Raw genomic sequence first — 56,467 nt, 5'->3', positions numbered from 1 at the left:
GGTGGCTGCCGTAGTACTTGTCCACCCCGCGGATGTCGATGATGGGTGCGGAGGCGTTCATTTGTCGTAATGCCCCGCGCGGATCGAGGCGCCGATCAGGTTCAGGATCAGACGGCCGGCGGTGATGCAGGAAATCTGGTTCAGGTCTTTTTCCGGCTGGATCTCGACGATGTCCATGCCCACCACGCGGCCCTTGCGCACCAGGCCATGGATCAGCTTGCGGGCCTGGACGAAGGTGACGCCGCCGGGGGCAGGGCCGGCCACGGCGGGCATGGTGGCCGGGTCCATGCCGTCGGCATCGATGGTCAGGTAGTAGTTGCCGCCGTCGGGGATGCGTTCCAGCACGGCGTCCATGCCCACGTCGTGCAGCTCGTAGGCGGTGACGAGCTCGGCGCCATAGGCGCGTGCGGCCACCAGTTCTTCCGGGCGGCCGCTGCCCTGGGCGCGCAGGCCGATCTGGATGATGCGGTCCACGTGCGCCATTTCGGAGGCGCGGCGGATGGGGCTGGACAGCCCGTCGCGCACGCCGTTGACGTCGTCGCGCCAGTCCAGGTGGGCATCGATGTGCACCAGCGTGATCGGGCCTTTCTGGTCCAGGCCGCGCAGGATGGGAGTGGTGATGCCGTGGTCGCCGCCCAGCACGATGGGCACGGCGCCGGCGGCGGCGATGCGGCGCACGGCGGCTTCGGCCCGCTCGTAGTGTTCGCCGCGAGGCTTGGACAGGTCGGGGATGATGTCGCCGCAATCCACGAAGCGGATGTCCTCGCGGCCTTGCAGCAGCGGGCCGTCGATGTCGAAGTCGTAGTGGCCGGGGCGGCGTACGACGCGGTCGGTGGCCTGGCGGATGGCGGTGGGCGCATTCGTCTGGTCGTTGCTGAAGTCGGCGGCCGAATAGGGCGAGCCGTAGGGCATGCCCAGGACCGCGATGTCGGCCTGGAGGTTGTCCAGGTCCAGCGCCAGCGTCGAATACAGCAGGGTCGGGTGGCCGGTGCGGGGAGGGACGGTATAGGTGCTCATGTCTTGGGGTTCCTGTTGGAGGGACAAAGGGGATCAGGCCTGGTGCGTGCTGCGGCGCGCCACGGATTCCAGGCGGCGGCCGATGCTGGCCATCAGCACGCTGCACAGCCAATAGATCAGGGCGGTCGTGCCCAGCACCTCCAGGTACGCGAAGGTGTTGGCCGTCAGCAAATTGCTCTGGTAGGTCATTTCGGGCAGGCTCATCACCGAAAAAATCGCCGAGTCCTTGAACATCATGATGACGAGGCTGGTGGTGGGCGGAATCAGGTAGCCGAACAGCTGCGGCACGACGATGTGGCGCTGCGTCTGCCAGTACGTCATGCCCAGCGACAGCGACGCGCTGGTCTGCCCGCGCGGCACGCTTTGCAGGGCGGCGCGCAGGATTTCGCAGAAATAGCCGCCTGTGTAGAACGCCGTGCAGCCGATGGCGACCGACATGGCGGAAGCCGGCACGCCCAGCTTGGGCAACCCGAAGAACGACAGGTAGACGAGGATCAGGTACGGAATGTTGCGTACCAGTTCCACGTAACCCAGCGCCAGCGGGCGCAAGGGCGTGCGCGACTGCGCCGCGTAGGCGGCCAGCGTGCCGATCAGCATGCCCAGCGGGATGCCGGCTAGGCTGACCAGCGCCGTGATCCGCAAGCCTTTGAGCAGCACGGGGATGGCTTCCCCGACGATGGAGAGGTCAATGGGCATGGGGCAGCATCCTCGACACGCGCCGCTCGCACAGCCTTGAGACGGCCGACAGGCAGAACAGAATGATGAAATACACGACCGCCGTCACCGTGAACACCTGCAGCGGCAGGTCGCTTTGCAGCGTGGCGTTGCGCGCGACCGTGGCCAGTTCTGGCACCGCGATGATGGACATCAGCGAGGACGCTTTCAGCAGGATGGTCAGTTCGCTGGTCAGCGGCGGGATGGCGCGGTAGAACACCTGGGGCAGCAGCACATAGCGCCAGATCTGCCGGCGCCGCATTCCCAGGGCACGGGCCGCGGCCACCTGGCCGCCCGACAGCGTGCCCAGCGCGCCGCGCAAGATCTCGACGATGTAGGCGCTGGTATTACAGGCCAGCGCGCCGATGCCGGCGGCGATGGGCGATACGGAGATCCCCAGCAGCGGCGGAACGACGTAGTAGGCGATCAGCATGTGGATCAGCGCGGGCGTGCCGCGGATGGCGCTGACCCACAGCATGACCAGGCCGCGCAACGGCGCGAACGGCGACATCCGCGCCAGCAGCAGCGCCACGCCCAGCCCGATGCCGATGGCGAAGGCCGCCGCCGATGCCGCGATGGTGATGGCCGTGCCCGAGACGACGCCGTGCAGGAACGGCGCCAGCGCGCCGTTTTGATTCAACCAGTCCAGCATGGCGGCGCGCTCAGATGGCGCCGGCAGGCAGGTAGTTGGCGCGCGGAATGTCCATGGGCGCCCCGAACCACTTCTTCTGCAGTTCCAGCAACTGGTTGGATGCGCGCAATTCGTCGAAGGTGTCGTTGACGAACTGGCGGATCTCCAGGTCCTGCGGGTTCGCGACCCAGGCCAGCAGCTTGGCCTGCCCGATTTCGCCGGCGATGCGGAATGCGCCGGGTTGCTTGCGCATCTGGACCGCCGCGATGTTGGACGGCATCAGCGCCACGTCCACGGTCTTGTTCGCCAGCGCGTTGGACACGTCCGGATAGGCCTGGAACAGCTTGGTGTCCGCATAGCCTTTGGCGCCCGACTCCTTCAGGCGCTTTTCGAACTCCTCGGCCACCGGCTGCGACGACGATCCCATCTGGGTGCCGATGACCTTGCCGGCGATGTCCTTATCCTGCTTGATCGACGCGTCGTCCACCCGCACCATCAACACCGACCGGACCACGCCCACCGGCTGGGTGAAGGCGAAGCGCTTGGCGCGTTCCGGGGTGATGCCCACGCTGGTGGCGACCAGGTCGAATTTGCGCGACATCAGCCCCGGCAACAAGCCCTGGAAGGGCAGGTTCATCTGTTCCAGCTGCACGCCCAGCTTGGCGGCCATCAACTGCAGCACGTCGTGCCCGTAGCCCACGACCTTGCCGTTTTCGACGAATTCGAACGGTTCGTAGGCGGCTTCCGTGCCCACGGTGAGCTTGCCGCGCTTCTTGATGTCGGCCAGCGATCCGCCCTCGGCAAACGAGAGCGCGGGCAGGGCCAACGCCGCCCCGGCGGCGAGGGTGGTCGTGACAAAGCGCCTTCTGGACAGGTTCTGCATGATTTTTCCCTTGAAATGTCGTGATGTTTGGCCGCTGGGCCGGCAGGCCCGGTATGGGCCCGCCGCGGGAATCTGCGCTCCCTGGCGCCAGCGGTTCGGGAAACTGTATTCCCCTGAATCGGTCATGAAAAATGATTTTTTTAGTGGTATGGTTTCGAAATTCAATACCTTTCAAAACGGAACGACCGTGGCCCGTCCGGAGTTCACCGAGCGCGACCTGCGCTCCCTGCGCATCTTCTGCGCCGTGGCGCAGGCCAACGGCTTTGCCGCGGCGGAAAAGCAGCTGAACATGTCCAAGGCCTCCATCAGCCGCCACGTGCGCGAGGTGGAGGAAACGCTGGGCGTGCGCCTGTGCGACCGCGGACCGTCCGGCTTCGAGCTGACCCAGGCGGGCAAGGTGGCGCTCGAACTGGCCCGCGACGCCCTGAAGTCGCTGGAGCGCATCCGGCCCGAAATCGACGCGGTGCGGGGCGTGCTGTCGGGGACGCTGTCCATCGGCATGGTGGAACACGTCATCACCGACGCCGACTGCCAGATCCCCCGGGCATTGGCCGCGATGCGCGAGGCGGCGCCCGACGTCAAGGTGGAACTGACGGTGATGACTTTCAACGATCTGGACCAGGCGCTGCGCGAGCGCCGCGTGCAGATCGCGGTGCGGGGCATGTACCGTCGTGAAAGCGGGTTCCATTACCAGCGGCTGTTCGTCGAGCGGCACCGGCTGTTCGTGGCGCGCGGCAGCCTGGACCGCGCCCGTGACCTGCCGCTGGTGTATCGCTCGCACCCCTTCGTGCACGATGCGCTGGGCGCGTACGGGTTCGCGCGCGGCCCGGACGCCACGGGGCTGGAGGCGATTGCCATGCTGGTGTCGTCAGGCCATTACCTCGGGATGCTGCCCCAGCATTACGCGGATTCGGTGTCCCGGCGGCACGCCCTGACGCAGCTGCCCGACGGCCCCGTCTACGAAAACACCATCAGCGCCATCACCGAGGTGTCCCGGCCCGGCACCCGCTCGGTGGAACTGTTCCTGCGCCTCCTGGAACGCTTTCATCCGGCCGCGTAGCGGGCGCCGCGGCGCGGCCTGACGGGCGGCCCGCGGCGGACGGACGGGCCTGAGACGGGCGGGTCGCGCAGTGACGCTAAAATGTCGGCTCGCGGCTGATTGTCCAGCCACTCCGGCTTCTTCATTCCTGCGCCTGGCGCACCCATAACTATGAAAAAACTGACTGCTGTTCTCCTCGTGTCCGCAACCACGATGCTGACCGCTTGCGGCCCCAGCGACAACGCGCCCGCCGCCAGCACGCAAGCGCCGGCTGCCGCCAAGAAGGTCGTGGTGGGCCTGGACGACAATTTCCCGCCCATGGGTTTTCGTGACGCGAGCAACCAGATCGTCGGTTTCGACATCGACATGGCCAAGGAAGCCAGCAAGCGCCTCGGCATCGAAGTCGAATTCAAGCCGATCGACTGGAGCGCCAAGGAAGCCGAACTCAACGGTCGCCGCGTCGACGTGCTGTGGAACGGCCTGACCATCACCGAAGAGCGCAAGAAGAACATCAGCTTCACCGCGCCGTACATGGCCAACCACCAGATCATCATCGTCGGCACCGCCTCGCCCGTGAAGGCGAAGGCCGACCTGGCCGGCAAGACCGTGGGCGCGCAGGACGGCAGCAGCGCCACCGACGCCATCGCCAAGGACCCGGTCGCCGCCCAGATCAAGGAAGTCAAGAAGTTCGGCGACAACGTCACGGCCCTGATGGACCTGGCCGCCGGCCGCCTGGACGCCATCGTCGTGGACGAAGTGGTGGGCCGCTACCTGATCAGCAAGCGCGCAGGCGAATACCGCGTGCTGGAAGAGAACTTCGGCACCGAAGACTACGGCGTCGGCGTTCGCAAGGATGACGCCGAACTGCTGGGCAAGCTGGACAAGACGCTGGACTCGATGAAGCAGGACGGCACCGCCGGCCGCATCGCGACCCAGTGGTTCGGCGCCAACATCATCAAGTAAACGGCGTGCGGCGCCCGCGGCCTGCCGGCCCGGGCGCCTGACCCAAGCCGTCCCGCAGCCCGCTGCCGCGCCCAGGCGCCAGGCGGGCTTGCTCATGAATCTTCTTGCCGCAAGCGGCGCGATCCCACTGAATGGACTACGTACTCTCCCTGTTGGGGCCTATGGCGGAAGGCGCGAAAGTGACCTTGACGCTGTTTTTCATCACCCTGGCCCTGGCCGTGCCCTTGGGGCTGGTCCTGGCGCTTGCGCGGATCTCGAAATGGCCGCTGCTGAGCAGCCTGGTCAACGGATACATCTGGCTGATGCGCGGCACGCCGCTGATGCTCCAGATGCTGTTCATCTATTTCGCGCTGCCGTTCGTGCCGGTGGTGGGCGTGCGGTTGCCCGATTTTCCGGCGGCCGTGGTGGCATTTGCGCTGAACTACGCGGCGTACTTCGCCGAGATCTTCCGCGCGGGCATCCAGTCGGTGGACCGGGGCCAATACGAAGGCAGCAAGGTGCTGGGCATGACCTATCTGCAGACGCTGCGCCGCATCGTCTTGCCGCAGATGGTGCAGCGCGTGCTGCCGCCGATGAGCAACGAGACCATCACGCTGGTGAAGGACACGTCGCTGATCTACGTGCTGGCCTTGAACGACATCCTGCGGACCGCGCGCGGCATCGTGCAGCGCGACTTCACGACCACGCCTTTCCTGGTCGCCGCCGCCTTCTACCTCCTCATGACGCTGGTGTTGACGTGGTTCTTCCAGCACATGGAAAAGCGCTATGCCAAATATGACCAGTAATCCGTCGCCGGGCGCCCACGCGCACGGTCGCCCCGTCATGATCCAGGCGCGCGGCATCATCAAATCGTTCGGTTCCAACCGCGTGCTGGACCAGGTGTCGTTGACGCTGGGCCAGGGCGAGGTCGTCGCGGTGATCGGCCCGTCCGGCTCGGGCAAGAGCACGTTCCTGCGCTGCCTGAACCATCTGGAAACCATCGACGAAGGCAGCATCGAGGTCGAAGGCGAGACCATGGCCCGCGCCGTGGACGGCGGCCGCAGCCAGTACGCCAGCGACGCCGACGTGCGCCGCATCTGCCGCAAGATGGGCATGGTGTTCCAGTCGTTCAACCTGTTCCCGCACATGACGGTGCTGCAGAACATCATCGAAGCGCCGCTGACGGTCAAGGGCATGTCGAAGGCGCAGATCATCCCGAAGGCGGAAGAGCTGCTGCGCAAGGTTGGCCTGCTGAACAAGCGCGACAACTACCCGACGCGCCTGTCCGGCGGCCAGAAGCAGCGCGTGGCGATCGCCCGCGCGCTGGCGATGGAGCCCGACATCATGCTGTTCGACGAGCCCACGTCCGCGCTGGACCCCGAACTGACGGGGGAAGTGCTGCGCACGATGAAGCAGTTGGCTGATGAGCGCATGACCATGCTGGTCGTGACGCACGAAATGGGCTTCGCCCGTGAAGTGGCACACCGCGTCATCTTCATGGACGAAGGCCGCATCGTGGAAGAGGCGCCGTCCGCAGAGTTTTTCCGGGCGCCGCAGCACGCGCGCAGCCGGGAGTTCCTGGCGCATATGCTTTGATCTTGCCGCCCGGCCAGCTTGGCATTGCCCGTGACAGCCCGCCCGAGAGCGGGCTGTTTTGTTTTAGTCCATCTATTCCTTATTTGACCTGAGTGACGGATCCTGGCCGGAATGGCTTCGGGCAGCCTGTGATATTCTGGCCAGAATGAGAAGATAGATTTTCTAAAGGAGCGCGCGTGGGTGCCGTCCTGCCTTTGCTCGCACTGCGAGCCTTCACCGAGACGGCGCGCCTGGGCAGCCTGAAAGCGGCGGCCGAAGCGTTGGGCGTGACGCCCGGGGCCGTCAGCCAGCAGATACGCTTGCTGGAAGACCGCCTGGCGTTGGCGCTGTTCGTGCGCGAACGCCACGGCGTGCGGCTCACGCCGGCCGGCGCCAGCGCCTATCCGGGCTTGCTGCGCGCGTTCGACCAGATCGAAAAATCGTTGTCGCTGCTGGAATCCTATTCGGCGCAGCGCACGCTGACCGTCAGCACGGTGCCTTCCTTCGCGTCGTCGTGGCTGGTGCCGCGCATCGGCCGGTTCTCGGCCCTGCACCCCGATATCGAGGTTCGGGTGGAAGCGTCGTCCAAGCTGGTCGACTTCAGGCGCGACCGCATTGACGTCGCCTTACGCCATGGCCTGGGCCATTACCCGGGCTTGTCGACCTTCAGGCTGATGACTCCCGTGCTGCTGCCCGTGGCCAGTCCGGCCTTGCTGGCGCAGGGGCCGGCCATCCGGTCGGCCGAAGACTGCCTGAACTATCCCTTGCTGCAGGATTCGGACCGCGCCGATTGGGCATTGTGGTTGCAGGCGCATGGCGTGGACGCCGGCGTCGATGCGCAACGGGGCCCCAGCTTCGAAGACGACCTGCTGTTGCTGCGCGCCGCCGGCACGGGGCAGGGCATCGCCCTGGTGCAGGACACGCACGCCAGGGAAGACCTTGATTCGGGCCGGCTTGCCCTGGCGCTGGACCGGCCTTGGCCCGCACGCTTTGCGTACTACATCGTCAGCCGCCCGGACGCCGTGGCGCGGCCGGAAGTCCAGGCGTTCATCGACTGGGTGAAGGCCGAAGCGGCAGAGCCGGCGCGCGCGCCGGCGCACGAGGGCAGCGCGCATGGCTGACGCGGCACCCGTACTCCGGCTGCGCGGTGTCTACAGCCAGCGCCTGTCCCCGGTCAGCCTGGATCTTGCGGCAGGCGAATGCGCGGCCATCGCCGGGCCCTCCGGCTCGGGCAAGTCGCTCTTGCTGCGCCAGGTGGCAGACCTGGACCCCGGCCACGGCGAAGTCGAACTGGATGGCGTCCGCCGTTCCGCCATGCGCGGGTTTGAATGGCGGCGCAAGGTGGTGTACTGCCAGGCCGAAGCGGGTTGGTGGGACGACCATGTCGCGCCGCACTTCACAGACCGCGCGCAAGCCCAGGCCTTGATGCAGGCGCTTGGCCTGCCTGCGGAAAAATTGGATGGCTTGGTGCACGAGCTTTCCACGGGCGAACGCCAGCGCTTGGGTCTGGTGCGCGCACTGGCGCAGGCGCCGCGCGTGCTGCTGCTGGACGAGCCCACTGCAGCGCTGGACCAGGCGGCGACCGGGCTTGTCGAGGCGGCGCTGCAGCGCTATCTGGACGGCGGCGCGGCGATCCTGATGGTGACGCATAGCCCCGAACAGGCGCAGCGCCTGGCGCGGCGCCGCTGGCGGATGGAAGCGGGCAGACTGGAGCCCTTATGGACGTAATCAAGTTGCAGGCGCTGGATCTGGTGATCGCGTCTTGCCTGGTGCTGCTGTGCGCGGCGATTTCCTTTGCATTGCGGCTGAACCTGCAGCGGCAGGTCTTGTGGGCGGCGGTGCGCACCGTGGTGCAGCTGCTGCTGGTGGGCCATATCCTGCGGGTGGTGTTCGCGCATGCCGCGCCGTGGCTCACCGCCCTGGTCGTGGCGGTGATGATGGCGCTGGCCGCGCGCGAGGTGGCTGCCAGGCCCAAGGCAAGGTTGGCCGGGCACGGCAATGGGTGGGTCGGCACATTGGCCGTGGCGGCCACCACCTTGATCACGGCGATGTTCATCCTGAACACCGCATTGCGCCCCGACCCCTGGTACGACCCGCGCTATGCCATCGCCCTGGTCGGCATCGTGCTGGGCAGCGTATTGAACGCCGCCAGCCTGGCGCTGGACGGGGTGCTGTCGGGCGTGCGCCGGGAAAAGCTGGCGATCGAGGCCCGCCTGTCGCTGGGCGCCACGCCGCATCAGGCGTTTTCTTCCTTGTTGCGCGAATCGGTGCGGCGCGGCATCGTGCCCAGCGTCAACCAGATGTCGGCGGCGGGCATCATCACGCTGCCGGGCATCATGACCGGCCAGATCATCGCAGGCATGGACCCGATCGATGCCGCCAAGTATCAGATCCTGCTGATGTTCTTGCTGTGCGGCGCCAGCGGCATGGCGGCGATGGGCGCCGCGTACGGCGCCATGCGGCGGCTGACGGACGAGCGTGGGCGCTTGCGCCTGGACCGGCTGGCGGCGTCGAAATAAGGGCGCTTTCAGCCTACGGACGGCTGAAAAAGCGGATTTTGGCCCGAAATTTCATGAGAAATCGACGGGCGGCTTTCGATAATGGCGCCAGCTTCCCGTTCTTGTGCACGCCTATTTCCCGAAATCCGATGCCATTCGAGTCTTGCCTGACCCTTCTGTCCCGTCATATCGGCCGCGCTGCCGCACGCGCCCAAGCGGAGCGCCGGGCGTGAGCGCGGTCATGACACCCGCCGCCGCCGTCCGCCCGGTCAGCCTGCAAAAGGCCTTTCCCGGTTGGCTGGTGCTGCTATGCCTGGCCTTGTGGCTGGCCGCCCTGGCCTGGGCGCGCTGGCTGACCTTGCCCGACGAAGGGCGCTACGCTGGCGTGGCCTGGGAGATGCTGCGCAGCCGCTCTCCCATGGTGCCGCTGCTGGACGGGATGCCGTATTTCCACAAGCCGCCGCTGTACTACTGGCTGGCGCAGATCAGCTATGCACTGTTCGGCGTGCACGAGTTCAGCGCGCGCGTGCCGTCGCTGATCGGCGCGTGGAGCGCGGGCGCAGGGCTCTACGCCTTCGTGTCGCGCTACCGGAATGTGGCGCAGGCGCGATGGGCGGTGGCGATCCTGGCCCTGATGCCGTTGTTCTTCGGCGCCGCGCAATTCGCCAATATGGACATGCTGGTCGCCAGCATGATCACGCTGTGCGTGCTGGCCGCCGCCGATACGGCATTGCGGCGAGGGGCCGGGCGGCCGTTCCGAGCCATGTCGATTGCCACCGGCGTCCTGGCGGCGCTGGCGGTGCTGGCCAAGGGGCTGATCGGCCTGGCGCTGCCAGGCGCCATCGTGTTGGCCTGGCTGCTGTTGCGGCGGGACTGGCGGGGCATGCGCGCCTTGCTCTGGGTACCTGCCTTGCTGGCGTTCGCGGTGGTGGCGGTGCCGTGGTTCTGGTTGATGCAGGTGAAGTTTCCCGGCTTCTATCACTACTTCTTCGTCTATCAGCACTTCGAGCGCTTCGCGCAAAGCGGCTTCAACAACGCGCAGCCGTTCTGGTTCTATGTCCCCATCGTGGTCGGGCTGTCGATGCCGTGGTCGATCTGGGCCGTGCCGCTCTTGAAGCCCGCATTCTGGCGTGAGGCCGACCCGCAGGGCTTGCGGCGGTTGATGGCGATCTGGATCGCGGTGGTGATGGTGTTTTTCTCCATTCCGCAATCCAAGCTGATCGGTTACGTGCTGCCGGTGTTTCCCCCGCTGGCGCTGTTGATCAGCGAGCGCCTTGCGCCGTCCTGGGCGACGGGCAGGCGCCGGGGAGCGATTGTCGCGGCGAGTGTGGCGGTCGTCATTTGCCTGGGGGCGATCATCGTCGCCTCGTCCAATCCGCGAGGCAGTGCAGGCCCGACCATGCAGGTGTTGCAGGGCGACATGCGGCCGCAGGACGGGCAGGTCGCCCTGCATGCGCTGCCGTTCGACCTCGGCTTCTATACGCAGGCCGAGCAACCCGCCTGGATCGTCGACAACTGGCAGGATCCCGAAATCCCCACGCGGGACAATTGGCGCAAGGAACTGTACGACGCGGCGCAGTTTGATCCGGTCGTGGGCAAGCGCGTGCTGGTGGAGAACGGCGACCTCTCGACCCGCCTGTGCGCCGCTGCCGACGGCGCGCGCTTCTGGATCTGGGGCCGGGACGACGACGCCTCGCGCTACCCGGCCATTGCCGGCGTGCCCGCACGTATCGCTGGCGACAAGCGCGCGGTGTGGCGCATCGACATCGATGCGGCGTTCCGTCAACGCATGTGCGGGGGCTTGCCCGCGGCGCGTTAGCCGTCGTGCAGACAGCGCGGGCCAAAGAAAAAACCGGCAGCCTGTGAGGGCTGCCGGTTTTTTTGTCGTCCTGGCGGCGGCGGGGCCGCCGGGCGAGGGCGCTTAGCCGATGGAGGCCAGCACCTGGTTCAGCGTGGCGCTGGGGCGCATGGCCTGGCTGGCCTTCGACTCGTTCGGCTGGTAGTAGCCGCCGATGTCGACCGGCTTGCCTTGGGCCGCCTTCAGTTCTTCAACGATCTTGGTTTCGCTTTCGGCGAACGCGCCCGCGGCGCCCGCGAACTGGGCTGCCAGCTTGCGGTCGTCGGTTTGCGCGGCCACGGCCTGGGCCCAGTACATGGCCAGGTAGAAGTGGCTGCCGCGGTTGTCCAGGCCACCGACCTTGCGGTCCGGCGACTTGTTTTCGTCCAGGAACTTGGCGGTGGCTTGATCCAGCGTTTTGGCCAGGATCTGGGCGGTCGGGTTCTTGTACGCGCGGCCCAGGTGGTCCAGGGATTCGGCCAGCGCCATGAATTCGCCCAGCGAATCCCAGCGCAGGAAGCCTTCTTCCAGGAACTGTTGCACGTGCTTCGGGGCCGAGCCGCCCGCGCCCGTTTCGAACAGGCCGCCACCGGCAACCAGCGGAACGATCGACAGCATCTTGGCGCTGGTGCCCAGCTCCATGATGGGGAACAGGTCGGTCAGGTAGTCGCGCAGCACGTTGCCGGTGACCGAGATCGTGTCCAGGCCTTCGCGGATGCGCTTGACCGAGAACTTGGTGGCTTCAACCGGGTCCAGAATGCGCAGGTCCAGGCCGCTGGTGTCGTGGTCGTTCAGGTACTGCTTGACCTTGGCGATGATCTGGGCGTCGTGGGCGCGCTTTTCGTCCAGCCAGAAGACGGCAGGCGTCTTGCTGGCGCGGGCGCGGTTGACGGCCAGCTTGACCCAGTCCTGGATCGCGGCGTCCTTGGTCTGGCACATGCGCCAGAGGTCGCCGGCTTCCACGGCTTGTTCCAGCAGGACCTTGCCCGAGGCGTCGGTAACGCGCACGGTGCCCGATGCCGGGACGACGAAGGTCTTGTTGTGCGAACCGTATTCTTCGGCGGCTTGGGCCATCAGGCCGACGTTGGGCACGCTGCCCATCGTGACCGGATTGAAGGCGCCATTCTTCTTGCAGTCGTCGATGACGGCCTGGTACACGCCAGCGTAGCTGCGGTCGGGGATGACGGCCTTGGTGTCTTGCAGTTGGCCGTCGGCGTTCCACATTTTGCCGGAGTCGCGGATCATGGCGGGCATGGACGCGTCGACGATGACGTCGCTGGGCACGTGCAGGTTGGTGATGCCCTTGTCGGAATTCACCATGGCCAGTTGCGGCAGCGTCTTGTAGGCGGCGTCGATGTCGGCGGTGATGGCGGCCTGCTGGTCGGCCGGCAGCGATTGGATCTTGGCGTACAGGTCGCCGATGCCGTTGTTGGCGTCGAAACCGGCCTGCTTGAGCGCGGCGGCGTGCTTGGCCAGCACGTCCTTGTAGAACACGGACACGACGTGGCCGAAGATGACGGGGTCGGAGACCTTCATCATCGTGGCCTTCAGGTGCACCGAGAACAGCACGCCGGTGGCGCGCGCGTCGTCGATCTGCGCTTGCAGGAAGGACTTCAGCTTGGCGGTCGACAGCACGGCGGCGTCGATGATCTCGCCGGCCTTGACCGGGGTCTTTTCCTTCAGCACGGTCTTCGTGCCGTCGGCGGCCGTCAGTTCGATCTTGACGTCGCCAGCCTCGGCGATCAGGGCCGACTTTTCGGTGCCGTAGAAATCGCCTTCGGACATGTGGGCCACGTGCGACTTCGAATCGGCCGACCAGGCGCCCATCTTGTGCGGGTGCTTGCGGGCGTAGTTCTTGACCGACAGCGGCGCGCGGCGGTCGGAGTTGCCTTCGCGCAGGACCGGGTTCACGGCGCTGCCCTTGACCTTGTCGTAGCGGGCCTTGACGTCGCGCTCGGTGTCGTTGGCGGGGGCGTCCGGGTAATCCGGCAGCTTGTAGCCCTGTTCCTGCAGTTCCTTGATGGCCGCCTTCAGCTGGGGCATCGAGGCGCTGATGTTGGGCAGCTTGATGATGTTGGCTTCCGGCTTGACAGCCAGCGCGCCCAGTTCGGCCAGGGCGTCCGCGAGCTTCTGGCTGTCTTCGAGGTAGTCAGGGAAGAGGGCGATGATGCGGCCGGCCAGGGAGATGTCGCGCGTCTCGACCGTGATGCCTGCGGGTTTGGCGAAAGCCTGGACGATGGGAAGCAGCGAACGGGTTGCAAGCGCCGGAGCTTCATCGGTGAGGGTATAGATAATCTTCGGAGTAAGAGACATGATCCTTGAATCTGTTCGGCTTCAGGCGCTTTTGGCGCAAACCCGAACATGCTAAGCGGCGTACGCCGGTAGATGTTATCGAGAGTGGGTTCGTATGGGCAGACGCGGATCAACGACCTGGATCTGTCCAAATTGGCCGGCGCCCGCCCTTTATTTGATGGCCGGATTACCCGGCCATTCTGGGATGGTGCGACTGCCACGAATTGAACATTGTAATACCGCGATACGCCCGGCGCGTGGGGAAATGACCGCAAAAGGCCGTCTTATGGGCTCGATATCGCATCAATACGGCCTCGATATGGCCCAATAGCCGAATTTTGGCAACGAATGCGCCATGCTCGGAAGCGCCTGAGGCCTCAACGGCCGGCAATGTGTGGGTAATAGGGCCTAACGTGGCGGCTTCCCACGCGAATGGTGCATCGAGTCAGGATGAAGCCGGCCTGCTATGGGCGATTTGACAAACTTTCGCGGCGGGCGCAAGCTGCGGTTCATGACTTCCCGCGCCGTCCGCATTTCGCTGATTATTACCATCATTCCTGGAATGGTGGGTTAGCGCGCGACCGCAGTCAGTCACAGCCACCCGCCCCACGAGGCGGGTTTTTTGTGGCCGCCTCTGCAAGGCAAGTATCCCAACGCAGAGAACCCCATGCCCGCTTGCACCCCCGCCGACTCCCTTGCTGACACTACGGACTTCCAGCAAGGCAATGCTTCGCCCATCGAATACCTGCGCCAGATCCTGACCGCCCGCGTGTACGACATTGCCCGCGAAACCGAACTGGACCCCGCGCGTGGCCTGTCGGCGCGGCTGAACAACACGGTCCACCTCAAGCGCGAAGACAACCAGCCCGTCTTCTCGTTCAAGGTGCGCGGGGCCTACAACAAGATGCGCAACACGCCGCAAGCGGCGCTGGACCGCGGCGTGATCACTGCGTCGGCCGGCAACCATGCGCAGGGCGTGGCCATTTCGGCTGCCAAGCTGGGCGTGCGCGCCATCATCGTGGTGCCGCAAACGGCCCCGCAGGTGAAGGTGGACGCCGTGCGCGCCCACGGCGGCCCGACCGTCACCGTGGTGCAGGCGGGCGATTCCTACAGCGATGCCTACGCCCACGCGCAAACGCTGGCCCAGCAACAGGACCTGACCTTCATCCCGGCCTTCGATGACCCCTACGTGATCGCGGGCCAAGGCACTATCGGCATGGAAATCCTGCGCCAGCATCCCGGCGCGCTCCATGCGATTTTTGTGCCGATCGGCGGGGGCAGCCTGGCGGCGGGCGTATCGGCCTATGTGAAGACGGTGAACCCGGCAGTGAAGGTCATCGGCGTGCAGACCGAGGATTCCTGCGCGATGGCGCAATCGCTGCAGGCGGGAGAGCGCGTCAATCTGCCGGAAGTGGGGCTGTTTTCGGACGGCACGGCGGTCAAGCTGGTGGGCGAAGAGACCTTCCGCCTGTGCCGCGAGTATCTGGACGAAGTGATCTTGGTGGACACCGATGCCGTGTGCGCGGCAATTAAGGACATGTTCCTGGATACGCGCAGCGTGCTGGAGCCCGCGGGCGCCCTGGCGGTGGCGGGCTTGAAGAAGTATGTGGAACGCGAGGGCGCGCAGGGGCTGTCGCTGGTAGCCATCACCTCCGGCGCCAACATGAATTTTGACCGCATGCGCTTCGTGGCCGACCGGGCCGAGGTCGGCGAAGCGCGTGAAGCCGTGTTTGCCGTGACGGTGCCCGAGGAGCGCGGCAGCTTTCGCCGCTTCTGCCGCGTCCTCGGGCAGCGCAGCGTGACCGAATTCAATTACCGCATTGCGGACGTGCGCACCGCGCACATCTTCGTCAGCATGCAGATCGCGCGCCGGGGGGACTCGGCCGACATCGCCGCGGCGCTGGAAGAACAGGGGTTTTCGGTCAACGACCTGACGAACAACGAAGTGTCCAAGCAGCACATCCGCTACATGGTGGGCGGGCGTTCGCCCCTGGCGGCCGGTGAACGGCTGTTCCGCTTCGAGTTCCCCGAACGTCCGGGCGCGCTGATGAAGTTCCTGTCGGAAATGGCGCCCAACTGGAATATCAGTTTGTTCCACTACCGCAACCAGGGCGCGGACTTCAGTTCGGCACTGGTAGGTATCCAGGCACCGCTGGCCGACAGCGCGGCGCTGGACGCCTTCCTTTTGCAGTTGGGCTACGCCCATTTCGAGGAAACCGGCAACGAGGCCTACCGCCAGTTCCTGATCTGAACGCGCGGCCGGACGGTGGGGCCCGCCGTCAGCCCGGTTTGCAATTGGCTTTGGCGGGCAGGGACACGCCGGGCTGCAAGCGCAGCGTGGCACGGCCCTGCGCCTGCGTCAGCAGCAGGGTGCGGGCGCGCCAGGCCGGCAGGTCGTCGAAGGCGACGTCGGGACGGGTGGAAGACGAGGCCAGCGTGTCGGGCTGGTTGAATTCCAGCGCTGGCAGGCGCAGGCACGTGTCCTTGAAATCCAGCCGTGCCAGTTCGCGGCCGTCGCTCATGCGCACGGCGCGGAACGCGATCGGCGCATCCACGAATTTGGTGATTTCGGGCACGTACTGCTGGTAGCCGTAGGCGTCCTTCACGTGCGTGGCGGGCTGCACCACGACCACGTCGCGCCCGGGCGGGATGGCCAGATAAGCCACGTCGCCGTCCACGTCCAGCAGCTTGCCGGCGCCCAGGTTCAGCGCCTTGAGCGGCGCATGGCGGATCATCACCGTTTCGTTCCAGGCGGTTTCGACCCGCGTCCAACCCGGCAGCCGGGCCGCTTCAAAGCGGGTGCCGTTGGGGCGGTCCCGGTCGCGCTTGTCCGCCAGCGCCAGGCGCTTCACGCGCAGCGCGCCGTCGACGACCTGCAAATGGGTCAGCACGGGGTCGATGCTGGAACTGTTGAAGTAGGCCAGCACGGCGTCGGTCTCCAACGCCTTGGCGGGGCCCGCGCAGAAGAAGGCGTTGGCGGCGGGGTCTTTGCCGTCCGGATATAGCAGCCGCCCGACGTCTCGGCCGCAAAGCTTGTTGCCCTGGAACGAGATGGTTGTGCTGCGGGTGTTTTGCCGCTGGCCGGTATTCCAGTCGCTGCGCCCGCTGGCCGTAACTTCCACCACCAGGCCATGGTTGTCGTAAATCACGGACGCGCCCGCAGGGGCGGCAAGCATGCTGAGACAAAACGCCATGGCGCGGCCTCTCGACATCGGTCGACTCCCAGGGAAGGCTAAGCGGTGACTATATACCGCCTTCGGATATCGCTCTTACGCTCCGGCAAGTCCATCCACGTGGACTTGAGCCTGCCCCTGCGGGCAATGCTCCACGCGAGCCTGCACGCGATAGACGCGGCGCAGCGTCGCCGGCGTGACGACCTCGGCGGGCAGGCCCTCGGCTTCGATTGCGCCGCTGTGCAGCATCAGCGCATGGTCGGTATGGCGCAACGCGATGTTCAGGTCGTGCAGCACCACCAGCGTGATCAGCCGGTGCTGGCGCGTCTGCCGGCGCAGCACGTCCATGACGTGGAACTGGTAGTTCAGGTCGAGCGCGGACAAGGGCTCGTCCAGCAGCAGCAGGCGCGGGCGGCGCACCAGTGCCTGGGCCAGCGAGGCCAGTTGCTTCTGGCCGCCCGACAGTTCATCCAGGTAACGGCTGGCCAGCGCCGCGATGCCCAGGTCCGCGATGACGGCCATGGCGTCGCGCATCAGGTCGTGGCCGGCCGCGCCGTGGCGGCCTGACCGGGCAGCCACCAGCACGGATTCGAAGACTGTCATGTGCACGCCTTTGGGTAGCGCCTGGGGCATGTACATGGCGCGTTCGGCGCGGCGCGAAGGCGTCGCTTGCGCCAGGTCTTCGCCGTCCAGCAACAATTCGCCGCGCATGACGGGATTCAAGCCCGCCAGCGTTTTCAGCAGCGTGGACTTGCCGCTGCCGTTGGGGCCGAGCAGGGCGGTGACGGCGCCTTCCGCCAGCGGGCCGGCGGAAAGCCCCTGCAGCACCGGCCTGCCGCCATAGCCGGCGGCCAACCCGCGGATGTGCAGCGGGGTCATCGTCAGGGTTGCAGCACCAGCGTGCCGCGCATGTGCTGGGCGTGCGCCGGGAACGAGCAATAGTAGGTGTAGGACTGGCCGGCGCGCAGACGGTTGACGGGGAACGTGACCGTTGCGGTTTCGCCGCCACCCAGCATCGGTGTCTTGGCCAGGATGCGGGCGTCGCCGGGCGCCAGGAATTCGTGTTCCGCCCCGGCCTTGATGCCGTCGACCATCACGGCATCGATGTCTTCGGTCTTGGTCAGCACCCAGTTGTGGCCAGCCTTTTCCTTGCTGTTCTTGCCCGTGTGGATCAGGCGCACGGTGAAGTCCTGGCAGGTGGCCGGCACCACGATATGGTCGGGGCCGAATTGCTTGCCGGGGCGGCCTTCGACGTCGATGGTGCACGCATCGGGGGCGGCATGGGCGGCGCCGGCCATCAGCAGGGCAGCCAGGGTGAAGCACACGCGGGATTGCATCGGGGAGGTCTCCTTAGGGGATGCGGGGCGTCAGGCGCGCTTGAGCGCGCGCACGACGATGGTGAGAAAGAACGGGATGCCGACCAGCGACGTCACGATGCCGACCGGAATCAGCGCGCCGGGCAGGACGGTCTTGGACGCGACCGAGGCCAGCGACAGGATCAGGGCGCCAGCCAGCGCGCTGCCCGGCAGGTAATAGCGATGGTCTTCGCCCAGCAGCAGCCGGGCGATGTGGGGGGCGACCAGTCCCACGAAACCGATGGTGCCCACGAACGACACCGCCAGCGCCGCCAGCGCGCTGACGCGCAGCAGGCTGACCAGGCGCAGGCGGCGGACGTCGATGCCGAAACTGGCGGCGCGCTCTTCGCCCAGGCGCACGGCAGTCAGTTTCCAGGCGTCGCGCATCGAAAACGGCACGGTCACGGCGATCGCGGCGGCCATGACGGCCACGGTGGTCCAGTTGGCGCGCGCCAGGCTGCCCATGGTCCAGAAGACGATGCCCTGCAGGGCTTCTTCACTGGCCACGAATTGCAGCAGCATCACCAGCGCCTGGAAGGAATACACGAGCGCGATGCCGAACAGCACCACGCCCAGCGTCGACCCGCCGCGCCAGCGCGCCACGCGTTCCAGTATCAGCACCGACACCAGCGTGCAGGCAAAGGCCGAGATCGACACCACCATGCCGGGCGGCAAGGCGGGCACGTGCCAGTCGAGCGTGATGGCCAGTGACGCGCCGAAGGCGGCAGCGGCCGAGACGCCCAGCGTGTAGGGGCTGGCCAGAGGATTGTCCAGCATGGTCTGCATCTCGGCGCCGCCCAGCCCCAGCGCCACGCCGACCAGCAGCGCCATCAGGGCATAGGGCAGCCGGAACTGCCACACGATGACGCGCGTGCCGGCGCCGGCCGCATCGGGATGCAACAGCGTTTGCAGCAAGTCGGCGGGCGAAAGGGCGGCGGGGCCGCTGGCGACGTCGGCCAGCAGGCTGGCGGCAATGGCCAGCACCAGCACGGCCGTCAGCAGCAGGCGCTTGCGGACGGTGCGCCGGTAGGCGGCGATGGGGTCTTCCGGGGGCGAGGCAATGGCGGGCATGGCCGCCGTGGTGGTGCTGGGCATGATGCGCTTATCGGGCAGAGGCGGCGCTCGGCGCCGTCCAATAGGTGCCCGCGTTGTCCACGTCCAGGAACTGGCGGTACAGCGCGTCCAGCGTGGCTTGCGGGTCCAGCGCGGCGGCGCGCGCCGGGTACAGCCACGTCGTCATGGCTTCGATGGCGACCACGTTGTAGGGCGAGTTGTAGAACGCGTGCCAGATGCCGTAGGCGCGGTGCTGCTTCACGGCGTCCAGGTCGCGGATGCCGTCGCGGTCGAGCAGGGTGGACAGGCTGGCCGCCGATACCGCGGCGGCGGCGCCGGGGCCGACCAGCAGCCCGGGGCGGCCCGGTTCGGAACGGCTGCCGGTGGCGATATAGACATCGGGCTTGGCGTCCAGCAGGAATTCCAGGCTGACGTCGCCAATGGCGCCCGGGAGCACGGGGGCGGCCACGTTCACGCCGCCGGCGGTTTCCAGCAGGTCACCGAAACTGCCGTTGCCGGTGGTGTGGCAGCAGGCCGGCCACACGCCTGCCAGCATTTCCACGAACACGCGCGGACGCTGCGCCTGCGGCACCGGGCCGACGATCTTGCGCACGCGGGCCAGATGGTCTTCATAGAAGGCGATGTAGGCGTCGGCCTCTGCCTGGCGGTCCAGCGCCTGGCCCAGGATGCGCATGCTGGGCACGGTGTTCTCGACCGGGTGCTGGCGGAAGTCGATGAAGACGATGGGAATGCCTGCCGCCTGCAGCGCCGCGATCATCGGGTTGTTGCGGCCGGGGCCGTGGCCGCTCAGGCTGAACACCGCCACATCGGGTTGCAGCGACACGATCTTCTCGGGGCTGACGCTGGCTTCCGACGTTTTGCCGATCAGCGGCACGTCGGCCGCCTTGGGATAGCGCTTGACCAACTGAGTCCACGAATAGGGGTCTTGCTGTTTCAGCTCGCCTTGCCATCCGACCACGCGGGCGACGGGATCCTGGCGGTCCAGCAGGGCCATTGCGAAGACGAAGCGGCCTTCGCCCAACAGCACGCGCTTGGGGTGGTCAGGCACCGTGACGACGCGGCCGGCCAGATCGGTGACCTGGCGGGCGTGGGCGCCGGGCAAGGCGCAAAACAGGGCGGTGGCGGCCATGGCCGCGCGGAAGAGCTTGATCGCACGCATCGAAAACATCCCGGGTTGCGCCGTTGCCCGCAGGCTTGCAGGTAACGCGAACCATTCTTATCGACACGCAGTGTCCGCCATGCCATGTCAAGAAAGCGTTAAGACGTGCGCGGTGTGGCGTGCGCGCCGCAAGCGGGGACGGAACGCGGCGGCCCACGCCTGGCGGGCACATACAATATGAGACTGATTTCCATTCCCTGCGGGCCTGCATGCGCGTTCTAGTCATCGAAGACGATCCTGACATCCTGGCGAACATCACGCATCACCTGACGCGGCGCGGCTACATTGTCGATTGCGCCGAGGATGGGCAGCGCGGCTATGCGATGGCGGCCTCGGGCGGCTTCGACCTGATCGTGCTGGACCTGATGCTGCCGCGGCTGGACGGCTACGAGCTCTGCCGCCGCCTGCGGACGGAGGCGGCGTGCGACACCCCGGTGATCATGGTGACTGCGCGCGACACGCTGGACAACCGGCTGACGGGTTTTGACGCGGGCGCCGATGACTACCTGGTGAAGCCCTTTGCGCTGGCGGAGCTGGCCGCGCGGGTCAAGGCGCTGCTGCATCGCGCCAGCGGCGCGGGCGCTGCGCGCGTGTTGCGCGTGGGTGACCTGACGCTGGACACGGGGACGCTGGAACTGGCGCGCGCGGGGCAGCCCCTGCGCCTGCCGCCGTCTCCACTGCAACTGCTGACCCTGCTGATGCGCGCCAGCCCGTCGGTTGTCCACCGAGCGCGGCTGGAAGAGGCCTTGTGGCGCGATTCGCCGCCCGACAGCGACAGCCTGCGCACCCATATCCACCAGATCCGCCACGTGGTCGACAAGCCGTATGGCACGCCGCTCTTGCACACCGTGCACGGCATCGGCTATCAGCTACGGGCGCCCGACGATGCCTAGGCGGACGGGGCCGGCGGCCCGGCGCGGGCTGGCGCGCCATCTGGTGCTGACTTACGTGGTGCTGGCCCTGCTGGTCGCGGGGCTGCTGTCCTGGCTGTCGGTCTGGAGCGTGGGCAAGCTGGAAGCCCACTTGCAGCGCATCGACATGGGAATGGCGGTGGAGCGGGTACGGGGCGATTTTCTGGCGGGCATCGACCCGGGCCGGCCCAACCGCTTCTTCCATGGAGACCCGGGCAGCGAGGCCTTTCCCTCCTGGCTGCGGCGGCTGAACCCCGGCTTCCACAAGATCGAACGCGAGGGCCGCGTCTGGCACGTGATGGTGGACGACCAGGACGGCCAGCGCTACATGCTGCTGCGCGACTACACCGACTACGAACAGAGCCAGGTGGCGTCGCACTGGACCGCCGTCAGCGGGCTGGCGGGCAGCCTGGCGCTGGCGTTCATCCTGGGTATCCTGGCTACGCGACGGCTCTTGCGGCCCTTGTCGCGGCTGGCGGCTCAGGTCAACGCGCGTGGCGCTCAGCCGCCGCAGACGCGGCTGGCCGAAGACTATCCGCCGGACGAGATCGGCCAACTGGCCGCCGCCTTCGACGCGACCTACAACCAGCTGGAGCAGGCGCTGCGACGCGAACAGCTGTTCACCGCGGACGTCGGCCACGAATTGAGGACGCCGCTGATGGTGATCTCCAGTTCTTGCGAGCTGCTGCGCGAGGAACAGGCGTTGGATGCCAGCGGCCAGGCGCGCCTGGCCCGCATCGAAGCGGCGGCGGCCGACATGGGCGAAAGACTGGACACTTACCTGATGCTGGCGCGAGGCGGCGATGCGGCGGAACGTTACGCGCGCGAAAGCGCCCGCACCGCGGCGCAGGGACAACTGGCGGCCTGGGGCGCCGTGGCGCAACGCCGCGACATGCGGTTGACCTTGACGCTTGCGCAGCCCGAGGCCCCGGCGTTGGAATTCCCGGCGCCCCTATTGCGCGCGGTGCTGTCCAACCTGATCCGCAATTCGCTGCAATACGCGGGTCCGCAAGCCAGCGTCGTGATCACCGCCGGACCCGACTTCATGCAGGTGGCGGACGACGGGCCGGGCATCGCCGCCGAGCGCCACGAGGCTGTCTTCAGCCCCTTCGTGCGCGGCGAACAACCGGATGCCGGCAACCTGGGGCTGGGCCTGTCGCTGGTGCAGCGCATCTGCGCGCACCAGGGTTGGCGCGTGTCGCTGCAATCGGCGCCGGGGCGCGGCACCGTGTTCCGCGTGGATCTTGCCGCGCAGCCCGATGCTTAGAAGGACAGGTCCGCCGTGAAGGTGACGGTGCGGCCCGCGCCCGGCACTCCATACAACTGGAAGCCGTCCAGGGACGCGCCCACGCGGCTGTAGTAGAACTTGTTGAACAGGTTGTCCACGTTCATGCCCAGCGTCACGTTCTTGTTCAGGCGGTAGCGCGCCGCCGCGGCGTGCAGCCAGTACGACGGCGCCTTCTCGTTGTCGCGCACCCAGACCGGATGCGTGCCGGACGGGCCCGACACCGTCGAACTGTTGTTGTTCTTGCCGCCCACGTACTTGTTGTCGGTGTAGCGGCGCTTGCCCACGTACTGCACGCCATAGCTCAACGACAGCTCCTCGGTGGCCGCATAGGTGGTCCAGAGGTTGAGCGTCAGGTCGGGGACGTTCTTGGCCTCTTCGCCCTGGTTCGCGCCTTTGGTGATGCGGCTTTTCATCGCGCTGACGCCGGCGAACGCCGACCAGCGCGGCGTGAGGTTGCCCGACAGGCCGAGTTCGACGCCGTCCACGCGCTTGGCGGGCAGGGCACGCACCACGTCCGTGGCATCGTCGCCGTACTCCCAGGAGTCGGTCAGCTCGGTGCGAAAGACCGCCCCGGTCAGTGCCAGGTCGCTGCCGGCCAGATCCCACTTGGTGCCCAGCTCCCAGGTCTTGGAGACGGCGGGCTTGTAGGTGTCCGAGCCGGTGGCGCCGTAGATATTGTTGTTGGTGCTGGCGCCCAGCGCCGAGGGCTGGGCGGCCTGGCTGTAGGAGACATAGACGCTGCCGATGTCCACGGGCTTGTAGGTCAGCCCGAGACGGCCGCTCCAGGCGCCGTCGGTGACGCGTTGCGTGGTGGCGCCCGTCTTCTGCGTGACGCGGTAGCGGTCGTACCGCAGCGCGCCTTGCAGCATCCATTGCGGGTTGAAGGTCAGCGTGTCGCCGACGTACAGGCCGGTGTTGAAGATCTCGGCCTTGTTGCCGGCATCGCCCTTCACCGTATCGACGCCGCCCATGTCGACCCCGCCGGTATTGCGCAGGTCGATCACGGGATTGCTGGCCGGCGCGCGGATGGTGCGTTCGTGATCGCCGTAGGTTTCCTTATAGAACTCCACGCCCGTCACCACCGCATGCTTGATGCCGCCGGTGTTGAAATCCAGGTTCAGGTTGGTCTGGTTGGCCAGGATGGTGTAGCGCTTAGACGTCCCGAAATCGTTGCCGCGCAGCTGCGCGTACGGCGACGGATCCGAGACGGGTTCGTACCCGCTGTATGACGGGATGCCGTCCGCGCTGTTGACGAGCGGGCCCGCGCCCACATAGCCGTAAGACGTGCGCGACGTGGAGTTGAAACGGGCGGGCGCCAGCACGCCGATGCGGTCGGTCTGCTGCCAGCGGCTGATGTTGGACAGGCGGGCCGCGTTCGTGAAGTCGTGCTCGACCTTCAGCGTAGCCTGGTCGGTGCGCGTCTGCTCCGTGTAGAGCCCGGGGTCGCCGTACCAGGCGTTGCGCGACACGTTGGGCATGCGCTTGCCGCCGGTGCCGCGCTGGATCGGCACGCCGCCGTCGGGGATGTTGTCGTCTTCCTGATGCAGGTAGTTCAGCGTGATTCGGGTGGGCGTGCCCAAGCCCATCGCCAGCGATGCCGCCATGCCAGACCGGTCGAACTCGGTTACGTCGCGCTCGGCCACGCCGTTGTGATGGCGCATCAGGTTGATGCGCAGCGCGGAACTGTCCGTCAGTTCCTGGTTCAGGTCGGCGGTGATGCGGCGGTAGTGGTCGGTGCCCAGTCCGCCGGACAGCTTGTAGAAGGAACCCAGGCGCGCTTCCTTGCTGGCCAGGTTGACACTGCCGCCCACTGCCGACACGCCGGACTCGATGGAGCCGGTGCCCTTGAACACTTCGGCCTGTTCCAGGTTGAAGATGTCGGTGCGGCTGGACAGGCCGGCGTCGCGGATGCCGTCCACGGTAATGCTCTGTTCGGCCGAGAACCCGCGGATGGTGAACATGTCGCCCCAGCCCAGGTTGCCCTCGCCGGAACTGAAGGTGATTCCCGGCACGTTGCGCAAGACGTCCTGCAGGCTCTTGGCCTGTTGTTCCTCCAGTACGGCGCGTGGCACGACCGTGATGCTCTGTGGCGTATCCAGCAAAGGTTCGGCGAACTTGCCGGACTGCACGCGGTCGGCCTTGTAGGGCGGGGCGTCGGCCTGCACGGTGACCGGGGCCAGGACCGGCGCATTGTCGGCGGGTCGCGCCTGGGCGTGGGCCTGGCTGGTCGCCACGGCGCCTAGCGCCATGCCCAGGGTCTTCAGGGCATACCGGCCCTGCGGGTTCGTTTTCTGTTGCGCCATGATGGGATCTTGAGTGCCTCAATGAGAATCGTTCCGGATTCTAGAGAGGCCGATCTCAAGATCTTGTTAAGGCGCGGGCGAACCTGTTTTGCGGCGGGATGGCGGCACCGGTGCGCACGGGGCACCGGTGCCGGCGGGGGCGTCAGTACGCCTTGCCCGAGATCTGCTGCGCGTATCCCAGGTCCAGCCACTTCGGATCTTGCGGGATGCGGTCCAGGTTGCCCAGGTCGATCTGCGTTTGCAGCGCGTCTTTCAGCGCCTGCTCGGGCACGGCAACGGAGTCGGCGAACACGCCGTCATCGATCAGGCGCTGCACCGAGGCGCGCACCACGGCCGGGTCCAGGTTGGGGAACAGCTTGAGTCCGCTCGCGACAGCCGCCGCCGGATCCTTGCGGATCTGCTTCAGGGCGCGGTCGATGCCGGACACGAACTTCTGCGATACCTGCGGCGAAATGTCCTGCCGCGTGGAAATCGCCGAGAACGTGTACGGGCCGATCTCGCGCGAGAACGCGGACACGACCTTGAACCCCTGGGCTTGCGCCTGGGAGGCGCCCGGTTCGTAGAGCACGGCGCAGTCGGCCTTGCCCGAGCTCAACGGGCCGATCTCGTTGCCCAGCGGCACTTCCAGCAGGTCCAGGTCGCGCTTGGGGTCCAAGCCGGCGTTCTTGACCAGCTTCAGGAACGCCGACGAACTGGTGGTGGGCATGGCGCCGGTGGCGACGGTGGCGCCTTTCAGGCTCTTGAATCCGTCGAACGTGAAGCTCTGCTTGCAGGTCAGCCAGACGCCCAGGCGGTTCAGGGTGCCGCCTACCACTTTGACGGGTGCGCCGCGGCCGAACGAAATGGCCGTCCATTCGGGGCCGTGGAGGGAAAAGTCGGCGCTGCGGGATATGACGGCCGCCAACGCGTTGGTCGACGACGAGGCCACGTCGATGCGCACGTCCAGCCCTTCGTCCTTGAAGTAGCCGTGTTCTTCCGCGAAATAGACCGGCAGGTAGAACACGGATTTGAATGCGGCCGACACGACGGCGCGGTCGTTGGCGGCAAAGGCGGTGACGGACAGCAGCGAGGCAGCGGCGGCCGTGGCCAACCGTAGGGAGAGCGTGGTTTTCATGATCGAGGAGAGCGGCGCGCAGGCGCGGTCAAAGTTTGAATTGGGTGGCGTAGGTCTGGTCTTTCCAGCGCAGCAGGCGCTTTTCGGCGATGTCCACCCCGGCATACAGCACAAAGCCCAGCAGCATCAGCGAAAAGATGCCGACCCAGACCGTGTTCAGGTCATACAGGGACGAGGCGACGAAAATCACATGCCCCAGCCCGTATTTGGAAGAGATGAATTCGCCGACGACCGTCCCCACCAGCGCAAAGCCGATGTTGATGCGGAACGTGCTGATGATGGCGGGCAGGGCCGAGGGCACGACGACCTTGCGGAAGATCTGCCGGCGGGTGGCGCCCAACGACACCATCATTTTCTGGATGTCGGGGTCTGTGTCCTTGGCGGCCTGGAACGCGGCCAGCAGCGCCACAATGGATGTCAGCGACACCGACAGGGCCACTTTCGAGATGACGCCGGTGCCGAACCACAGGATGACCAGCGGCGCGAAGGCGATCTTGGGCACGCTGTTGATCGCCACGAGGAAAGGTTCGACCACGCGGGCGGCATAGGGCGAATACCACAGGGCCAGCCCGGGAACGGTGCCCAGAAAGGTCCCGGCCACGAAGCCCACGGCCGACGCCCACAAGGTGTAGTTGGCGTGTTCCCACAATTCGCCGTTCTGGATCATTTTCCAGGCGGCTTGCAGGACGCCGGCGGGCGAGCCGAACAGGAAGCCCGATACCGCGCCGGCGCGCACGCCCGCTTCCCACGCGCCGAACAGCACGGCAAGGATCAACAGCTGGGTCGCCAGTACCGGGACGCGGAACCCCGCCGGGCGCGCGGGGCGCGTGCCGCCGGCGGCAAGGCCCGGGGCGGCGGAAACGGAAGATTGGTTCATGCGTGGGTCCCGTCCTTGCGGCCGGTCTGTATGTCGAGTTCCTGGCACAGCAGGTCGAAGTAGGCGGGAAAGCGGCTGTCGTGGCGCGCCTCCAGCGGCGAGCGCGTGCCCAGCGCGATGTCGTGCACGCTTTTCAGGCGGCCCGGGCGGGCGCTCAGCACGAAGATGCGCTCGGACAGGGCGATGGCTTCGTCGATGTCATGGGTGACCAGCACGACGGTCTTGCCTTTCTGGCTGACGGTGTCGGCCAGCATCGATTCCAGGAACAACCGGGTCTGGTAGTCCAGGGCGGAAAACGGCTCGTCCAGCAGCAGCACGTCCGGATCGGGCAGCAGCGTCCGGGCCAGCGCCACGCGCTGCCGCATGCCGCCCGACAAGGCCTTCGGATAGCTGTCCTGGAAGGGCAGCAGGCCGAAAGTGTTCAGATAGTCTCGCGCCAATTCCACGGATTCCGCGCGCGGCGTGCCGCGCAGTTCCAGGCCGACCAGCACGTTGTCCAGCACGGTGCGCCAGGGCATGAGCAGGTCGCGTTGCAGCATGTAGCCGACGCGTCCGCGCAGGTTCGGCAGCGGCTTGCCGTCCAGTGCGATCGTGCCCGCGTCATGCTCGAGCAGGCCGGTCAGGATGTTGAACAAGGTGGACTTGCCGCAGCCGGACGGTCCGATGATGCTGATGAATTCGCCGCTGGCGGCGTTCAGGCTGATGTCGTCCAGCACCTGGACGGGGCCGGTCTCGGTGACAAAGCGCTTGGAGAGATTGCGGATCTCCAGCTTTAAAGCAGGGGCAGGGCTCATGGCGGTATGGACGTCAGGCCGCGCTAGGCCGCGCCATGATCCAGTTCCAGCGCCACCACGTCTTCGTGGGGCACCTCAAGCGCTTCGTTGAAGCGCTTGAAGAAGCTGCAGAGCGCGATGCGGATGGTCAGTTCCACGATCTGTTCTTCGTTGAAGAACGTTTGCAGCCGGCTGTAGAACGCGTCGCTGACCTGCGACGGGGTCAGCGTGACCAGCACCGCGTAGTCGCGTACGACCAGGTCCTTTTCGTCCAGGCCCGGCACCTCGGGCTCCAGCAGGCGGTCGATGGCCTCCTGCGAGATGCCCTGCGCGGCCAGCTTGGGCGTGTGCAGCGTGACGCAATAGTGGCAGGCGTGCGCCTTGGACGCCGTCAGCAGCGCGATTTCCAGATGGCGCGGCGAAATCAAGCCGTCTTCACGCGACTGCACCAGGTAGGAAAAGAAGTGCTTCAACGCCGGGGGCCGCGGCGCGAAGGCGCCGAGCATGTTGGCGTAGGGGCCGTAGTCCTGCAGCAGTTGATTGAAGAGGGTGGCAGTAGCGGGATCCAGCTTGGCGGGATCCAGGGGGCTCAGGCGGGGCAAGGCGATTCCAGCGGAAGAGAAACGGACAATCCGGGAATCCTAGAAGACCGGCGTTCTTCTGGAAAATACCGATATCACATATGTATATGGGTATACGTGTACATCGGGCGCAGGGGGCGCCCGAAAAAAGCCGCCTTCATCTTGAAGGCGGCGGGCCCGCGTCAGTGCAGGATCTGGCTGAGGAAGAGCTGCGTCCGTTCGTTTTGGGGGCGGTCGAAGAACTCGTCGGGACTGTTCTGTTCGATGATTTCGCCGCGGTCCATGAAGATCACCCGGTTGGCGACTTTGCGCGCGAAACCCATTTCGTGGGTCACGCAGATCATCGTCATGCCGCTTTCCTGGGCCAGCGTCACCATCACGTCCAGCACTTCCTTGACCATTTCCGGGTCCAGCGCAGAGGTCGGTTCGTCGAACAGCATGACCTTGGGGTTCATGCAAAGCGAGCGCGCGATCGCCACGCGCTGCTGCTGGCCGCCGGACAATTGGCCTGGAAATTTCTTGGCCTGGTCCGGAATGCGCACGCGCTCCAGATATTTCATGGCGGTGGCTTCAGCCTGGGCGCGTGGTTGCTTCAGCACCCACATGGGGCCCAACGTCAGGTTTTCCAACACGGTCAGGTGTGGGAACAGGTTGAAATGCTGGAACACCATGCCGACCTCGCGGCGAATGGCCTCGATGTGCTTCAGATCGTTGGTCAGTTCCGTGCCGTCCACGATGATCTGGCCCTGCTGATGCGCTTCCAGGCGGTTGATGCAGCGGATCATCGTGGATTTTCCCGAGCCGGACGGCCCGCACACCACGATGCGTTCGCCTGGCGCCACGTCCAGGTTGATGTTGCGCAGCACGTGGAATTGGCCGTACCACTTGTTCACGCCCTGCAATCGAATAATGGAATCCGACATGCTTGGTCTCCGTAAAGGGTTACCGGGTGGCACGGCGTTAGCGCGCGTGCCCGGTGGCCAGCCGCTTTTCAAGCGCCTGGCTGTATTTGGACATGGAATAGCAGAAGGCGAAGTAGATCAGCGAGATGAAGAGGTAAGCCTCCACCCCGAATCCCCGCCAGGCCGCATCGGACAGGGCCGCCTTGGCCGCCAGCGTCAGGTCGAAGATGCCGATGATCACCACCAGCGACGTGTCCTTGAACAGCGCGATGAAGATGCTGACCAGCGGCGGGATCACGATCTTCAGCGCCTGCGGCAGGATGATCTTGCGCATCTGCTGCCAGTAGTTCAGGCCCAGCGAGTCGGCGCCTTCGTACTGGCCTTTCGGGATGGCCTGCAAGCCGCCGCGCACCGTTTCCGCGATGTAGGCCGCGGCAAACATGATGATGGCGATCTGCGCGCGCAAGAGCTTGTCGATGGTGAAGCCTTCCGGCAGGAACAGCGGCAGCATCACCGACGACATGAACAGCAGGCTGATCAGCGGCACCCCACGGATCAGCTCGATGTACACGACGCACAGCGCCTTGATGGCGGGCATCTTCGACCGCCGGCCCAGCGCCAGCAGCACGCCGATGGGGAAGGCGAAGGCGATGCCGAACGTGGCCAGGATCAGCGTCAGCGGCAGGCCGCCCCAGCGCGAGTTCTCGACGTAGGTCAGGCCGAACACGCCGCCCCACATCAGGAGCGCCACGGCGGAGAGGCCTGCGGTCCAGATGAGGGCCAGCTTGCCGTTCCAGAAGCGGCGCATGCCGCTGCAGGCGATGACCGCCACCAGGATCAGCGTGGCTGCGAGGGGACGCCATTGCTCGTCGAACGGATAGGTGCCGAACAGGATCAGGCGGTGCTTCTCGACGATGAACGCCCAGCAGGCGCCGCCGACCGAGGCCCGGCACTCCATCGCGTTGGTGGCGGTGAAGTTGGCTTTCAGGAAAGCCCACTCCACCAGCGCCGGCAACGCCATCAGCAGAAACCACGCCAGCAGCACGGTGATCAGCAGGTTCAGCGGCGACGAGAACAGGCGGGACCGTACCCAGGCCCACGCGCCCACCTGGGTGCTGGGCGGGGGCAGGGCTTCGGTGAAAGCATGCGTAGTGCTGCTCATCTCAACGCTCCACCAGCGCGATGCGCGTGTTGTACCAGTTCATGAATATCGAGATCGACAGGCTGACCGTGAGGTACGCGCCCATGATGATGAGGATGCCCTCGATGGCCTGCCCGGTCTGGTTGAGCGTGGTGTTCACCACCGACACGATGTCGGGATAGCCGATGGCGACCGCCAGTGAGCTGTTCTTCAACAGGTTCAGGTATTGGCTGGTCATCGGGGGGATGGTCACGCGCAGGGCTTGCGGCAACACCACCAGGCGCAGGACCTTCGCGCGCGGCAGGCCAAGCGAGCCGGCGGCTTCCCACTGGCCGTTGTTCACGGCCTGGATGCCCGAACGCACCACTTCCGCGATGAACGCCGAGGTGTAGACGGTCAAGCCCAGGAACAGCGCCACGAACTCCGGGGTCAGCGTGAGGCCGCCCGTGAAGTTGAAACCCTTCAATGCCGGCATGTCCAAGGTCAGGGATGCGCCGCTGGCCAGCCAGCCCAGCGCGGGCAGCAGGACGAGCAATCCAAGCGCCGCGCGGCCCAGCGGGAACACGCGCCCGGTGGCTTCCTGGCGCTTGGCGCCCCAGTGGCCCAGGAACAGGACCGCCATGATGGCCAGCGCCAATCCCCCCAGCACCCAGTCCAGCGAAGCGCCTTCCAGCCCGGGCACCTTCAGGCCGCGGTTGGAGATGAATACGCCCGGCAGCGGGTTGTGCGCCTGGCGCGGCCCGGGCATGTTCTCGGTGATCAGCGCGTACCAGAAGAACAACTGCAGCAAGAGCGGCACGTTGCGCATCACCTCGATATACACCGACGTGATCTTCGCCACCAGCCAGTTCTTGGACAGCCGGCCGACGCCGATCAGGACGCCGAGCAGCGTGGCGGCCACCAGCGCAAGCAGGCCCACCCGCAGCGTGTTCAGCACGCCCACGAAGATGGCGCGGCCATAGGTGTCCGCCGGCCCGTAGGCGATCACGGATTCGCCGATGGCAAAGCCCGCTTCGCGGTTCAGGAAGCCGAAGCCGGTGGCGATGTTGCGCATCGACAGGTTGTGGAGCGTGTTGTGCACCAGGAACCAGATGCCGGTCCCGACGAGCGTCAGGGCCAGCACCTGGTAGACCAGCGCGCGCGTGGCCGGGTCGTTCCAGGAGACCCGGTGCGGCGGCCGCCGCACCGGGGGTTGGTCTCTGTGCTTGGCCACGGTTCAGTCCGCTATCAGGGCTTTGACGGCGGCGGCCAGGCGGTCCATGCCTTGTTCGATCACGTCGGTGGACGTTGCGAACGAAAACCGCACGTAGGGCGACAAGCCGTACGAACCGCCGTCGATCACGGCCACGCCCGCTTCGCGCAGGAAGAACAGGCTGACGTCCAGATCGGTCTTCAATTCGCCGGCGGGGCCCGTGCGTCCAATCAGGCCCTGCACGTTGGCGTACACGTAGAAGGCGCCGTCGGGCATCGCGCAAGAGATGCCGGGGATGTCGTTCAGGCGGCGCACGATCAGGTCGCGGCGGGCCTTGAAAATGTCGACCATCTGCGTGACGCTGGATTGGTCGCCTTCCAGGGCGGCCTGCGCGGCGACTTGAGAGATCGCGCTGGGGCAAGACGTGCTTTGCGACATGACCGTGCTCATCGCCTTGATCAGGTCGGCCGGGCCGGCGCCGTAGCCGATGCGCCAGCCGGTCATCGCGTAGGACTTGGACATACCGTTGACAATCAGCGTGCGCGGGATCAACTGGGGTTCGACCTGCACGGGCGAGGCATGCGACTGCCCGCTGTAGCAGAAGGGCGCGTAGATCTCGTCGCTCAAGATCCAGACTTGCGGGTGACGCAGCAGCACGTCGGTCAGGGAGCGCAGTTCAGCGGCGCTGTACACGGCGCCGCTGGGGTTGCTGGGCGAATTCAGGATCAGCCAGCGGGTGCGGGGCGTGATGGCCGCTTCCAGCGTGGCGGCGTCCAGCTTGAAGCCCTGCGACTCGGGGCCGGTCACGACCACGGGCTTGGCGTCGTTCAGCAGCACCATGTCGGGGTACGACACCCAGTACGGCGCGCACACGATGACTTCGTCGCCCGGTTCCAGGCTGGCCGTCAGCGCGGCCCCGATGATCTGCTTGGCGCCGGCGCCCACAGTGATCTGGTCCATGCCGTAGGAAACGCCCAGGCCCAATTCCAGGCTGTTGGCGATGGCGCGGCGCAGGCCCACCGTGCCGTTGGGGCTGGTATAGCGGATGTCGCCGCCGGCAATGGCTTGCTGTCCAGCGCGCGCGATGTGGGCGGGCGTGGGCATGTCGGGTTCGCCTAGCGTGAAGTCGGCGATTTCACGGCCCTGGCGACGCAGTTCGTCGACGACGATCTTGGCGGCCATGCTGGGCGAAGGTTTGATCTGTTTCAGGCGGGCGTTGACGATGCTGTTCATGGTTACGACGTAATAAGGCAAAGGCCGGTCGGCGCGCGGCCAGGCCAGGGGGTAAAGAGAAAAAGCGGCTTCGCCGGTCCGGCCAGGCCGCGCACGAGAGGGGCTTAGCGCACCGGCCAGCCGTACATCAGGCCGCCCTGGGTCCATTGCTTGTTCAGGCCGCGTTCCAGTTTCAGCGGGCTGTCCTTGCCCATGGCGCGGTCATAGCTTTCGCCGTAGTTGCCAACTTGCTTGATGATGTTGTAGGCCCACTTGTCGTCCAGGCCCAGGTTCTTGCCCATGCCCGGGGTCACGCCCAGGATGCGCTGCACGTTCGGGTTGGTGCTCTTCTGCATCTCGTCCACGTTCTTGGACGTGATGCCATATTCCTCGGCTTCCAGCATGGCGTTCAACGACCAGCGCACCACGTTGAACCATTGCTCGTCGCCTTGGCGGACCATCGGGCCCAAGGGCTCCTTGGACAGGTTCTCGTCGAGGATTTCCCAGTCGTCCGGCTTGGCCAGGCGCGTGCGCATGTTGGCGGCGGTGTTCGACTTGTCGTTGGTGTAGGCGTCGCAGCGGCCCGATTCCAGCAGGCGGAAGTTCTCGTCGTAGTTCTCGACGAGGACCGGCTTGAAGGTCAGGCCGCGGCTGCGGAAGTAGTCGGCCAGGTTCAATTCGGTGGTGGTGCCGGGCTGCACGCAGATGGTGGCGCCGTCCAGTTCCTTCACGCTTTTCACGTTCATCGACTTCTTGACGATCAGGCCTTGCGCGTCATAGAAGTTCACGCCCACGCCGATCAGGCCCAGCGTGGTGTCGCGGGTCAGCGTCTGGGTGGTGTTGCGCGACAGCATGTCGATTTCACCCGATTGCAGCGCGGTGAACTTGGCTTGCGCCGTCAGCACGTTGCCCTTGACCTTGGAGGCGTCGCCGAACAGGGCGGCGGCCACGGCGCGGCACATGTCCACGTCCAGGCCGGTCCACTCGCCCTTGCTGTCCAGCACCGAAAAGCCGGGAATGCCGGCAAAGCCGCACTGCAAAAAGCCCTTCTTCTTGACGGCATCGAACGTCACGCCGGCTTGGGCGCCCGAGGCGACGCACAGCAGGGTCGCCGCAACGGCGGTGGTCAGAAACTTACGCATGGAGATTGCTCCTGGGAGGTCGGAAAGCGCTTGGGATAAGCGGGGGAGTCAGGACCATTCACGCGTGCGCCGGCACACCCCGGACAAGGGCCGGAGCAAGCGGTGCCGCGTAAGCGGGCGGGTACGGAAAGGGGAGGGTTGCGGCAGGACCGCAGACGACCGGACAGCCGGTCAGGTGATATGCCGATGAATGCGCGTGGCGTAGCGGTGGAACGTCGTGCGGAGGGAAAGGATCGGGCTCATCGGCGGCACTTGTACAACGTGGGTCATACGGTAGCGGGGCGTCTTGCCCGCTCATCTGGCGGCAAGGCACGGCGCTAAGTCATAAGACGTATGATGGCAGCCGTCATACAAGTAGGCAAGTAAGGGGAATCCCGTAATTTCCTTATGCCTGAGGCCTTGGCCGCCAGGCGTTGAAGTACACCGGATGTCCCATGCCGGCGGCAGGGGAGCCGCCAGCGCGCCGTGTCCTTATTGGGCGGGCGCCTGCGACAGCAGCTTGCGGTAGCGCGCAATGCTGTCGCCCAGGTGGCGCGCCATCGCGGCGCGCGCGGCGCCGGGGTCGCGGCGCATGATGGCGGTCAGGATGGCCTCGTGTTCGCGCACGTTGCGCGTCTCGTAGGTTTCAAGCTCTTCGGGCGTCTTGCCGCCGTGCTTGATGTTCAGGTCCAGCATCACGTCGCGCACCGCGGCCTTCAGCAGCGCCGGGAAGTGCGGGTTGTTCGATGCCTTGGCGATCGACAAATGGAACTCGTAATCCGCCTTGACCGCGGCCTCCATGTCGCGCGTGGCGCGGTTGAAGGCGTCGAACGCTTCCACGATGCCGCTCAGGTCGGTCGCGGTGCGGCGCTCTGCCGCAAGCCCACAGGCCTCGACCTCGAGGCCGGCGCGCAGTTCCATGATGTGCAGCGCCCAGCGCGGATCCGCAGCGGGCTCGATGACGAAGTCGATGGGTTTTTCACGGTCTTCCGTGACGAACACGCCGATGCCCGGTTTGCTGACCAGGCGGCCGCTCAGGCGCATCGACGCGACCGCTTCCCGGATGACGGTGCGGCTGACGTCGAATTCGTCGCACAGCTGGTGTTCCGAGGGAAGCTTGTCGCCAGCGCGGTACAGGCGCGCATCCAGGCGCTTGTTCAGTTCCTCGATCACCACGTCGGTCAGGCGCGAACGCGGGCGGGGCCGGGCAGGAGTTTGCATCGTCTCTCTTATGGGTAAGGCGGAAAGCAGGCCGTAGTCCAGCGGCCGGAGCCGCAAGTGTACGCTGTGCCGCCTCCGGGTGTCCGGCCCGGAAGCGGCGGTCTGGCCTCTGGCCGCAGACCGCAAGAAGGATAGCCGTATGACAACATACAGCGTGGAATCCGCCAACTCCTGTTTGCTTGCAAGCGCGCGGCAAATGAAAAACGCCCTCCGTCGGGAGGGCGTCCGGTCTTGCGTGGGCGGCGTCTTACTGGGGGCCGAGCTTCTTGATCAGGGCGTTGAGCATGTCCAGTTCTTCGCCGCTCAGGTCGGTCAGTGGGGCGCGCACCGGGCCTGCGTCATGGCCGACGAGCTTGGCGCCGGCCTTGACGATGCTGACGGCGTAACCGGCCTTGCGGTTGCGGATTTCCAGGTAGGGCAGGAAGAAATCGTCCAGCAGGCGGTTGGTGGTGTCGGTGTCGCCGGCGGCGATGGCGCGGTAGAAGTCCATGGCCGTCTTGGGCACGAAGTTGAAGACGGCGGACGAATAGACCGGCACGCCGAGCGCGCGGTAGGCGGCGGCATAGACTTCAGCGGTGGGCAGGCCGCCCAGGTACGAGAAGCGGTCGCCCAGCTTGCGGCGGATGCGGACCATGGCTTCGATGTCGCCGATGCCGTCCTTGAAGCCGACCAGGTTGGGGCAGCGTTCGGCCAGTTGGGCCAGGCTGTCTGCCGACAGGCGGGACTGGGCGCGGTTGTAGACGATGACGCCGATCTTGACGGATTTGCAGACCTGTTCGACGTAAGCGGAGATGCCGTCCTGCGAGGCTTCGGTCAGGTAATGGGGCAGCAGCAGGATGCCCTTGGCGCCTTGGCGCTCGGCTTCCTGGGCGTAGGCGATGGCGGTGCGGGTGGGGCCGCCAGCGCCGGCCAGGATGGGCACCTTGCCGGCGCAGGTCTGCACGGCGGTGCGCACGACGTCCGAGTACTCCTGGGGAGCCAGGGAGAAGAACTCGCCGGTGCCGCCAGCGGCGAAGAGGGCGGTGGCGCCGTACGGGGCCAGCCATTCGAGGCGGGCGGCGTAGGTCTTGGCGTTGAAATCGCCGTTCTGGTCAAAGTCCGTCACGGGGAAGGACAGCAGCCCTTCAGATACGATTTCCTTGAGTTCCTGGGGAGTCGTCATGCCTGTCATCCATTAAAAGGGAATGGGTAAAGCGGGAAAAGCGAAGAAAGCAGGGCTGGAACAGCGCAGCCGTAGCAGTCGATCAGTAGATGTATGTCATCGTACAACATACGACTGAAGCGGGCAATAGGTCTCGAAACCATGGCATTTCCGCATACCACCGTGTGGCTCGTGCGCTGACAAATTCGGAATTCCCCTAGATTGAACCGCCTGCGGGATGAAAGTACTCTCTTTCACCGAAAGTCATACGACAACGTACAAGATATAAAATCATTCCCACTTTCAGGAGACAAACTTGAAGGCATTCCCCCTGCTGCGTCGCACGTTCGCCGTCCTGGCGCTGACCACCTTGGGCGCCGCCGGCGCCCATGCCGCCGACGATTGGCCCAAGGCCAAACCCATCACGCTGGTGGTGCCGTTTGCCCCCGGCGGCACCTCGGACATCCTGGGCCGCCTGATCGCGCAGGAACTGGGCGCCAGCCTGAGCCAGACCGTGCTGGTGGAAAACAAGGGCGGCGCGGGAGGCGTGCTGGGCGCCGACGCCGTGGCCCGCGCCAAGCCGGACGGCTACACCTTGCTGTTGGGCACGATCGCCACGCACGCGATCAACCCGTCGCTGTTGCCGGGTATCAACTACAACGCGGCCAAGGACTTCGCGCCGGTCATCCTGTTGGGCAGTATTTCGAACGTGCTGCTGGTGGGCGCGAACCAGCCATACAAGACGGTGCAGGACGTAGTGGCCGCGGGCAAGGCCAACCCGGACACGATCGCCTTCGGATCCGCCGGGCAGGGAACGTCGCAGCACCTGTCGGGCGAAGTCTTCAAGCAATTGACGGGCGCGCACCTGACTCACGTGCCGTACCGCGGCAGCGCGCCCGCCATCCAGGACCTGATCGGCGGCCAGATCCCCAGCTCGTTCGAAACGGCGCTGGTGGCGCTGCCTTACGTGCAAAGCGGCAAGATGCGCGCGTTGGCGGTCACGTCGGCCAAGCGCACCGAGGTGATGCCGGATGTGCCGACCATGCAGGAGGCCGGCGTCGCCGGCTTTGACGTCAGCAGCTGGCAAGCCATCTATGCGCCGGCCAACACGCCGCCAGCCGTGGTCGACCGCCTGAACAAGGCGATCGCCGCCATCATCGCCAAGCCGGACGTCAGCGGCAAGATGAAGGGCCTGGGCCTGGCCTATGCGCCGAACACGCCCGCGGAGTTCACGGCGTTCCAGACCGGCGAGCAAGCCAAATGGGCGAAGATCATCGCGGACGGGAAATTGCGGGTGCAGTAAAGACGCGGCACGCGGCGCCGGGCCGCGCCGCCGCCGAATCCCGGGCCTCAGGTGTTGCCAGGCGTGAGAGGCGCAAGCGGCTGCACGGCCAGCCGCAAGCCCATCGCTTTGAGAATGGCCGCAAGGCTGCGCAGAGACGAATCGATTTCGAATCCAAGGGTATAGATAGCGCGATAGACTGACTGCTCAATGAGGCCTGGCGAGCGCGCGCATTCGGCGATGCCTGCGTTAGCCAGGCAATACCGTAAGCCATCAAGCCCGCCGCAAAGGGCAGGCCAATGGGAGACACAGCATGGAACGGTTCACAGGCAGTTGTCTTTGCGGCGGCGTGAAGATCGTGGCGTTGGGGCAGCCCTACCGGGTGGGCCTGTGCCACTGCATGGATTGCCGCAAGATCCACGGGGCGCTATTTCACGCTTCCGCGATATTCCCTCGGGATGCCGTGACGATCGACGGTGACACACGCGACTATGCCGGCCGGCATTTCTGCCCCCGTTGCGGTTCGACTGTGTTCGGGCGCACCGATGACGAGGTCGAACTGAACCTGGGATCGTTGGACGCGCCAGACCAACTGACGCCCACCTACGAAAGCTGGATCATACGCAGGGAGTCCTGGCTGCCGCCGTTTCCGCTCAGTCGCCGGTACGAGCGCGACCGCGAGTCGGCGGGGCGCCACGAGGGATAGGACGCGCGGCCGGGCGCAGGCCTGATCGGCTTCGGTCTCGTTTCCGGCTTTGGTTCGGGTATTGCCGTGGGCGTCAGCCACGCCGGCTTTGCAGCGCCTTTTCCGCCCTGAGAAGGTCGTCGGGATGATCGATGTCCTGGACGCATCCCGCGTCGTCGGACGGCAGCGGATGCATGGTGCCCCGTTGGACGGCTTGGCGAACGAGCGGCATTGCACCGGACTCCCCGCGCAGGCCCAGCAACGCGTCTTGCCAGGCGGGTCCGAAGCCCACCGGGTGGCCGGGTTGGGTTGTGCCGTCCGGCATGGCCACTAGCGGCCGCACTACCGCCCAGGGGTCGCCTAGCGCCCCGTCGCGCAACGACTGGGCGATATTGATCAGGCTGGCGGGGTCTATCAGCGGCAGGTCGCCGGGCAGGATCAGCCAGCCGGGCGCATCCGGCTGGCGGGCCACGCCGCGCGCGATGGAGTCGCCCATGCCGTAGGCGTCGGGTTCGTGCTCGGGCCGTTCCACCAGCACCCACGGCAGGCCGCAGGCATGCACGGCGGCCAGCGTCCAGTCCAGCACCGGGCGGCCCAGCAAGCGGGCGTGCAGCTTGCTGCCTGCGCCGCCGGCCTCACGGAAACGGCGGCCGGCGCCAGCGGCCAGGACGACTACGACGGGAGAGGAGGGAAGGTCAGCCATGGTTCAAGGAATCGTGTGGCGCGCGGGATTGCCGGCATCATTGCGTCATGCGACTTTACCTAGATTTGGCGGCCGGCGCCTTATAGGATTACGGGACGGCCGGTCTCTTTCCCATGCCGCCAAACCATGTATAGTCCAGCGCTTAGGCCAATAGCCGCGACTGCGCCCGGTTCATCCCGGCGCCCGCTTCGTCGCACCGCTGGGCCATGCCCCCTACATTGAATCCGTCACCCGCTACCATGCCGAAATCGTCGTCGCAGCCTGCCAACCGCTATGCCTTTCCCCGGACGCTATTGGTCGGGTTCGTGACGGCGGCATTGGCCACGCTGGTCATTGCCTTCGTCAACGTGCGCTCGGCGGAGACGCGCATGCAGGCGGTCAAGGCCGTCGACCGTACGACCGAGACCTTGCGCCAGTTGAGCCTGTTCAACTCGGCATTGAAGGATGCCGAGATCGGGCAAAGAGGCTATTTGCTTACCGGTGACGTGACCTACCTGCAGCCTTACCTGCGCTCGTTGGGGCTGATCGATCAGCGCCTTGGCCTGGTGAAAGATGCGACGTCCAACGATTCGGCGCAACGGCGCATCGTCAGCGACATCGAGGGCATTACGCGCCAGAAGCTGACGGAACTGCACGAGACCATCGAGATGCGCAAGGCCGGCAACGTCGAAGGCGCGATGGCCATCGTGCGTACCGATTCGGGCAAAGAGGCGATGGACCGCTTGCGCGACCTGGTGGGCGACCTGTATTCGCGGCAGATGGACGAACTGGCCGAAGGCAAGGATGCCTGGGCCGCGGCCGCTGCCACGTCGACCTATTACTCGTGGGGCGGTTCGCTGCTGCTGCTGGTGCTGATCCTGGCCTCGGCCGGCATGACCGTGCGGGAGTACCGGGCCAAGGCGCGCCAGTCCTGGGTGACGACCGGCCTGTCGGGCCTGAGCCTGCGCCTGCAAGGGGATCACCGCCTGGACGAGATCGGCAAGCGCGCGCTGGATTATCTGGCCGAGTATCTGGGCGCCGACGTGGGCGCCGGCTACGTGGTCGAGCGCAGCACCGGCGAGCTCGAGCTTTTCGGCGGCTTCGCGTTGCCGCCCGAGCGTCTGGCGCGCAAGCTCCAGTCCGCCGAAGGCCTGGCCGGGCAGGCCGTCACGTCGCGCAGGCTGCTGCATGTGCGCAATGTGCCGGCGGGGCATCTTGAAGTCGCCTCCGCCACGGGCCGCTCCGATCCCGCCGAGCTCGTCCTGGCGCCGGCCATCCAGAACGGACGGGTGTACGCCGTGATCGAGCTGGGCTTCAACCATCCGGTGAGCGAAAGCGATCGCAACCTGCTGGAAGGCGCCTCGGAAATGCTGGCCTCGGCGATCCGTTCGGGCCAGGACCGCAGCCGCCTGGAGGCGCTGCTGGAGGAAACGCAGCGCCAGGCCGAAGAATTGCAGACCCAGCAGGAAGAACTGCGCGTCAGCAACGAAGAGCTGGAACAGCAGAGCCGCATCCTGCAGGAATCGCAGGCGCGCATGGAATTGCAGCAGACCGAGCTGGAGCAGACCAACGCCAACCTGGAGTCGCAGGCCGACCAGTTGCTGCGGGTGCAGGACGCGCTGACCGAGAAGGCCCGCCAGCTGTCGCAGGCCAGCCAATTCAAAAGCGAGTTCCTGGCCAACATGAGCCACGAACTACGCACGCCCTTGAATTCAACGCTGATCCTGGCCAAGCTGCTGTCGGACAACAAGCCGGGCAATCTGAGCGCCGAGCAGGTCAAGTACGCGCAGACCATCTATTCGGCCGGCAGCGACCTGCTGACGCTGATCAACGACATCCTTGACCTGTCCAAGATCGAAGCCGGGCAGGCCACGGTGGAAGTCGAGCAGGTGGCCGTCGCGCCGATGCTGCAGCGCCTGCTGGAGCCGCTGCGGCCGATGGCGCTGGATAAAGGGCTGGCGCTGGAACTGGATATCGATCCGGCCGTGCCTGCCTCCCTGCACACCGATGCGCAACGCCTGGGACAGGTGCTGAAGAATCTGCTGTCCAACGCGCTCAAGTTCACGCAGCGCGGCACGGTCGCGCTGCGGGTGTCGCGCGCTTCGCGGGACCGGGTGGCGTTCGCCGTGCAGGACACCGGGATCGGCGTGCCGGCCGATCAGCAGGAATTGATATTCGAGGCGTTTCGCCAGGCAGACGGCAGCACGCACCGCAAGTTCGGAGGCACGGGCCTGGGGCTGTCGATCTCGCGCGACCTGGCCACGCTGTTGGGCGGCAGCCTGTCCGTGACCAGCACGCCGGGCCAAGGCAGCGTCTTCACGCTGGAGGTGCCTGTGCGGCTGGAAGAGGCGCCGTCGGTGCCGGGCGCGCAGGGCGCCGCGGCTGCGGCCACGCCTTTCATGCTGCCGAAGACGGCGTCCATCGCTGCCCGCCGCGACGCGCCCGCCGCGCCTGCGCCCAAGGCGGCCGCCCCATCGGGTCCGGAGCCTGAGCGCAGCATCCTCGTCATCGAAGACGACGAGCGCTTTGCCGGCATTCTTTCAGACCTGGCGCGCGAGATGGGCTTTGGCTGTTTGGTGGCCCACACTGCCACGGACGGCCTGGAACTGGCGACGCGCGAACGTCCCAACGCCATCGTGCTGGACATCAACCTGCCTGATTTTTCCGGGCTGGGCGTCCTGGACCAGCTCAAGCGCAACCCGCAGACGCGGCACATCCCCGTGCATGTGGTGTCGGTGGCCGATTACGCGCGCGAGGCCATGGGGCGCGGGGCCGCAGGCTACGCATTGAAGCCCGTCAAACGCGAGGAACTGGTTCAGGCCTTGCAGCGCCTGGAGGCGAAATTCACCCGGCACGTGCGCCACGTCCTGGTGGTCGAGGACGACGACCGCCAGCGTGAGAGCGTGCGCCAGCTGCTGGCGCGCAACGATGTCGAGATCGCGCCCGCGGCCACCGCGGCGGCGGCATTGGAACTGCTGCGCGAGACGACGTTCGACTGTGTCGTCATGGACCTGAACCTGCCCGACATGAGCGGGTACGAACTGCTGCAGCAGATGACCGAGCAGGAGGGCGTGTCCTTCCCGCCCGTGATCGTCTATACGGGCCGCGCGCTGTCGCGCGACGAAGAGCAGCATCTGCGCCGCTTCTCGAAGTCCATCATCATCAAGGACGCGCGTTCGCCCGAACGCCTGCTGGACGAGGTCACGCTGTTCCTGCACCAAGTGGAAGCCGAACTGCCGCCCGAGCAGCGCCAGATGCTGGAACTGGCGCGCAGCCGGGATTCGGCGCTTGAGGGCCGCACCGTGCTGGTGGTGGAAGACGACGTGCGCAACGTGTTCGCGCTGTCCAGCATCCTGGAGCCGACCGGCGTGCGCGTGGAGATCGCGCGCAACGGCCGCGAAGCGCTTGACGCGCTGGGGCGGGCAGGATCGGACGGCCAGCCGGTGATCGACCTGGTGCTGATGGACATCATGATGCCCGAGATGGACGGCTACACGGCCATGCGCGAGATACGCAAGCGGCCCGAGTGGCGCCGCCTGCCGATCATCGCGCTGACCGCCAAGGCCATGAAGGACGACCAGGAGAAATGCCTGGCCGCCGGCGCCAACGACTACATCGCCAAGCCGCTGGATGTGGAGCGCCTGCTGTCCCTGGTGCGGGTCTGGATGCGCAGTTAAAGGCACCCGCGCCACTTTTTGTCGAACATCGCCATGCCATCCACCGCCAAAGCGCGCACCGCAGATATCGAGCAACGCTTGTTGCTCGACGCCATCTATCACCATTACCACTATGATTTCCGCGAGTACGCGCAGGCGTCGCTCAAGCGGCGCCTGCAAAGCGCGCTGACGCAATTCGGCTGCAAGACGCTGTCGCAACTGCAGGACCGCGTGCTGCACGAGCCGGCGGTGTTCACCGCGCTGCTGCAGTTCCTGACCGTGCAGGTCAGCGACATGTTCCGCGATCCGAGCTATTTCCTGGCGCTGCGCAACGAGGTGGTGCCGATCCTGCGCACCTATCCGTCGATCAAGGTGTGGGTGGCCGGATGCAGCGCCGGCGAAGAGGTCTATTCGCTTGCCATCCTGCTGGCCGAAGAGGGCTTGCTTGAGCGCGCGCTGATCTATGCCACCGACATCAACCCGCACGCGCTGCGCACGGCGGAGCAGGGCGTCTTCGACGTGGATCGCGTGGCGGCCTTCAGCGCGAACCATGTCCGCTCCGGCGGCCGCAGTTCCCTGTCGGACTACTACACCGCCCGGTACGGACGGGTGGTGTTCGACAAGCGCCTGCGCGAACACATGGTCTTTTCCGACCACAGCCTGGCGACCGACAGCGTGTTCGCGGAGGTCCACCTGATCTCTTGCCGCAACGTCCTGATCTATTTCGAGCGCGATCTGCAAAACCGGGCCCTGGGCCTGTTCCACGACGCGCTGGTCCATCGCGGCTTTCTGGGCCTGGGCTCCCGGGAATCGCTGCGGTTTTCAGCGCAGGCCGGCAACTTCGACGATTTCGTGCTGGAAGACCGCATCTACCGCAAGAAGGCGGGGCTATGAGCGCGGGGGCGCCCGTTCGCCATGCGCCGGCGGCCGCCTGCCCGTGGGAGGCGATCGTCATCGGCGGATCGTCCGGCGCCATTGATGCGTTGAACACGCTGCTGCCCGCGTTGCCGGCCGGCCTGGAGGCGGCGGTGGTGGTGGTGCTGCACCTGCCGCGCGACCGTCGCAGCCTGCTGGTCGATATTTTCCGCGAGCGTTGCGCCTTGACCGTGCTGGAGGCCGAGGACCAGCTGTGGATACGCCCCGGCCATCTGTACTTCGCGCCGCCGGACTACCACCTGCTGGTGGACCAGGGGCCCAGGCTGGCGCTGTCGGTGGGCGCGCCGGTGTATTTTTCCCGGCCGTCGATTGACGTGCTGTTCGAGTCCGCCGCCGATTGCTATGGCGAGAAACTGCTGGGCGTGCTGCTTTCGGGTGCCAACGAGGACGGCGCCGCCGGCCTGGCGGCGATCCACGCCGCAGGCGGCCGCACGATCGCGCAGGCGCCGTCCAGCGCCGCCATGCCCACCATGCCCGAGGCCGCCCTGGCGCGGCAGCCGGCGCACGACGCCCTGACGCCCGACGAGATCGCCATTCTGTTTTCCCAACTGCGCACGCCGCGCCTGCCGTAACCCCAACCTTCCGACACCATGTTCCTGACCTCCGCCAAACCACAAGAAGACCGCATCAAGTGCCTGCTTGTCGACGACGTTCCGGAAAACCTGATCGCGCTGGAAGCGCTGCTGGAAAGCGGCCGGGTTGAAGTGCTGAAAGCCCAATCCGGGCCGGAGGCCCTGGAACTGCTGCTGCATCATGGCGATGTGGCGCTGGCGCTGCTGGATGTGCAAATGCCCGACATGAACGGCTTTGAACTGGCCGAACTGATCCGCGGCAGCGAACGCACGCGCCATATCCCGCTGATTTTCATGACCGCCGGATCGCGCGAGCAGAACTGGCAGTTCCGCGGCTACGAGAGCGGCGCCGTGGACTTCCTGTACAAGCCCATCGACCCGCACATGCTGAGCATGAAGGCGAACGTGTTCTTTGAACTGCACGAGCGCAAGCGGGCGCTGGCCACGCAGTTGGAAGCGCGCACGGAAGCCTTGCGGATCAACGAGATGTTCATGGCCGTGCTCAGCCACGATCTGCGCACGCCGCTGCAATCCATCGTGATGGGGGCGTCGCTGTTGCAGCGCCAGAACGACGACGCGCGCGTGGCCAGCCTGGCCCAGCGCATGCTGCAAAGCAGCGAGCGCATGGCCCGCCTGATCGATGATCTGCTGGATGTGACCCGCATCCGGCAGGCCGGCGGCTTGACGCTTGAGCCGGCATGGATCGGGCTGGACGCCTTGCTGCAGCGTACGGTCGACGAAGTGCAGACGGGCTATCCCGACCGTCAGATCGAATGCGAATGCGAGGGGGACCTTGCCGGCGCCTGGGATGCCGAACGCCTGTGCCAGGTCTTCACGAACCTGGTCGGCAACGCGCTGCACCACGGCAGCCGCGACGTCCCGGTGCACGTCAAGGCTGACGGGACGGCGGCGGACCGGGTGGCGGTGACGGTCAGCAACGGGGGCAGCATTCCCCCGGCGCTGCTGCCGCACCTGTTCAACCCGTTCCGGGGCGGCGACCGCCGCGCCGAAGGCCACAAGGGCCTGGGGCTGGGACTGTTCATCGCGCAGCAGATCGTGCTGAGCCACGGCGGACGCATCAGCGCGGAGTCGAGCGACGGCCTGACCCATTTCCGGGTAGACCTGCCGCGGGAAGCCCCGCGCGCTGGCGCCTAGGCGCGCCGGCCTGGAGCCCTTGACGGAGAGCCCCGACGCGACGCTTTCAGCCCAGGCGTCAGCCCACCGTCATCACGCCGTCCACCATCCGCATCAGGTCCAGCGGATTGCCGCGCTTGACGCCATCCGGCAGCAGCGCATCCGGCAGGTCCTGGTAGCAGACCGGGCGCAGGAAGCGGCGGATGGCCGTGGCGCCCACCGACGTCGATGCCGGATTCGACGTGGCGGGGAAGGGGCCGCCGTGCACCATGGCATGGCTGACTTCCACGCCCGTCGGGTAGCCGTTGGCCAGGATGCGCCCGGCCTTGCGTTCCAGCACGGGCAGCAGCGCCCGGGCCGGGGCCACGTCGGCGTCGTCGACGAATAGCGTGGCGGTGAGCTGGCCTTCCAGGTGTTCGGCCACGGCCTGCATCTGGGCAAGGTCCTTGCAGGCGACGACCAGCGAGGCCGGGCCGAAGACTTCGGCTTCCAGTTCGTGGGAGGCCAGGAAACGGTCGGCCTGCGTGCCGAAGACCACGGCGCCGGCGGCATTGGCGGCCGGCTTCGAGGCTTCGCCGCGGCCCAGGGTGGCGACGTTGGCGTGCTGGGCCAGCGCGTCGGCGCCTTCCTGGTAGGCCGCGAAGATGCCCGGGGTGAGCATGGTGGCGGCGCCCTTGGCCTGTACCGCTTGCGCCGCCGCTTGGCGGAACCGTTCCAGCGCAGGGCCTTCAATGCCGATGACCAGGCCGGGATTGGTGCAGAACTGGCCGACGCCCATGGCCAGCGAATCGACAAAGCCGCGCGCGATGGCTTCGGCCCGCGCTTCCAGCGCGGCCGGCATCAGGAAGACCGGGTTGATGCTGGACATTTCGGCATAGACGGGGATCGGCACCGGACGCGCGTTGGCGGCGGCGACCAGCGCCAGGCCGCCGCGGCGCGAACCGGTGAAGCCGACGGCGGTGATGGCCGGATGCGTCGCCAGGGCCGTGCCGATTTCACTGCCTGCGCCGAACAGCAGCGAGAACGTGCCTTCCGGCAGGCCGTGCTTGGCGACGGCGGCCTGGATGACGCGGCCGACCATTTCAGAGGCGCCAGGGTGGGCGTTGTGGGCTTTGACGATGACGGGGCAACCGGCCGCAAGCGCCGATGCCGTATCGCCGCCGGCAACCGAGAAGGCCAGCGGGAAGTTGCTGGCGCCGAAGACCGCGACGGGGCCCAGCGGCACGTTGGCCAGGCGCAGATCGGCGCGGGGCAGCGGTTGGCGCTCGGGTTGGGCGGGGTCGATGGTGGCGTCCAGGAAATAGCCGTCGCGGACCACGCGGGCGAACAGGCGCAATTGGCCGACGGTGCGGCCGCGTTCGCCTTGCAGGCGGGCCAAGGGCAAGCCGGTTTCCTGGTGGGTGCGTTCGATCAGCGTGTCGCCCAGCGCCAGGATGCCTTCGGCGATGCTTTCCAGGAACTGCGCGCGGGTTTCCAGCGGCGCCGCGCGGTAGGAGTCGAAGGCGGCGCGGGCCAGTTCGGCCGCGCGTGCGACGTCGTCGGATGAGCCGGCGGGAAAGCCGGGTTCCAGGCGTTCGCCGGTAGCGGGGTTGATAGCGTGCTGGGCGGCGCCCGAGCCAAGAACGGCGGTGGCGCCGATCAGCATTTGGCCGGTCAAAGTCATTGAGGATTCTCCGAAAAAAACGCCCCCGAATCGGGGGCAGGAATGCGCGGCGTTGTGGCGTGCCGGTATGGGGTGTCGGTCGTCGTCTTACTGGGGGCCGAGCTTCTTGATCAGGGCGTTGAGCATGTCCAGTTCTTCGCCGCTCAGGTCGGTCAGTGGGGCGCGCACCGGGCCTGCGTCATGGCCGACGAGCTTGGCGCCGGCCTTGACGATGCTGACGGCGTAACCGGCCTTGCGGTTGCGGATTTCCAGGTAGGGCAGGAAGAAATCGTCCAGCAGGCGGTTGGTGGTGTCGGTGTCGCCGGCGGCGATGGCGCGGTAGAAGTCCATGGCCGTCTTGGGCACGAAGTTGAAGACGGCGGACGAATAGACCGGCACGCCGAGCGCGCGGTAGGCGGCGGCATAGACTTCAGCGGTGGGCAGGCCGCCCAGGTACGAGAAGCGGTCGCCCAGCTTGCGGCGGATGCGGACCATGGCTTCGATGTCGCCGATGCCGTCCTTGAAGCCGACCAGGTTGGGGCAGCGTTCGGCCAGTTGGGCCAGGCTGTCTGCCGACAGGCGGGACTGGGCGCGGTTGTAGACGATGACGCCGATCTTGACGGATTTGCAGACCTGTTCGACGTAAGCGGAGATGCCGTCCTGCGAGGCTTCGGTCAGGTAATGGGGCAGCAGCAGGATGCCCTTGGCGCCTTGGCGCTCGGCTTCCTGGGCGTAGGCGATGGCGGTGCGGGTGGGGCCGCCAGCGCCGGCCAGGATGGGCACCTTGCCGGCGCAGGTCTGCACGGCGGTGCGCACGACGTCCGAGTACTCCTGGGGAGCCAGGGAGAAGAACTCGCCGGTGCCGCCAGCGGCGAAGAGGGCGGTGGCGCCGTACGGGGCCAGCCATTCGAGGCGGGCGGCGTAGGTCTTGGCGTTGAAATCGCCGTTCTGGTCAAAGTCCGTCACGGGGAAGGACAACAGCCCTTCAGACACGATTTCCTTGAGTTCCTGCGGGGTAGTCATAGCGCGCTCATCCGGTGCGGCCGTCGAGGGTCATTGCTGCCCTGAACGGTGTGCGGTGTTTAAAAGGTAAGTCATCGTACAACATGAATTTATTCGTTTCAAGGCCTGTTTCCCTATGAAATTACTTGTAGACAAGGGGAAACCCGGAACTTATTTTTGACCCGGTTCAGCGATATTCTCTTGGTTGTACGATAACGTACGGGATGCCCGATCCACGCGCATCCGCTATGCAAAAGGATTTTTCATGCAGGTTGCGGCAGACCAGGCGCCGGTGCTTATCAAGATTCACCCGCAAGACAACGTGGCGATCGTGGCCAATGAGGGCGGCTTGCCGGCCGGCACCGTGCTGCCCGGCGGACTGCAACTCGCGGACCCGGTGCCGCAAGGCCACAAGGTGGCGTTGACGGACCTGGCCGAGGGCGACGCCGTCGTGCGCTACAACGTGGTGGTCGGTTTTGCGGCGAAAGCCTTGCCGCGCGGCAGCTGGGTGAACGAACGCGTCACCACCATGCCTGCGGCGCGCACCTTGCAGGACCTGCCGGTGGGCACGCGCATCACACCGTTGCCGCCGCTGGAAGGCTATACCTTCGAAGGCTATCGGAATGCTGACGGCACCGTGGGCACGCGCAACATCCTGGCCATCAGCACCACCGTGCAATGCGTGCAGGGCGTAGTCGAACACGCGGTCGCGCGGATCCGCCAGGAAATGCTGCCGCGCTATCCCAATGTGGATGATGTGGTGGGCATCGAACATACCTACGGCTGCGGCGTGGCCATCGATGCGCCGGGCGCCGCCATCCCCATCCGTACCTTGCACAACATCGCGCGCAATCCCAATTTCGGCGGCACGTCGATGGTGGTCAGCCTGGGCTGCGAAAAGCTGCAGCCGGAACGCCTGCTGGCGCCGGGCGCCATTCCCATCCGGGCGGGCGAGGGCATGGGCGCCGACGGCGAGGGCGTGGACACCATCGTGCTGCAGGACGAAGAGAACATCGGGTTCCAATCCATGATCGACCTGATCATGCGCACGGCCGAACGCCATCTGCAAAAGTTGAACGCGCGCCGGCGCGAAACCTGCCCCGTGTCGGACCTGACGGTCGGCGTGCAGTGTGGCGGCAGCGACGCGTTTTCCGGGGTGACCGCCAACCCGGCCGTGGGCTTTGCCACCGACCTGCTGGTGCGCGCGGGCGGCACGGTGATGTTTTCGGAGAACACCGAAGTGCGCGACGGCATCGACCAGTTGACGGCGCGCGCGGCCACGCCCGAGGTGGCGGACGCGCTGGTGCGCGAGATGGCCTGGTACGACGATTACCTGCAGCGCGGCATGGCTGACCGCAGCGCCAACACCAGCCCGGGCAACAAGAAAGGCGGGCTGTCGAACATCGTTGAAAAGGCGATGGGCTCGATCGTGAAGTCGGGCTCGTCGCCGATCCATGGCGTGCTGTCGCCCGGCAACCGCTTGACGCAAAAGGGTTTGATCTTCGCCGCCACGCCGGCTAGCGACTTCATCTGCGGCACCTTGCAGTTGGCGGCGGGCATGAACCTGCATATTTTCACGACGGGACGCGGCACGCCTTACGGGCTGGCGCAAGTGCCGGTGATCAAGGTGGCCACGCGTGACAGCCTGGCGCGCCGCTGGCACGACCTGATGGACGTGAACGCCGGCCGCATCGCCACGGGCCAGGCCACGATCGAAGACGTGGGTTGGGAGCTGTTTCGCCTGATGCTGGATGTGGCCAGCGGCCGCCAGCAGACCTGTGTGGAAAAACTCAAGCTGCACAACGCCCTGGCGTTGTTCAACCCCGGCCCGGTGACCTGAGGGCGTGCCGGCCGCCAGACCGCATTGCCATCGCACTACACCGACAAGAGGAGACACCGATGGATCATGCCCCCTTGGCCCAACCCGGCCGCCGCCGGCTGCTGGGCGCCGCATTGGCGCTTGGCCCGGTTGCACTGGCGCACGCGCAACCCGCTGGCCCAGGCCCATCATTCAATTTCTCGGCTCAGCAACGCTACCCGGACCCGTCCATTCGCATCCTGGACCCGGAGTTTTCCAAATACCGCATCTATAGCAGCAGCGTGGAGCAACTGGCCAGCGGCTTTCGCTGGCTGGAAGGGCCGGTCTGGGTGGGCGACGGGCGCTATCTGCTGGTGTCCGACATCCCCAACGACCGCATTCTGCGCTGGGACGAAACCACGGGCGCCATCAGTGTCTTCCGCCATCCCGCCAACTTCAGCAACGGCTTGGCGCGCGACCGCCAGGGCCGGCTCCTGGCCTGCGAACACCTGACGCGGCGCGTCACGCGCACGGAATATGACGGCGCCGTCACTGTGCTGGCAGACCGCTACGACGGCAAGCGTTTCAATTCCCCCAACGACATCGTCTGCCAACGCAACGGCGCGATCTGGTTCACGGACCCGCCGTTCGGCATCGGCGGCCACTGGGAGGGCGATAAGGCCAAGCCCGAGCTGCCGCACGGCGTGTACCGGATCGATCCGTCCGACGGCCGCGTGACGCGCGCGCTGGAGGATCTGGCCGGCCCCAACGGGCTGTGCTTCTCGCCCGACGAAAAGCTGTTGTACGTGGTGGAGTCGCGTCACCAGCCCAATCGCGTGATCTGGGCCTACGACGTGGGGGCCGACGGCACGTTGTCGGGCAAGCGGATCGTCGTCGACGCGCAAGGCCCCGGCGCCATCGACGGCATCAAGTGCGATGAAGACGGCAACCTGTGGTGCGGCTGGGGCAGCAACGGCGCGCCCAACGCCAAGTCCGAAGAGCTGGATGGCGTGATGGTGTTCAACCCCGCCGGCAAGCCGATCGGCCATATCCGGCTGCCCGAGCGCTGCGCCAACCTGTGCTTTGGCGGTGCCAAGCGCAATCGCCTGTTCATGGCCAGCAGCCATTCCCTATATGCGCTGTACGTGGAAACGCGGGGCGCCGCCTGATACGGAGGCGAGGCGGCGAGACAGCCGCCCGCGCCAGATTCACCTACGACACATCAAACGTGTGGAGACAGCATGAACGTAAGCAAGAGGCAGTTCCTGGGCGGCGCCGCGGCGCTTTGCCTGTCGCCGCTGGCGCCCGGCTGGGCGCGACTGGCCAACGCCGCGACCGCCGCCGACACCAACTGGCCGACGCGCCCGGTGCGCATCATCGTGCCGTACCCGCCGGGCGGATCGTCAGACATCATCGCCCGCATTCTCGCACCGCGCCTGGCCGATGCGCTCAAGCAAACCGTGGTGGTCGAGAACAAGCCGGGCGCCAACGGCAACCTGGGCGCCGGCCTGGTCGTGCAATCGGCGGCGGAAGGCCACACCGTGCTGCTGTGCGACGTGGGCGCGTTGGCGATCAGCCCGTCCGTCTACACCAAGCTGTCGTTCGACCCGTCCAAGGACCTGCGCGCCGTCAGCATGCTGGCCTATTCGCCGCACGTGCTGGCCGTGCATCCCGACGTGCCTGCCAAGACCGTCCAGGAACTGGTGGCGCTGTCGAAGCAGCAACGCCTGAATTTCGCCGTGACCGCGATCGGCAGCGCGCCGCACCTGGCCGCGGTGGCGGTGCAGCAGGCCACCGGCGCCCAATGGGAATACGTGCCCTACAAGGGCGGTTCGCAGGCGGTGACCGACACCATCGGCGGGCAGACCCAGGTGATCATGAATGGCTTGCTGGCGACCTTGCCGCACATCAAGGCGGGCAAGTTGCGCCCGATCGCGATTTCGAAGGGCGAACGCATGCAGCTGGTGCCCGACATCCCCACCATTTCCGAGCAAGGCGTCAAGGGATTCGAATCGGGCACGTGGCAAGGCGTGATGGCGCCGATCACCACGACCGATCCCGTGGCCGAGCGCCTGGCGATGCTGATGGCGCAGATCGTCAACCAGCCCGACGTGAAGGCGCAGTTGAACGAACAGGGCGCCGAGATCGTGACGCGCAATCCGGCGGAGCTTGCCCAGTTCTTCAATAGCGAACGGACCCGTTGGGCCAAGGTCGTGCAAAGCGCGGACATCCGGCTGGACTGAGCGTCGCGTTTCCTGGAACGCCAAACGCCGCGAGGCGCCGCGACTGGAGTCGCGGCGCCTCGCGGCGTTTTCACGGCCTGGCCGGGATCAGAACGGCGAGACTTCCGCCGTCATGTCCGTCAACGTGTTGGTCTTCAAGTCGACGATGAAGTGGCGGGTCGGCGCGCCGGCCGCCAGCTTCAGCAGGATCGCCATCAGGGGCTTGAAGCGCGCCTGGAACACCGCCGCGGCGGTGTTGTCGTTGCGCACCTGGTTGCCGTTGACCAGCAGGTTGGCGTTGGTCGACTGCAGGGCTTGGGCCAGCAGCTTGTACTGGCGGGCGCGCGCGGCGGGGATGTCCGCAAAGGCCAGGTCGCCCGCGTTGGCCAGGCGCACGAAGTCGCCCGCCAGATCCAGCGCCTTCCAGGCGTCGAAGTCTTCCAGGCGCATGCCGTTGGCTTGCGCCAGCGCACGGGCGCGCACTTCGGCGGCGGCGTAGTCCGTCGCGTAGGCCGGATTGCTGGCGCCGCTGCCGCCCGCTTCGGCCAGGCAGCCGAAGAAGGCGGACGAGAACAGGCCCTGGCCGCCGGTGTTGGCCAATTCCTTCAAGGTGACGTTGGTCTGCAGCTGCGACAGCACAAGCAGGTGCGAGCCGTTCAACGGGCTTTTCACCAGTTCACGCATTTCGCAGCGCCAGTCGTCGTTCAAGAGGCGCAAGCGCACCAGTTCGGACATGTAGCGCGAGCTGAAGTCGGCATAGTTGCGGGCGTCCAGGATCGAGGCGCTCCACAGCGTGCCGCCGGGGACCTGCGCGGGGAAGTCCGTGAAGAAGGCGTGTTCGGCGCGGTAGTGCTCGAACAGCTCGTCATAGCGCGGCACCTCGTCCATGCGTACGGTCTCGACTTCCACCGTGCTGTCCGGCTTCATGCGCAGCAGCTTGTAGGCCGGCACGTAGGCCGCCATCGACGGCGCCTGGATGTTGAACAGCGCATGGTCGCCGTCATAGTGGCGCACGCCGGTATCGTTGAAGTGCATGTGGCCGCCCACGTGGATCTGCAGGCCGGTTTCGGCCAGCGCGCGGGTCACGTCCTCGGCGGGGCGGCGCACCATCTGCATCTTGCCCGCGCCCAGCAGCGCCGTGATGTCGTCGGACGCGTCATTGAAGAATTCGCTCATCGGGAAGTGGCTGAAGGCCACGACCTGCTTGCCCGACGCCTTGCCGCGCGCCACGACGTCTTTCAGCCACGCGATGACATGCTGCTTGTGCGTCAGCATCTTGTTGTAGCCGGCGTCGCCGGACCCCGCGAAGTCGTTGGCGCCCGGACCGGTGGGCACGTAGACGTTGGCATCGATGGCCACCAGCCAGACGCCTTCGACCGGTTCGACGACATAACTGGTGTCGGGCACCGAGCGGCACAAGGTATAGCTGGGTTGGCGATACGAGCCGCCCGTGCCTTCCTTGCAGATCTCGTACTGGCGCGTGGCCCAATTGGCTTGCGCCAGCGCCTTTTCGTACGAGTAGCCGCCATAGGTGTAGGTGCTGTACGGGGTCTCGTAGTAGCGGTAGGCGGGTTTGGGCATGAAACCGTGCTGCGCCAGCGATTCGGTGATGCCGGCGTAGCCGAGTTCCTGCACTTCTTCCGTGCAGTACGTGTTGTTGACCTTGGCCCAGTCGCCCGAATAGCCCGTCGAGCAGTCGCCGTTGCCGCCGCGGCTGTAGATCGCCTGCTGGGCGCCTTGGCGTCCGGTGGCGGAATCAACGCCCAGATAGTCGGATTTGCCGCCGGCGCGCGCCAGGGGCCGGTTGGGGTCGTGGTTGCCGGGTGCGGCAAAGAACTCGATGCCGTGGCGGGCGTGGTAGTCGTCCAGGATCTTCTGGAAGCCGCGCATGTGCACCGGCTGGCCGTCGTCCGAGAAGTCGCCGGGCAGCGCGATGAACTTCACGCCGCGCGCGACGGCGTCATCCAGGGCGGCCAGGAACGCGAAGTAGTTTTCGTTGAACAGGCGCGTGGACGTCATCTGGGCCTGCATCGTCCGGATCGTCGCGTTGCGGCCGGTCTTCTGGTTGGGCACGCCCGGGAATGATCCGTCCTTGAACGTGGCGTACACGTCATGGAAATGGACGTCGGGCATGAACGCCACCTGGGTGCCGGCCGGCTGTTCGGGCTGGGTGACGGGCGGGCTGACCGGCGGCGGCGTTTCGGGCTGCGCCGCGTTGTCGTCGTCATCGCTGCCGCCGCAAGCGGCCAACAGGCTGATCAAGGAAAAAGCGAGGGCGCGGGCGACAGGTCGGCGCCCGAACGGGATGGGGTTCGGCATGGGATAGAGGGAAGGTGAAGGGACTGTTGAACGGCTGTCGTTCTGTTGACTGCAGACTGAATGTTTCAGCGGCGCCAGTCTAGGCAGGGCAGATGACATCCCCGTGACGCGGCCAGAAAAAAATCCAATTTTGGCGCTATTGGGTCGGGCCCGCGCCTTGCGGCAGGCAGGGGATGGGCGCACACTCGACAGCGTGCAGCCTGAGGAGGCATGACGATGAAAACCCTGATCGCGGCGGTGTGCATGGCGCTGGCTTGCGGCCCGGCGCTGGCGCGGGACGGCGTGCCCGGCGTTCCGCCGCCGCCGCCTTCGGCGCGCACCTTGCCCGACAACTGCGTGGGCACGTCCTGCCCGCGGACCGTGGAGCCAGGCCGCGCGCCGCCTGCGTGCCTGGGAACGGGTTGCGGCGAATCGCGTTATCCGCCTGCCGGCGCAGCCGGCGCCGACCGCGGCCCTGCGCCCGCCTGGAGCGGGCCGAGCCAGCCGAAATTGCCGCCGATGCCGTCTCGGCCCGGCCAGCCTGCAGGGCCGTTGACGCCTGGGCCCGCGCTCCCGCGCTAGCCGGCAGCCCGGGCTTGCGCTAGCGGCGCCACATGCCGGGCGTAGTGCCCAGCTGTCGGGTGAAGACGCGCGTCAGATGGCTCTGGTCGGCGAAGCCGCAGGCCAACGCCACCGCCGCGATGGACGGTCCGCCTTGCGCCAGCAGGGCGCAGGCGCGTTCGATGCGATAGGCGGTCAGCCAGCGGTGAGGCGTCTTGCCGGTGCTGCCCTTGAACGCCTTGATGAAATAGCTGCGCGACAAGCCGCATTCGGCGGCGATGTCGGCTACCGACAGATCGCCGCCAAGGTTGGCGGCCAGCAGTTCGGTGGCGCGGCGCAACTGCCCGGGTGACAAATGGCTGCTTGCGGCTTCCAGGGCCGGCGCCGCGGCATGGCCATAGGCATGCATCACATGCGCCTGCAAGGCCACGCCGATCTGGTCCATGAATAGCCGGCTGGCTTGCTGGGGATGCAGCAGCGTGGGCGCCAGCGCGCAAGCCAGGTTGTAAATCACCGGATCCCGCGTGCCGTTCAAGCAGTCGAATCCCGATATGCGCGGGCGCGACGTTTCGGAAGAAAACGCATCCAGCGCGCTGCGCGGCAACTGGAAGCGGATGTTGTCGAAGGCCGACCGGTGGTCGCATCGCCACTGGTCGCCCAGGTGGGTGATGGCCACCACGCCTTTCGCGTGCCCGCCCTGGTAGGCGATCCGGTTGCCGCGCCACAAGGTGTGGGCGCGGAAGTCCTGTAGCTGGACGATGACGCTGAAAGCGTCCTGCACCGGGATGGGCGGGCCGGGCGGCAAGTCGTCGCGCTGGCTGCGCATGCGCGTGACCGTCATGTCGGAGGCCTGGATCTGAATGCGTTGCGGCATGGGCGGCTCAGTTCCGGTGCAGGCGGCGCCAGGCCGCGGGCGGGACGCCGACGGTGCTGGCGAAGACGCGGGTGAGGTGCGCCTGATCCGAAAAACCGCAGTCGCCGGCGATCTCGGCGACAGAATGGCCGGATTTCAGGAGCATCAGCTTGGCCTTTTCCACGCGGTGTTCCAGCAGCCAGCGGTGCGGCGTGGTGCCCACCGTCTGGCGGAACGCCTTGATGAAATAGCTGCGTGACAATCCGCAGCCCTGGGCCACATCGCTGATCGACACGTTGGCAAGCAGGTCGGACGCCAGCATGTCCTTGGCCAGCTTTTCCTGCCATCCCGCCAGTCCGCCGCGCGCAGGCGGCGAACAAGGCGCGGCGCCGCCATATTTCTGCGCCACGTGGACCTGGACCGCCAGCGCGATATGGTCGATGAACAGCGGATCAGCGGCGCCGGGTTCGCCCAGCGCGGGCAGCAGCGCATTGCCCAGGCCGGCCAGCACCGGATCGGACTGGCCGGGTGGGCAAGACAGGTCTCGGACCTGCGGCAGCCCCAGCGCGTCCGACAGCCGTTCCAGCGATGCGGGCGGGATGCGGAAGTACAGGAAGTCGAAGGGCGTGCGGAGTTCGGCGCGGTAGGGGGCGCTGGCGCGGCGGATCGTCAGGGCTTCCGCGGCCACGGGCATGGCATGGGGCCGGCCGCCTTCATACAGCACGCGCTGGCTGTCGGTGAGCGACAGGCTGAGCAGGAAGTCGTCGCCATCGTCTTCCGAGCGCGCCACGCCGAAATCGGGCAGCGCATAGCCCACGCGCAGGATTTCCAGCCCGGCGCCGCAGGACGGGCTGGTCCGGATGGCCTGGATCGACGCGCCGGGATAGACGTGCCGCAGGCTGGGGGGCGCGTCAGGCCATTGCATCATGGTCCGGCGCCGGGGCGGGAAGGGCGGAAGGTGGCATGGTCTGGCACAGGATAAACCTTGGCGATGGCGTCCGCATGTCATGTTAGGCGAGCGGCCGCGCAAATGATTGGACGCAAGTGTCCCGGTTTGGATAAAAGCGCGATGCCGGGGACGGGTGCGACTCGTGCGCCTTGAAACTAGTGCGCCTTGAAACTAGTGCGCCTTGAAACTAGTGCGCCTTCAATAGTGCGATCATTGCTCTTTTGTACAA

49 protein-coding genes (1 of these 49 running past the window's edge) are annotated in these 56,467 nt (G+C 66.4%); 20 read left to right on the top strand and 29 right to left on the bottom strand.

The features are described 5' to 3' along the window. The 5 genes in view from ACO6D5_RS01160 to ACO6D5_RS01140 are tightly spaced (at most 33 nt apart) and all read right to left on the bottom strand, a layout consistent with a single transcriptional unit that may run on beyond the window. Positions 1–61: the start of an amino acid ABC transporter ATP-binding protein gene (locus ACO6D5_RS01160; RefSeq protein ID WP_485824396.1), read on the bottom strand. Its footprint begins 683 nt before the window's first position; the window shows 61 of its 744 coding nt (coding positions 1–61); its start codon is at positions 59–61; its stop codon lies off the left edge, out of view. After that, positions 58–1,017, bottom strand: a complete 960-nt coding sequence (locus tag ACO6D5_RS01155; protein ID WP_315846514.1) for an agmatinase — start codon at positions 1,015–1,017, stop codon at positions 58–60. The genes ACO6D5_RS01160 and ACO6D5_RS01155 overlap by 4 nt, the downstream gene beginning before the upstream one ends. A gap of 33 nt (positions 1,018–1,050) precedes the next feature. Beyond that, positions 1,051–1,713: an amino acid ABC transporter permease gene (locus tag ACO6D5_RS01150; RefSeq protein WP_315846513.1), complete on the bottom strand. Its 663-nt coding sequence runs from the start codon at positions 1,711–1,713 to the stop codon at positions 1,051–1,053. Beyond that, positions 1,703–2,383, bottom strand: a complete 681-nt coding sequence (locus ACO6D5_RS01145; protein WP_315846512.1) for an ABC transporter permease subunit — start codon at positions 2,381–2,383, stop codon at positions 1,703–1,705. The genes ACO6D5_RS01150 and ACO6D5_RS01145 overlap by 11 nt, the downstream gene beginning before the upstream one ends. Positions 2,384–2,393: 10 nt before the next feature. Beyond that, positions 2,394–3,245, bottom strand: a complete 852-nt coding sequence (locus tag ACO6D5_RS01140) for a transporter substrate-binding domain-containing protein (RefSeq protein WP_315846511.1) — start codon at positions 3,243–3,245, stop codon at positions 2,394–2,396. Positions 3,246–3,393: 148 nt separating this feature from the next. Between ACO6D5_RS01140 and ACO6D5_RS01135 the strand changes: the two genes are divergently transcribed. From ACO6D5_RS01135 to ACO6D5_RS01100, 8 genes are all read left to right on the top strand, one after another. After that, positions 3,394–4,305 carry a LysR family transcriptional regulator gene (locus ACO6D5_RS01135; protein WP_315846510.1) on the top strand — a complete coding sequence of 304 codons (912 nt, stop codon included), beginning with the start codon at positions 3,394–3,396 and terminating at the stop codon, positions 4,303–4,305. 150 nt (positions 4,306–4,455) lie between these two features. Continuing rightward, positions 4,456–5,247 (top strand): amino acid ABC transporter substrate-binding protein, encoded by a 792-nt coding sequence (locus tag ACO6D5_RS01130; protein WP_485824395.1) that lies wholly within the window; start codon positions 4,456–4,458, stop codon positions 5,245–5,247. Positions 5,248–5,378: 131 nt separating this feature from the next. Beyond that, positions 5,379–6,032: an amino acid ABC transporter permease gene (locus ACO6D5_RS01125; protein ID WP_006223039.1), complete on the top strand. Its 654-nt coding sequence runs from the start codon at positions 5,379–5,381 to the stop codon at positions 6,030–6,032. Between the two features lie 37 nt (positions 6,033–6,069). Further along, positions 6,070–6,822 carry an ATP-binding cassette domain-containing protein gene (locus tag ACO6D5_RS01120; protein WP_315846539.1) on the top strand — a complete coding sequence of 251 codons (753 nt, stop codon included), beginning with the start codon at positions 6,070–6,072 and terminating at the stop codon, positions 6,820–6,822. A 176-nt stretch (positions 6,823–6,998) separates the two neighbouring features. Beyond that, positions 6,999–7,922, top strand: coding sequence for a LysR substrate-binding domain-containing protein (locus tag ACO6D5_RS01115; protein ID WP_485824394.1), 924 nt, complete (start codon positions 6,999–7,001; stop codon positions 7,920–7,922). Continuing rightward, positions 7,915–8,529, top strand: coding sequence for an ABC transporter ATP-binding protein (locus tag ACO6D5_RS01110; protein WP_485824393.1), 615 nt, complete (start codon positions 7,915–7,917; stop codon positions 8,527–8,529). Before ACO6D5_RS01115 ends, ACO6D5_RS01110 begins: the two co-directional genes overlap by 8 nt. Further along, positions 8,520–9,320, top strand: a complete 801-nt coding sequence (locus tag ACO6D5_RS01105; RefSeq protein ID WP_315845550.1) for an ABC transporter permease — start codon at positions 8,520–8,522, stop codon at positions 9,318–9,320. The genes ACO6D5_RS01110 and ACO6D5_RS01105 overlap by 10 nt, the downstream gene beginning before the upstream one ends. A 220-nt stretch (positions 9,321–9,540) precedes the next feature. Continuing rightward, positions 9,541–11,118: an ArnT family glycosyltransferase gene (locus tag ACO6D5_RS01100; RefSeq protein WP_485824392.1), complete on the top strand. Its 1,578-nt coding sequence runs from the start codon at positions 9,541–9,543 to the stop codon at positions 11,116–11,118. 102 nt (positions 11,119–11,220) lie between these two features. On the opposite strand, the gene ACO6D5_RS01095 is transcribed toward ACO6D5_RS01100, so the two are convergent. Next, positions 11,221–13,449, bottom strand: coding sequence for an NADP-dependent isocitrate dehydrogenase (locus ACO6D5_RS01095; protein WP_315845552.1), 2,229 nt, complete (start codon positions 13,447–13,449; stop codon positions 11,221–11,223). A 646-nt stretch (positions 13,450–14,095) separates the two neighbouring features. Here ACO6D5_RS01095 and ilvA point away from each other — a divergent pair. Next, the gene (ilvA, locus tag ACO6D5_RS01090) at positions 14,096–15,679 is read left to right on the top strand and encodes a threonine ammonia-lyase, biosynthetic (RefSeq protein WP_485824391.1); all 1,584 of its coding nucleotides are present in this window, start codon (positions 14,096–14,098) and stop codon (positions 15,677–15,679) included. Positions 15,680–15,707: 28 nt separating this feature from the next. On the opposite strand, the gene ACO6D5_RS01085 is transcribed toward ilvA, so the two are convergent. The 5 genes from ACO6D5_RS01085 to ACO6D5_RS01065 all read right to left on the bottom strand — a co-directional run bounded on the left by ACO6D5_RS01085 (position 15,708) and on the right by ACO6D5_RS01065 (position 20,189). Further along, positions 15,708–16,604, bottom strand: a complete 897-nt coding sequence (locus ACO6D5_RS01085) for a hypothetical protein (protein ID WP_485824390.1) — start codon at positions 16,602–16,604, stop codon at positions 15,708–15,710. A gap of 93 nt (positions 16,605–16,697) precedes the next feature. Next, the gene (locus ACO6D5_RS01080; RefSeq protein WP_485824389.1) at positions 16,698–17,480 is read right to left on the bottom strand and encodes an ABC transporter ATP-binding protein; all 783 of its coding nucleotides are present in this window, start codon (positions 17,478–17,480) and stop codon (positions 16,698–16,700) included. Between the two features lie 2 nt (positions 17,481–17,482). Then, a complete protein-coding gene (gene azu, locus ACO6D5_RS01075; RefSeq protein WP_485824388.1) occupies positions 17,483–17,938 on the bottom strand; it encodes an azurin in 456 nt (151 codons plus the stop codon). A gap of 30 nt (positions 17,939–17,968) precedes the next feature. Beyond that, positions 17,969–19,051, bottom strand: coding sequence for a FecCD family ABC transporter permease (locus ACO6D5_RS01070; protein WP_485824387.1), 1,083 nt, complete (start codon positions 19,049–19,051; stop codon positions 17,969–17,971). Between the two features lie 7 nt (positions 19,052–19,058). Next, a complete protein-coding gene (locus tag ACO6D5_RS01065; RefSeq protein ID WP_485824440.1) occupies positions 19,059–20,189 on the bottom strand; it encodes an ABC transporter substrate-binding protein in 1,131 nt (376 codons plus the stop codon). A gap of 209 nt (positions 20,190–20,398) precedes the next feature. Between ACO6D5_RS01065 and ACO6D5_RS01060 the strand changes: the two genes are divergently transcribed. Together ACO6D5_RS01060 and ACO6D5_RS01055 are read left to right on the top strand one after the other, a co-directional pair. Beyond that, positions 20,399–21,082, top strand: coding sequence for a response regulator (locus ACO6D5_RS01060; protein ID WP_315845558.1), 684 nt, complete (start codon positions 20,399–20,401; stop codon positions 21,080–21,082). After that, positions 21,075–22,367: a sensor histidine kinase gene (locus ACO6D5_RS01055; RefSeq protein WP_485824386.1), complete on the top strand. Its 1,293-nt coding sequence runs from the start codon at positions 21,075–21,077 to the stop codon at positions 22,365–22,367. Before ACO6D5_RS01060 ends, ACO6D5_RS01055 begins: the two co-directional genes overlap by 8 nt. Here the strand turns inward: ACO6D5_RS01055 and ACO6D5_RS01050 are convergent. The 12 genes from ACO6D5_RS01050 to kdgD (ACO6D5_RS00995) form a co-directional block, all read right to left on the bottom strand. Then, the gene (locus ACO6D5_RS01050) at positions 22,364–24,691 is read right to left on the bottom strand and encodes a TonB-dependent siderophore receptor (RefSeq protein ID WP_315845560.1); all 2,328 of its coding nucleotides are present in this window, start codon (positions 24,689–24,691) and stop codon (positions 22,364–22,366) included. The genes ACO6D5_RS01055 and ACO6D5_RS01050 overlap by 4 nt on opposite strands. A 142-nt stretch (positions 24,692–24,833) precedes the next feature. After that, complete coding sequence (locus ACO6D5_RS01045; RefSeq protein ID WP_485824385.1) at positions 24,834–25,805, bottom strand: ABC transporter substrate-binding protein; 972 nt, start codon at positions 25,803–25,805, stop codon at positions 24,834–24,836. Positions 25,806–25,833: 28 nt separating this feature from the next. Continuing rightward, positions 25,834–26,682, bottom strand: coding sequence for an ABC transporter permease (locus ACO6D5_RS01040; protein ID WP_485824384.1), 849 nt, complete (start codon positions 26,680–26,682; stop codon positions 25,834–25,836). Beyond that, on the bottom strand, positions 26,679–27,476 hold the full coding sequence (locus ACO6D5_RS01035) for an ABC transporter ATP-binding protein (RefSeq protein ID WP_280027686.1): 798 nt from the start codon (positions 27,474–27,476) through the stop codon (positions 26,679–26,681). The genes ACO6D5_RS01040 and ACO6D5_RS01035 overlap by 4 nt, the downstream gene beginning before the upstream one ends. Before the next feature lie 23 nt (positions 27,477–27,499). Next, the gene (locus tag ACO6D5_RS01030; RefSeq protein WP_315845563.1) at positions 27,500–28,057 is read right to left on the bottom strand and encodes a carboxymuconolactone decarboxylase family protein; all 558 of its coding nucleotides are present in this window, start codon (positions 28,055–28,057) and stop codon (positions 27,500–27,502) included. 161 nt (positions 28,058–28,218) lie between these two features. Then, positions 28,219–28,959 (bottom strand): amino acid ABC transporter ATP-binding protein, encoded by a 741-nt coding sequence (locus ACO6D5_RS01025; RefSeq protein ID WP_485824383.1) that lies wholly within the window; start codon positions 28,957–28,959, stop codon positions 28,219–28,221. Positions 28,960–28,996: 37 nt separating this feature from the next. Beyond that, positions 28,997–30,100: an amino acid ABC transporter permease gene (locus ACO6D5_RS01020; protein ID WP_485824382.1), complete on the bottom strand. Its 1,104-nt coding sequence runs from the start codon at positions 30,098–30,100 to the stop codon at positions 28,997–28,999. Between the two features lies 1 nt (position 30,101). Continuing rightward, positions 30,102–31,265, bottom strand: coding sequence for an amino acid ABC transporter permease (locus ACO6D5_RS01015; protein WP_485824439.1), 1,164 nt, complete (start codon positions 31,263–31,265; stop codon positions 30,102–30,104). Positions 31,266–31,295: 30 nt separating this feature from the next. Further along, a complete protein-coding gene (locus ACO6D5_RS01010) occupies positions 31,296–32,504 on the bottom strand; it encodes an aminotransferase class I/II-fold pyridoxal phosphate-dependent enzyme (protein WP_485824381.1) in 1,209 nt (402 codons plus the stop codon). A gap of 104 nt (positions 32,505–32,608) precedes the next feature. After that, positions 32,609–33,625: an amino acid ABC transporter substrate-binding protein gene (locus ACO6D5_RS01005; protein WP_315845567.1), complete on the bottom strand. Its 1,017-nt coding sequence runs from the start codon at positions 33,623–33,625 to the stop codon at positions 32,609–32,611. A gap of 471 nt (positions 33,626–34,096) precedes the next feature. Continuing rightward, a complete protein-coding gene (locus ACO6D5_RS01000; RefSeq protein WP_315845568.1) occupies positions 34,097–34,825 on the bottom strand; it encodes an FCD domain-containing protein in 729 nt (242 codons plus the stop codon). A gap of 247 nt (positions 34,826–35,072) precedes the next feature. After that, positions 35,073–35,987 carry a 5-dehydro-4-deoxyglucarate dehydratase gene (kdgD, locus tag ACO6D5_RS00995; protein WP_485824372.1) on the bottom strand — a complete coding sequence of 305 codons (915 nt, stop codon included), beginning with the start codon at positions 35,985–35,987 and terminating at the stop codon, positions 35,073–35,075. A 295-nt stretch (positions 35,988–36,282) separates the two neighbouring features. On the opposite strand from kdgD (ACO6D5_RS00995), the gene ACO6D5_RS00990 reads away from it, so the two are divergent. Beyond that, entirely contained in the window at positions 36,283–37,269 is a 987-nt protein-coding gene (locus ACO6D5_RS00990; RefSeq protein WP_485824380.1) for a Bug family tripartite tricarboxylate transporter substrate binding protein, read from the top strand. A 292-nt stretch (positions 37,270–37,561) separates the two neighbouring features. Further along, the gene (locus ACO6D5_RS00985; protein ID WP_485824379.1) at positions 37,562–37,954 is read left to right on the top strand and encodes a GFA family protein; all 393 of its coding nucleotides are present in this window, start codon (positions 37,562–37,564) and stop codon (positions 37,952–37,954) included. Between the two features lie 73 nt (positions 37,955–38,027). Here the strand turns inward: ACO6D5_RS00985 and ACO6D5_RS00980 are convergent, their stop codons facing one another. Next, positions 38,028–38,636, bottom strand: coding sequence for a nucleotidyltransferase family protein (locus ACO6D5_RS00980; protein ID WP_485824378.1), 609 nt, complete (start codon positions 38,634–38,636; stop codon positions 38,028–38,030). A 239-nt stretch (positions 38,637–38,875) separates the two neighbouring features. Here ACO6D5_RS00980 and ACO6D5_RS00975 point away from each other — a divergent pair, with 239 nt between their 5' ends. The 4 genes from ACO6D5_RS00975 to ACO6D5_RS00960 are packed head-to-tail and all read left to right on the top strand — an operon-like array spanning position 38,876 to position 44,934. After that, positions 38,876–42,292: a response regulator gene (locus ACO6D5_RS00975; RefSeq protein WP_485824377.1), complete on the top strand. Its 3,417-nt coding sequence runs from the start codon at positions 38,876–38,878 to the stop codon at positions 42,290–42,292. Positions 42,293–42,325: 33 nt separating this feature from the next. Continuing rightward, positions 42,326–43,165: a CheR family methyltransferase gene (locus ACO6D5_RS00970; RefSeq protein WP_485824376.1), complete on the top strand. Its 840-nt coding sequence runs from the start codon at positions 42,326–42,328 to the stop codon at positions 43,163–43,165. After that, entirely contained in the window at positions 43,162–43,779 is a 618-nt protein-coding gene (locus tag ACO6D5_RS00965; protein WP_485824375.1) for a chemotaxis protein CheB, read from the top strand. The genes ACO6D5_RS00970 and ACO6D5_RS00965 overlap by 4 nt, the downstream gene beginning before the upstream one ends. Positions 43,780–43,797: 18 nt before the next feature. Next, positions 43,798–44,934, top strand: a complete 1,137-nt coding sequence (locus ACO6D5_RS00960; RefSeq protein WP_485824374.1) for a hybrid sensor histidine kinase/response regulator — start codon at positions 43,798–43,800, stop codon at positions 44,932–44,934. A 58-nt stretch (positions 44,935–44,992) separates the two neighbouring features. Here ACO6D5_RS00960 and ACO6D5_RS00955 read toward each other — a convergent pair whose 3' ends face one another. Both ACO6D5_RS00955 and kdgD (ACO6D5_RS00950) read right to left on the bottom strand, forming a co-directional pair. Further along, on the bottom strand, positions 44,993–46,576 hold the full coding sequence (locus ACO6D5_RS00955; protein WP_485824373.1) for an aldehyde dehydrogenase (NADP(+)): 1,584 nt from the start codon (positions 46,574–46,576) through the stop codon (positions 44,993–44,995). A gap of 87 nt (positions 46,577–46,663) precedes the next feature. Beyond that, the gene (gene kdgD, locus ACO6D5_RS00950; protein ID WP_485824372.1) at positions 46,664–47,578 is read right to left on the bottom strand and encodes a 5-dehydro-4-deoxyglucarate dehydratase; all 915 of its coding nucleotides are present in this window, start codon (positions 47,576–47,578) and stop codon (positions 46,664–46,666) included. Positions 47,579–47,822: 244 nt separating this feature from the next. On the opposite strand from kdgD (ACO6D5_RS00950), the gene garD reads away from it, so the two are divergent. From garD to ACO6D5_RS00935, 3 genes are all read left to right on the top strand, one after another. After that, on the top strand, positions 47,823–49,397 hold the full coding sequence (gene garD, locus ACO6D5_RS00945) for a galactarate dehydratase (protein ID WP_485824371.1): 1,575 nt from the start codon (positions 47,823–47,825) through the stop codon (positions 49,395–49,397). 59 nt (positions 49,398–49,456) lie between these two features. Next, positions 49,457–50,524: an SMP-30/gluconolactonase/LRE family protein gene (locus ACO6D5_RS00940; RefSeq protein WP_485824370.1), complete on the top strand. Its 1,068-nt coding sequence runs from the start codon at positions 49,457–49,459 to the stop codon at positions 50,522–50,524. A gap of 72 nt (positions 50,525–50,596) precedes the next feature. Then, positions 50,597–51,598, top strand: a complete 1,002-nt coding sequence (locus ACO6D5_RS00935; protein WP_485824369.1) for a Bug family tripartite tricarboxylate transporter substrate binding protein — start codon at positions 50,597–50,599, stop codon at positions 51,596–51,598. 87 nt (positions 51,599–51,685) lie between these two features. On the opposite strand, the gene ACO6D5_RS00930 is transcribed toward ACO6D5_RS00935, so the two are convergent. From ACO6D5_RS00930 to ACO6D5_RS00920, 3 genes are all read right to left on the bottom strand, one after another. Then, entirely contained in the window at positions 51,686–53,839 is a 2,154-nt protein-coding gene (locus ACO6D5_RS00930) for a metallophosphoesterase (protein WP_485824368.1), read from the bottom strand. A gap of 637 nt (positions 53,840–54,476) precedes the next feature. Further along, positions 54,477–55,310: a helix-turn-helix domain-containing protein gene (locus ACO6D5_RS00925; RefSeq protein ID WP_485824367.1), complete on the bottom strand. Its 834-nt coding sequence runs from the start codon at positions 55,308–55,310 to the stop codon at positions 54,477–54,479. 7 nt (positions 55,311–55,317) lie between these two features. Beyond that, complete coding sequence (locus ACO6D5_RS00920) at positions 55,318–56,217, bottom strand: AraC family transcriptional regulator (RefSeq protein WP_315845584.1); 900 nt, start codon at positions 56,215–56,217, stop codon at positions 55,318–55,320. Positions 56,218–56,467 lie beyond the last annotated feature (250 nt).

It is taken from the genome of Achromobacter sp., from assembly GCF_057314935.1.
The sequence above is the reverse complement of the archived record's forward strand: the minus strand, read 5'-3'. Positions and strand labels throughout refer to the sequence as shown.

Coding starts and splice junctions, on each gene's coding strand:
- ACO6D5_RS01155 (WP_315846514.1), bottom strand. CDS start 1,017: ATGAGCACCTATACCGTCCCTCCCCGCACCGGCCACCCGACCCTGCTG.
- ACO6D5_RS01150 (WP_315846513.1), bottom strand. CDS start 1,713: ATGCCCATTGACCTCTCCATCGTCGGGGAAGCCATCCCCGTGCTGCTC.
- ACO6D5_RS01145 (WP_315846512.1), bottom strand. CDS start 2,383: ATGCTGGACTGGTTGAATCAAAACGGCGCGCTGGCGCCGTTCCTGCAC.
- ACO6D5_RS01140 (WP_315846511.1), bottom strand. CDS start 3,245: ATGCAGAACCTGTCCAGAAGGCGCTTTGTCACGACCACCCTCGCCGCC.
- ACO6D5_RS01135 (WP_315846510.1), top strand. CDS start 3,394: ATGGTTTCGAAATTCAATACCTTTCAAAACGGAACGACCGTGGCCCGT.
- ACO6D5_RS01130 (WP_485824395.1), top strand. CDS start 4,456: ATGAAAAAACTGACTGCTGTTCTCCTCGTGTCCGCAACCACGATGCTG.
- ACO6D5_RS01125 (WP_006223039.1), top strand. CDS start 5,379: ATGGACTACGTACTCTCCCTGTTGGGGCCTATGGCGGAAGGCGCGAAA.
- ACO6D5_RS01120 (WP_315846539.1), top strand. CDS start 6,070: ATGATCCAGGCGCGCGGCATCATCAAATCGTTCGGTTCCAACCGCGTG.
- ACO6D5_RS01110 (WP_485824393.1), top strand. CDS start 7,915: ATGGCTGACGCGGCACCCGTACTCCGGCTGCGCGGTGTCTACAGCCAG.
- ACO6D5_RS01105 (WP_315845550.1), top strand. CDS start 8,520: ATGGACGTAATCAAGTTGCAGGCGCTGGATCTGGTGATCGCGTCTTGC.
- ACO6D5_RS01100 (WP_485824392.1), top strand. CDS start 9,541: ATGACACCCGCCGCCGCCGTCCGCCCGGTCAGCCTGCAAAAGGCCTTT.
- ACO6D5_RS01095 (WP_315845552.1), bottom strand. CDS start 13,449: ATGTCTCTTACTCCGAAGATTATCTATACCCTCACCGATGAAGCTCCG.
- ilvA (WP_485824391.1), top strand. CDS start 14,096: ATGCCCGCTTGCACCCCCGCCGACTCCCTTGCTGACACTACGGACTTC.
- ACO6D5_RS01085 (WP_485824390.1), bottom strand. CDS start 16,604: ATGCTTGCCGCCCCTGCGGGCGCGTCCGTGATTTACGACAACCATGGC.
- ACO6D5_RS01080 (WP_485824389.1), bottom strand. CDS start 17,480: ATGACCCCGCTGCACATCCGCGGGTTGGCCGCCGGCTATGGCGGCAGG.
- azu (WP_485824388.1), bottom strand. CDS start 17,938: ATGCAATCCCGCGTGTGCTTCACCCTGGCTGCCCTGCTGATGGCCGGC.
- ACO6D5_RS01070 (WP_485824387.1), bottom strand. CDS start 19,051: ATGCCCAGCACCACCACGGCGGCCATGCCCGCCATTGCCTCGCCCCCG.
- ACO6D5_RS01065 (WP_485824440.1), bottom strand. CDS start 20,189: ATGCGTGCGATCAAGCTCTTCCGCGCGGCCATGGCCGCCACCGCCCTG.
- ACO6D5_RS01060 (WP_315845558.1), top strand. CDS start 20,399: ATGCGCGTTCTAGTCATCGAAGACGATCCTGACATCCTGGCGAACATC.
- ACO6D5_RS01055 (WP_485824386.1), top strand. CDS start 21,075: ATGCCTAGGCGGACGGGGCCGGCGGCCCGGCGCGGGCTGGCGCGCCAT.
- ACO6D5_RS01050 (WP_315845560.1), bottom strand. CDS start 24,691: ATGGCGCAACAGAAAACGAACCCGCAGGGCCGGTATGCCCTGAAGACC.
- ACO6D5_RS01045 (WP_485824385.1), bottom strand. CDS start 25,805: ATGAAAACCACGCTCTCCCTACGGTTGGCCACGGCCGCCGCTGCCTCG.
- ACO6D5_RS01040 (WP_485824384.1), bottom strand. CDS start 26,682: ATGAACCAATCTTCCGTTTCCGCCGCCCCGGGCCTTGCCGCCGGCGGC.
- ACO6D5_RS01035 (WP_280027686.1), bottom strand. CDS start 27,476: ATGAGCCCTGCCCCTGCTTTAAAGCTGGAGATCCGCAATCTCTCCAAG.
- ACO6D5_RS01025 (WP_485824383.1), bottom strand. CDS start 28,959: ATGTCGGATTCCATTATTCGATTGCAGGGCGTGAACAAGTGGTACGGC.
- ACO6D5_RS01020 (WP_485824382.1), bottom strand. CDS start 30,100: ATGAGCAGCACTACGCATGCTTTCACCGAAGCCCTGCCCCCGCCCAGC.
- ACO6D5_RS01010 (WP_485824381.1), bottom strand. CDS start 32,504: ATGAACAGCATCGTCAACGCCCGCCTGAAACAGATCAAACCTTCGCCC.
- ACO6D5_RS01005 (WP_315845567.1), bottom strand. CDS start 33,625: ATGCGTAAGTTTCTGACCACCGCCGTTGCGGCGACCCTGCTGTGCGTC.
- ACO6D5_RS01000 (WP_315845568.1), bottom strand. CDS start 34,825: ATGCAAACTCCTGCCCGGCCCCGCCCGCGTTCGCGCCTGACCGACGTG.
- kdgD (WP_485824372.1), bottom strand. CDS start 35,987: ATGACGACTCCCCAGGAACTCAAGGAAATCGTATCTGAAGGGCTGCTG.
- ACO6D5_RS00985 (WP_485824379.1), top strand. CDS start 37,562: ATGGAACGGTTCACAGGCAGTTGTCTTTGCGGCGGCGTGAAGATCGTG.
- ACO6D5_RS00980 (WP_485824378.1), bottom strand. CDS start 38,636: ATGGCTGACCTTCCCTCCTCTCCCGTCGTAGTCGTCCTGGCCGCTGGC.
- ACO6D5_RS00975 (WP_485824377.1), top strand. CDS start 38,876: ATGCCGAAATCGTCGTCGCAGCCTGCCAACCGCTATGCCTTTCCCCGG.
- ACO6D5_RS00970 (WP_485824376.1), top strand. CDS start 42,326: ATGCCATCCACCGCCAAAGCGCGCACCGCAGATATCGAGCAACGCTTG.
- ACO6D5_RS00965 (WP_485824375.1), top strand. CDS start 43,162: ATGAGCGCGGGGGCGCCCGTTCGCCATGCGCCGGCGGCCGCCTGCCCG.
- ACO6D5_RS00960 (WP_485824374.1), top strand. CDS start 43,798: ATGTTCCTGACCTCCGCCAAACCACAAGAAGACCGCATCAAGTGCCTG.
- ACO6D5_RS00955 (WP_485824373.1), bottom strand. CDS start 46,576: ATGACTTTGACCGGCCAAATGCTGATCGGCGCCACCGCCGTTCTTGGC.
- kdgD (WP_485824372.1), bottom strand. CDS start 47,578: ATGACTACCCCGCAGGAACTCAAGGAAATCGTGTCTGAAGGGCTGTTG.
- garD (WP_485824371.1), top strand. CDS start 47,823: ATGCAGGTTGCGGCAGACCAGGCGCCGGTGCTTATCAAGATTCACCCG.
- ACO6D5_RS00940 (WP_485824370.1), top strand. CDS start 49,457: ATGGATCATGCCCCCTTGGCCCAACCCGGCCGCCGCCGGCTGCTGGGC.
- ACO6D5_RS00935 (WP_485824369.1), top strand. CDS start 50,597: ATGAACGTAAGCAAGAGGCAGTTCCTGGGCGGCGCCGCGGCGCTTTGC.
- ACO6D5_RS00925 (WP_485824367.1), bottom strand. CDS start 55,310: ATGCCGCAACGCATTCAGATCCAGGCCTCCGACATGACGGTCACGCGC.
- ACO6D5_RS00920 (WP_315845584.1), bottom strand. CDS start 56,217: ATGATGCAATGGCCTGACGCGCCCCCCAGCCTGCGGCACGTCTATCCC.